The organism is Chryseobacterium populi (assembly GCF_000282115.1).
GTDB classification, from domain to species: Bacteria; Bacteroidota; Bacteroidia; order Flavobacteriales; family Weeksellaceae; genus Chryseobacterium; species Chryseobacterium populi.
In genome coordinates this window covers 1-48,565 of sequence record NZ_AKJY01000024.1, presented here as the reverse complement: position 1 = coordinate 48,565, position 48,565 = coordinate 1, and the positions used below count along the sequence as shown (strand labels likewise).

Below are 48,565 nucleotides of genomic sequence, written 5' to 3'. Positions count from 1 at the left end.
CACGCCAGCCAGTGGATGGTAAATCATTACAGGTATGTAGCCGAAATGGCAGCCCAATATCATATTATGGTCGATTCTCATGAAGCGGTACGGCCGACAGGTCTGCACAGGACGTTCCCCAATTGGATTGCCCAGGAATCTGCCCGCGGAACAGAATTCGAATCTTTTAACGGAAACAAACCAGATCATACCACAATATTGCCCTTCACCCGTTTGATAGGTGGGCCGATGGATTATACTCCGGGAATATTTGAAGGGGATTTATCAGTTTATGGAAATAATAAGACGAAATTAAGTACAACCCTTACCAAGCAGCTTGCACTTTATATAACCATGTACAGCCCGCTTCAAATGGCAGCTGACCTCATTGAGAACTACAAAAAGTATCCTGATGCTTTTCAGTTTATTAAAGATGTGGCAGTCGATTGGGATGCTTCGTATATTCTGGAGGCAGAGCCCGGAGATTATATTACCATAGCAAGAAAAGCAAAAAATAAAAACGAATGGTTTGTGGGAAGCATTACCGATGAAAATCCCAGAGAAGCAACTGTAAATCTGTCATTTTTACCCAAAGGGAAGTTTGAAGCCATTATTTACAGAGACGGAAAAAATGCAAGCTGGAATCATAATCCTAAAAGCTATGAAATTTCCAGGCAACAAGTCAATTCAGGCAATAAACTAAAAATAAAAGCAGCTCCCGGTGGTGGTTTTGCTATCAGTATAAAAGCTTTGAAATAACAAAAACGGGGCGGCACCTTTGGTGCCGCCCCATTAAGTATTTTTAAAAAATCACATCCAAACCAACATAGAAATTGGCTTTCATAATAGGGGCATAAATCATTCCGCCATCAAAATAATTTCCGAAAGGATTTTTATAATCTATAATCACATTTTTCTGAGTATAAGAAGTTAAATTCTCCCCACCGAAATAAGCCCTGATCTTTTTATTGAAATTTCTTGAAACCTGAGCATTCAGGATCGCATAAGATCCGGAATAGGCAGGCAATTGAAATTCTTCAGGATTTGTTGAAGTATTAGGAAGCCTTTGTTTTCCTACCCAGTTGAAAGTAGTATCAAAGCTCCAGAATCCATCATTTTTATCCTTATTGGTTGCGTATGCTAAATTTACAAAACCCCTGTGCCTGGCCATAAAAGGAATTTCTCGTCTGCCATCTATATAATCAGCCTGTACATCATAATATTTATAAGCCAGCCTTACATCAAAATTTTTGAAAGGTGTAAAATCCCATTGCGTCTGAAAACTGTTCGCAAAAGATTTCCCTTCAAGATTGTAAAAGGTAAGTTGCTGAGGTGAGCGGTCAAGATCAACCAAAACCTGGTCCTGGAAATCCGTTCTGAAAAAATCAGCAACAATAGAAGATTTTCTCCCGAAAATTTTAAACTCCTGCTGTAAACTTAAGCCGTAATTCCATGCGATCTCCGGTTTTAAACCATAAATGTCTCCGCCATTCTGAATAATCTGGATTGTACGGTTAGACGCAAAGTATTGCTGATTTTCTGCGAAAACAGAAGCTGTTCTGAAACCTCTTCCGGCAGAAAGCCTTACAATAGTCTGTGGCGTGACATCATATTTGAAATTCAATCTCGGAGTAAACTGTGTCCCGGCAAGATTATGAAAATCAATCCTCGCTCCGGCTACCAAAGTATATTTTAACCCTGTTAAAGTATATTCTGCAAAAGCTCCCGGAACGACCTCATTTCTTTTAAAAGGAATAGTCAGATAGGTTTCATTATAGCCGTCATACATAAAACTTGCTCCGGCCTTGTATTTATGATTGGTGTTTCCGAGGATGCTTTCAAAAATAAGATTGGAATAAAACGTATTCTGCTTTCCGGAATAATTTCTCAAACCAAAAAAGCTGTCCTGCTGATGATACACATATTGGTTCATCCATCCTAAGCTCTGATAAGGCTTTCCTTTAAAGACATAACCCGTTTTGTTCCAGACCTGGAACCTTGAAATATTAATTCCTACACCATAAGCAGACTGCTCTTTCTGATCAAGCTGTCTATCAAATGCCGTTTGCCCTGCCGTTCTTTCATCTTTTACAAAATTGATCCCGAAATGTGATCCCAGCCCTGATTTTTCCAGGTCATTGTAATTAAGCAAATAAGCCGCGTTCAGCTGAGTTCCTTTCGGTCTGTCAAGAAAACCGTCGTCATTCATATCTGTATTCCCGAAAGTTCCGTTTCCATGTAATAAAAAGGATTGCGACCATTTTTCGTTAATAGGGGATACGCTGGTGATATTGGCTTCAGCCCGGCCATTAAAATCTGAAAAAAGATTTAATGAAGTTTCCGGTTTTTCTGCATTTTTTAAAAGTTCGGTATTAATTTGCCCTGTAATGCTTTCATAACCGTTCGTAACCGTACTTCCACCTTTGGTAAGCTGTACATTTTCAATCCATCTTCCGGGAATGAAATTCAGTCCATAAGCAGATGCCAGTCCTCTGATTTCAGGTAAAAGCTCCTTTGTTAAGCTTGTGTACTTCTGATCCAGGCCCAGCATTTTCAGCTGTTTGGTCCCGGTAACAGCATTGCTGAACGAAACATCTACCGTTGCATTGGTTTCAAAGCTTTCAGACAGGTTGCAGCAGGCCGCTTTTAAAAGCTCTTTCTTATCAATATTAAAAACCAGGCCGGCTTCTTTCTTGCTCAGTGACGTGGAAGCCCTGGAAGCCGATAACTGTATGCCTTCAATTCTTTTTTCACCAGATTCCATATCGGTACCGGATTCACCGGAAGAATGTGCCGAATGGTCTTCATGTTCAGGTTTTTCTTCTTCTGAATGTACATTAGCCCCTTTTTCACCCATCGGAATTTCTCTGTCATAAAGGCAACAGTCCGGAAGATTGTTATAAACTTCGTCTGTCGACTTATATTTTTCGTTGTCATGTCCTGCTCCGGCAATCTTTTTTAAAATTTTATCCGCAGAAGTTTTGGAAGAGTTAAAATTTAAAATAACCGTTTGTTTCTCAGCGCTCCATTCTGCTGAGTCTGCCCCTGCATCTTTAGCGGCTTTTTCAATTCTTGCCTTACAGGAGCCGCAATTTCCTTTTACATAAAATTCGTTTTCTGCTTTTGTATTTTGAACAACAGTACTGGAAGGTTGGAGGTCCCTTTCATAATGGCAGCAATCCGGCAGATTCTTGTAAGTCTCATCAGAAGCCTTGAATTTTTCATTGTCATGGCCGGCTTCAGCTACTTTCTTAAGGATTTCATCCGGTGAAATATTGCTTTCGGTTTCTAAAGTAAGCGTCTGCAGATCGACGGAATATCTCGCTGCTTTTGCACCCGCTTTCTGTGCCGTAGATTCTATTCTTTCCTTACACATTTCACAGTTTCCTTTGACTTTGAACTGGCTTTTTGTAAGATTCTGAGCAAAAATAAATGGAGTAAATAATAAGAATAAACCAAGAATAACCCTGGAAATATATAATTTCATTTTGTTTAAAATTTAGTTAATTAAAAAACGGTTCATCAGAATATAATGAACTTCACTGGTTTTAATTAAGCTATTTTCGGCGGCTGCCAGATTTCTTTTAAACGGTCTGAAAGATGAGGATCACAATATTGAAACTGTAATTTTTTATTGGCTTTGTAATAAGATAACTCTAAAAGAAGGCCCTTGGAAAAAGGAGTTTCTATAAAGGTATAGCAAGCAATACAAGTTGAACAGCAGTCATCATTACACGATTTTGTTGTTTTTTCATGATGATTTGTAGAAGATGATTGATTGTTTTTACAGCAGTCATCTGCTTTAGAATCAGCTTTGCAGCAGGTTGCCTGTTCAGATTGTACATAGAAGTCAGCTTTAGGGATCAGAAAAACTCCTAAACAGAAAATGATTGCCAGAATCTGAAATAACTTCATGAATGCAAAATTACAAAAATTATGGCAATGGGTCACCTACTTTTACCGCACAATTATGGAAAGGTTCTCCATGCGCCGGATTTAGCTTAGGTTTTTCACCGCTGGCTAAAGCTTGTTGTACAGGAGCAGGACTGCTTTGCTGAACGTTCTGAACCGGTTGTGGAGCAGGAGCCGGTTTGCTGTTTAAAGGTTGCCCTACAGGTATATCGCAACGGTGCCCTGGCTGTCCGTGTGGCGGGTTCATTCCCGGAGCTGTTTTGACTACTTTCCCTGTGTTATCAGCTGTAAATTTCCCGGGTTTTACAGAATTCGGATCGATTTGAATGGTTTGGGCACCATTACTGTTTACGGTAACATTTTGTCCCGATTGTGCCGGCTTGCTGTTTAACGGTTGCCCTACCGGGATATCACAACGGTGTCCCGGTTGTCCATGAGGAGGATTCATTCCCGGAGCTGTAGGGGTGGCCGGATTTACGGCAACAGGAGCTGCAGTATTCTGAATATTCGTATTGCTATTAATACCGGCCTGATCTAAAAGTGATGCTTTAGGAGTGTTATTCACTGCTACACTGGGCTGCTGAACGCCTGCTTCCTCTTTTAAATAAGTTGCTCTTTCGTCTTTTTTGCAGGAAACTGTAAATAGTGAAACAGCTATAAAGCCTAAGAATGTCTTTTTCATATCCAAATCGTATGAAACAAAATTAGCAAAACATTTTGAATTGTTTTGCTAATTTTATATTTATAATCCTGTTTTGAAATTAATTCTTTACCAGAAGTCTGAAACCTTCTCCGTGAACATTGATGATTTCCAACCCTTCGTCGTCTTTTAAAAGCTTACGAAGCTTGGCAATATACACATCCATACTTCTTGCTGTAAAGTAATTTTCTTTCTTCCAGATTTTTCTTAACGCCAGGTCTCTCGGCATAAAATCATTACGGTGGATGCAAAGAAGCTTAAGCAATTCATTTTCTTTTGGTGAAAGCTTATATTCCTTATCACCTACCCTTAGTTGTCTCAGCATAGAATCAAAGAAGATGTTACTGATTTTAAACTGTTCCTGTTCTTCATTTTCAAGCGTTGAGCTTCTCTGAAGGATTGCCTTGATTTTGTATAAAAGCAGCTCGGTATCAAAAGGCTTTGTGATGTAATCATCTGCTCCCAATTGATAGCCTTTCAGAATATCTTCTCTCATATTTCTTGCTGTCAGGAAAATAATAGGCGTATTCTTATCGATCTTTTTCACATCCTCTGCCAAAGAAAATCCATCTTTTTTAGGCATCATGACATCGAAAATACAAATATCAAACTCATTCTCCGTAAATTCCTTCAGCCCTTGTTCTCCATCTGTTGCAAGCGTAACCTCGAAATTATTGATCGTCAAATAATCCTTCAATACAGCGCCAAAACTTTGGTCGTCTTCTACTAATAATATTCTGTTGCTCATAATTTTAAAATTAAAAATTAATAATAAGAATGATTCCCTCACTCTCTCTTCTTATATATTTTTGTTAAATGGTTGTTATATTCAATTGATTATTGATAAATGATGATTGACTTCCGGTATCATTGATTACTCATTACTCCTTATTCATGATCTACGTCATCGGCAGTTTAATGATAAACGTACTTCCTTTATCTTTATGAGAGTCTACAATGATCTGTCCTTTATGCAGCTCTACAATTTTTTTAACATAAGAAAGCCCCAGACCCTGTCCTTTTACATTATGGATATTTCCTGTTTCTTCCCTGAAGAATTTTTCAAAAATCTTTGTTTTATTATGGGTTTCCATTCCCATTCCTTTGTCTGAAATTTCAATGACATACAGGCTGCCCTCATTCCTGGTTTTTACGTGAATTTCAGGAGCTTCCGGAGAGTATTTATTGGCATTATCCAGAAGATTCACCAGCATATTTGAAATATGGAACTCATCTATTTTGAAATTATAATGAGTGGCATTAAATTCCTGGGTGAGTGAACCGTTCCTTTGGGATACAATGAGATTGAAAGATTCTGTGGTCTTTTTAATCAGCTCCCTTACATTGGTTTCCTTTAGGAATAATTCCACCTCATTTCTTTCAAGCTTAGACATGTTAAGAACATTTTCCACCTGCTTCTTCATTCTTAAATTCTCCTGCTTGATCAGCTCAGAATAATACTTTACCTTATCAGGGTTGGTCGCAATTTTATCATTGGCTAAAGAATCGGTTGCTACAGAAATAGTTGCCAGCGGGGTTTTAAATTCATGCGACATATTATTGATAAAGTCGGTTTTCACCTCTGCCAGTTTTTTCTGCTTCATCATATAATTGATGGAAATAATGTAAATTCCGAGAATCGTCAGTAGTGAAAGGAATGTTCCCAAAAGCATAGGCCAGTTGTTCATTGCCAAGGAGTATTCCTTTTTAGGGAAAACCAATGCCAGATTATATAAAGTCCGGTCTTTTTGATCGGTGAAAATAGGATAGCTGTAAGTATTGCTGTCATTTTTCTCTTTGTAAATCTTATTGGTAACACTTGTAAGGTGATTATTTTTGTCTGTGATCCCGTATCCGAATTTTGCAGTAATTCCTCTTATTCTCAGTTCTTTTGTAATTACCGAATCCAGGATCTTCCCATTCACTCTTTTCGTAATAGGTAAGTTATTTCCATATATTTTTGCAAATTCTTTCATGGAATAATCACCGTTTTCAATATCCTGATTGATATCGGCAGTCAGAAGCTCACGGTTGGTTGTGTCTCTTTTTATTTTATAAGCGGCTTCGTCCGTATATAACGTAGTAAGCTTTATTGAATCTCCTTTTTGAGAAATCGGAAGCTGGGTTTTTTCAATAATATTTTTAGAGTAAATGATCTGTCTCTGAGTACCGGAATCTTTCACCTGCTGAATAGTCGTTAAAGAAGGCTGATCATTATTTGCCAGAATATTTTTTCTGAAATTTTTAAAATCATCATTCAGGTATTTTTCCACTTCAATTTCGGAGATACTTTTGGTAGTGCTTTCCAGGGCAGAGTAAACCTTGTTTGAAAAGTCCTGCTCTAAGGCACCGTAATATCCTTTCAGCCAATAAAATTGGAGCGTCACAAAGACAATCAGTGAGATCGTCATAAACACTGAAATTATTGGGATGAATTTGTTATTCATTACTTTATTTTAATTTATTTGGAATGATGAATGTTAAAATTAATTATTTTATGACTTCATGAACAAAAAACGAGCCAAAAAATTGTATTTTTTTTCTTAAAAGAATGTTTTTTAACATTTAATTATAAATATTTGATTACTTGTCCTATGAAAAGTCCTGTCAGAAATTAAAATAGTAAGTTTGTTAAAAATAATTACTTATGGAATCAAATATCGTCTTTAACAAAGATTTTGACTCAAACAGCGTATACGTAATGAAAATTTATAACGCTGATGTTTCGAAAGTGTGGGATTATTTTACCAAATCCGAATTATTGGATCAATGGTGGGCTCCAAAACCCTGGAAATGTGAAACTGTAAAACAGGATTTCAAAGAAGGCGGAATCTGGCTCTATGCCATGATAGGTCCGGAGGGAGAAAAAGTATATTCACAGGTGAAGTACGGTGAAATCATGGAACACAGAAGTTTCGACGGAATTGATGCTTTCTGTGATGATAAAGGAAATATCAATGAATCTTTTCCACAGGCTCAATGGCTGGTAGGCTTTACAGGTGTAGAAGAGGGAACTAAAGTTACGGTTAATATTCACTTTCCATCACAAGAGGCTCTTAAGCAACAATTGGAAATGGGATTTGAAGAAGGCTTCAAAATGGGCTTGAATCAGCTGGAAGGGATTCTGAATGGCTAATTTTGATAGATTTCTTGTCAGTTAAATTAAAAATATTCAATGGGACGGGCTTTAGCCCGTTTTTTCATTAAAAGAAAATCTATTGGCTTTAGCCAAAACTTATTTAAAGTCTCGAAATACAAAATAAAAATGGGGAGTAAAAACTACTCTCCATTTTAATATACCAATGATATTTTCAGATTAATTCTTCATCCTGAAAATATTGGATAATTGCTTTTTTCATAAGCAAAGCCTGTTCGTTTGGCCTTAATTCAGGAAGTTCTTCCAGCTTGTCAAACTGTGGCCATCCGTCTTCATAATGTGAGAACTTATAATATCCAAAAGGCTCCAGTAATCTGCAGACAGCAATATGTATTAAATTTACTTTATCATCTTTAGTATATTTCTGCTGTCCGCTTCCTAATTCCTGAAGCCCGATTAAAAACAATAAGGTTTCAATCGGCGGATTTTTTTCAGTCTGGAAGTTGTCTTCAAAAAACTGTTCTATTTTTTTCCAGTATTCAGCTTCGTTGATCATTCTTTTTTATTTTCTAATTTTAACAGGAAAGCATATTCCAGTGCGTCTTCTTTTAATGATTCAAATCTTCCGCTTGCGCCTCCGTGCCCGGCGCTCATATCCGTTTTGAAAAGTAAAAGATGGTCATCGGTTTTTAGCTCTCTCAATTTTGCGGTCCATTTTGCCGGTTCCCAATATTGAACCTGTGAATCATGCAGACCTGTTGTAATAAGCATGTGCGGATAATCTTTTGCCTCAATATTATCATAAGGTGAATAGTCTTTCATATAATGATAATATTCTTCATCATTCGGATTTCCCCATTCATCATACTCACCGGTTGTCAGTGGAATAGTTTCGTCCAGCATTGTGGTAACCACATCCACAAACGGGACCTGGGCTACAATACCATTAAATAAATTAGGCTCATAATTCACAACTGCTCCCACCAATAAGCCTCCGGCACTTCCGCCCATGGCATATAAATGCTTTGATGAAGTGTAGTTTTCTTTTATTAAATGTTTTCCCGCATCTATAAAATCAAAGAACGTATTCTTTTTAAATAACATTTTCCCGTCTTCATACCATTCTCTTCCTAAGTATTCTCCACCCCGGATATGGGCTATGGCATAAATAAACCCCCTGTCGAGAATTGATAATCTCACATTGGAAAAGCTGGCATCTACCGTATGTCCGTAGCTTCCGTAGCCATATAAAAGAAGAGGGGTATCTGCCGTTTTTTTTGTGTTTTTATGGTATACCAGGGAAATAGGAACTTTGGTTTTCCCATCTCTTGAATCTGCCCATATTCTTTCCGAAATATAATTTTCAGGGATGAATTTTCCGCCTAAAACCTCCTGTTGTTTAAGAAGTTTCGTGGTTTTCTCCTTCATGTTATATTCAAATGTTGAGCTTGGTTTGGTGAGTGAAGTATAGCCATAACGTAATACTTCGGTGTCAAACTCAAGGTTAATTCCGATATAGGCAGTATAAGTAGGATCTGAAAAAGGGAGATAATAAGCCTCCTGTGTTTTCTCATCAATAATTTTGATCTGAAGCAATCCTCTTTCCCTTTCTTCAAGAACCAGATAATCTTTAAATATTTCAAAACCTTCCAGTAAAACTTCCGCCCGGTGCGGAATTACATCTACCCAGTTTTCCTTCCCGCAGTTATCTATTTTTGTTTTTGCAATTTTAAAATTGATTGCATCATCTGCATTGGTAATGATATAAAATTCATCTTTATAATGTTCAACAGAATATTCCAAATCATCAATTCTCTGCTGAATGATAGTCCATTCCGCAAAAACATTATCAGACGGAATAAAACGATGCTCATCCGAGATTGTACTTGAGCTGGCAATGAAAATATATTTCAAAGATTTTGTTTTGAAAACATTCACATCAAAAGTATCATCCTTTTCGTGGAAGATTAAAATATCTTCGGAAGAATCTGTTCCCAGTTTATGTCTGTAAACCTGGAAGGCCCGCAGGTTTTTATCTTTCCTGATATAAAAGACATGCTCATTATCATTGGCCCACACTGCTTTTCCTGTTGTATTAAGAATGGTATCAGGTAAGATCTCTCCTGTTATAAGGTTTTTAAAATTGATATTGTAAATTCTTCTTCCCACATCATCAGAGGAAAAAGAAGCCAGTTGATTATTAGGGCTTACTGCCACACTTCCCACTTCAAAAAAGGTTTTTCCTTCAGCAAGAATGTTTACATCTAAAATAATTTCTTCAGTGTTATCCAGGCTTTTGTGTTTCCTGCAGAAAATAGGATATTCTTTTCCCTCTTCATATCGTACAATATACCAGTATCCATTAAAGAAATAAGGTAGAGATTCATCATCTTTTTTGTACCGGGATTTCATTTCTTCGAAGAGCTCATTCTGAAAATCTTCGGTATCCTTCATCATGAAATCTGCGTAAGCATTTTCATCTTCAAGGTATTGTATGACTTCAGGATTCTCTCTTTCATTGAGCCAGAAATAATGATCATTTCTCCGGTCTCCGTGTATTTCTAGTATCTTTTCTATTTTCTTCGCCTGTGGAACTTTCATCAATATTAATTCTTGTTCAAATTTAGTTAAAAAAAAGCCATCTTTCCTTTTAATGAAAAGACGGCTGTTTTATGTAGAATATTAAATGCTATTTGTGAAGGCTTTTAACATATTTTTCCAAAGCCATTGTCATGGATGGCGTTTCCTTTGTAGGAGCCATTAAATCTACCCTTAAAGAAGCTTCCTCTGCTGCTGCTAAAGTAGTGTTTCCAAAAACACCGATTTTAGTTTCATCCTGCTGAAAATCCGGGAAGTTCTGCTGTAAAGACTTGATTCCTTGCGGACTAAAGAATATCAACATGTCATATTCTTTGATGTTAACATCCGTCAGGTCACTGCAAACCGTTCTGTACATAATTGCTCTTGTCCAGTCAACGTTGGCTGAATCCATGGTCTTAGAAATGTCCGGACTCAACACATCTGAAGACGGTAAAAGATATTTTTCAGTCGGGAATTTCTTGAAAAGGGGGGCCAAATCTGAGAAATTTTTCTCACCGAAACTGATTTTTCTTTTTCTGTAAACAATATGTTTTTGGAGATAATTGGCAATAGCTTCAGACTGGCAGATATATCTCATCGTATCCGGAACCGCAAAGCGAAGTTCTTCAGCCAATCTAAAGTAATGATCAATCGCATTTTTACTGGTGAATATAATTCCAGTATACTGCGTCAGATCTATTTTCTGTGTTCTAAGCTCCTTGTTGTCAACCCCTTCGACGTGGATAAAAGGACGAAAGTCAATCTTTATTTTTTCCTTCTTCGCTATATCCAGATATGGAGAAGATTCACTAGGCGCTGGTTGAGAAACCAATATAGACTTTATTCTCATCATTGACATTTATTAAAAAAATAGTAATTTCCAAACCAACAATAATGGTGCGATTTGGAGGGTGCAAATATACAAAAATTTATAATACCATTTTTTTGGTAATATATTGTTTTTGTGAAATAAATAGAAAAAAATCTTGAATATAAATACAAAAGCAAAAAAGCATAAATAATAAAAAAATGCTTTATTTCTGTCTATAGGGAAATAATAGTGGGTCACATTTAAAATTATCAGTAAAAACGATAAAATAAAATAGAATTTAGTAGAGGTAAAATAAAAAATTGACCATTTTTTGCCATCACCTATACTCTGGTAGAATAAAAAACCTAGTGTAGATTTTATGGCATAAAAAAATATGACAACTATTAAACAATACCCAAATTTATTCAACCGGTATCCTGCAATCTGTAAATCTGCAATATGTTTTGGCACTATCGGGATATACTGGGATACCAGAACGGCCAAAGTAAGAGCTGTGACACAGGAAGTGATAATCCAGCTGGGCAAATTATTACTTGCGTCAAAATATTTTTGCAGCAGAAAGTCTTTCAGGTTGGCTTCTCTTTCTATAATATTCATCATGAAAACATATAAAAAGATGCAGCCCAGCAATATAAAGATTACCCAGTCATTGTTCTCAGGTATTCTTATATGGTTTGTAAAATTTTGTGATCGTGGCAACGGAATATTTTTTGCAAAATTATAGATTATTTTGTATAAAATAAAAAGGTTAAATAAACTATCTTTGCAAACTGAAATGAAAAAACTTGTCATTATCCCAACCTATAACGAAAAGGAAAATATTGAAAATATTATTTCCGCGGTTTTTGCGTTGGAGGAAGACTTCCATGTTTTAGTAGTAGATGATACTTCTCCGGATGGAACTGCTGAGGTGGTAAAAGGTTTGCAGAAAAGGTTCTCCCATAATCTGCATCTGTCAATAAGACACATAAAAGATGGTTTGGGGAAAGCATACATTCATGGTTTTAATTGGGCCATTCAGAATAATTATGACTATATTTTTGAAATGGATGCCGATTTTTCACATAATCCTAAAGATCTGCCTAAACTTTTTGAAGCCTGTTTAAATGCAGATATGGCAATCGGTTCCCGCTATTCCAAAGGAGTGAATGTTGTCAACTGGCCCATGGGAAGAGTTTTGCTTTCGTATTTTGCTTCAAAATATGTAAGGTTTATTTTAGGGCTTCCGATTCATGATACAACAGCAGGTTTCGTTTGTTTTTCAAGAAAAGTTCTAGAAGAAATCGGCCTTGATAATGTGAGGCTGAAAGGATATGGATTTCAGATTGAAATGAAATTCAGAGCCTTTAAAAAAGGTTTTAAAATTGTAGAAGTGCCCATCATTTTTACAAACAGGATATTAGGAGAAAGCAAAATGAATGGCGGAATCATTCATGAAGCGGTCTTTGGCGTTTTAAATTTAAAATGGAAATCATTAATTAACAGATTATGAAAAAATTGATTTGCCTTTTTATTTTACTGTTTATGTTTTCCTGTAGAGATTATATAGACAAACCAAAAAATCTTATCCCTGGGGATAAAATGTCAGAAATTCTTGCCGATCTGGCCATTAATGATCAGGCGACTTTTATGTACCCTAATTCAAACCTGGAAGCCGGAACAAGATTTGTCCTGAAAATCCATCATGTAAAATCAGAAGATTTTGTGGAGAGCTTCAAATATTATGTGGTAAAAGAAAAAATGAATGATATTGCAGAAGATGCACAAAAAATATTATTAAAAAAAGACCCGAAAGCAGACCAGTATGTAAAGGATAAATTAAAGAAAAATCCAAATGTACCTTCTTTCGCAAGATAATTGATGATGGAGAGAGATATTCCATTCGACAAAAAATATCAACCACAGCAGTGGTGAAGTAAAAAAATATACGAATGAAATTTTTTAATATAGAAAAAACCTCTGAAGGAAAGGCAAGAGCAGGAGAAATTACTACAGATCACGGTAAAATCCAGACGCCTATTTTTATGCCGGTGGGAACTGTAGCCAGCGTAAAAACGGTTCATCAGAGAGAATTAAAAGAAGATATTAAAGCCCAGATTATTTTGGGTAACACCTATCATTTATACCTTCGTCCGGGAATGGAAACCATGCAGGATGCAGGAGGTCTGCACAAGTTCATGAATTGGGATCTTCCTATTCTTACAGATTCAGGAGGTTTTCAGGTGTTTTCATTGGCAAGCAGCCGGAAAATGACAGAAGAAGGGGCCCGGTTTAAATCTCATATTGACGGAAGTTATCATATGTTCAGCCCGGAAAAATCAATGGAGATTCAGAGACAGATCGGAGCGGATATTTTTATGGCGTTTGATGAATGTACCCCTTATCCCTGCGAATATAACCATGCAAAATCTTCCATGGAGCTTACTCACCGCTGGTTAAAAAGATGTATTGACTGGACAAAGCAGAATCCTGAACTTTACGGTTACAAGCAAAGGCTTTTTCCTATCGTTCAGGGATCAACTTATTCTGACTTAAGAAAAATATCTGCTGAAGTTATTTCTGAAGCCGGGGCAGAAGGAAATGCCATCGGAGGACTTTCTGTAGGGGAGCCTGAAGAGGAAATGTACAGGATCACCGATGAGGTAACCGATATTCTGCCTAAAGAAAAACCAAGATATCTTATGGGAGTAGGAACTCCGTGGAATATTCTGGAATCAATAGGTCTGGGAATCGACATGATGGATTGTGTAATGCCGACAAGAAATGCAAGAAATGCAATGCTCTTTACCTGGCAAGGGGTTATGAATCTTAAAAATGAAAAATGGAAGCGTGATTTTTCGCCTTTGGATGAGTTTGGGACAAGTTTTGTAGATAAAGAATATTCAAAAGCTTATTTACGTCATTTGTTTGTATCTAAAGAATATCTGGCAAAACAGATTGCGTCAATTCATAACTTAGCGTTTTATTTGGACTTGGTAAAAGTAGCCAGAAAACATATTATTGCCGGAGATTTCTATGAATGGAAAAAATCCGTAGTTCCTGTGCTTAGACAAAGATTATAAAGAGAATCATGGTTACAATTGTAGATAAATATATCATTAAAAAATATCTTGGAACTTTCAGTTTCATGCTTATATTACTGTCTATAGTTGTTCTGGTCATTGATGTCCAGCAGAAAATACCAAGAATTGAAAATGCCACGGCCATTGATGCAAAGCTTAACCTGTCATACTTCCTGGTTCATTTTTATCCTTTCTGGATTGTGAATCTGGTAATGACATTTCTATCTATTCTGGTTTTTATTTCGGTGATTTATTTCACCTCCAGAATGGCAAATAACACTGAGATTGTTGCGATTATCAGTAGTGGAGCCAGTTTTCACCGTTTTGCAAAACCTTATCTGCTTACCTCTTTATTTATTGCAATACTATCTTTGGGGGTTAATCACTTCGTGTTGCCATGGGCCAATATTCAAAAAAATCAACTGGAAGCTTACACCTATAATGCGACCAATAAAGAAAAAGTATTGGGGACAGCCCCTGTTTCGGCGCAGCTAAGCCGGATGGAATATATTTTCATTAATTCCTGGAACAAAAGAGAACACAGAGGTTCAGGGTTTATTTTTCAGAAATATGATAAAAACAGGAGAATGCTTTATGAGCTTAAATCGTCCGATGTATATTGGGATCAGACCAAAAAGCAATTTGTCTTAAATAATTACGTTGAGAAAAACATCAATAAAGATGATTCCGAAAAGCTGGGCAATGGCCCTGAGCTGAGAAAAAGTTATGGGCATTCACCGGAAGAGCTTTTCCCGAATGAGCTTTTAGGACAGAATAAAACAACCCCGGAACTCATTAAATTTATTAAAAGAGAAAAAGAAAAAGGAAACAGCAATCTCAATACTCACCTTAACGAGCTGCATCAGAGAACTTCAATGCCTGTATCTATCATTATTCTTACATTTTTAGCCCTTTCACTTTCATCACAGAAAAGACGGGGCGGGTTGGGAATCAATTTAGCAATAGGGATCTCTCTGGCGTTTGTATTTGTATTTTCTTTTGAAGCCTTAAAAGTGGTTTCAGAGAACAAGAGCATGTCTCCCGCACTGGCCATGTGGTTTCCGAACATTATCTTTTTCCCGGTAGCGCTGTATTTATACTTAAAAAGAGCAAATCAGTAAAGAAGCTTTACTTCTTTATGGTAAAAAGATTTCATTCCTTCTTCCAGTTCAATCCAGAGTTCTCCCTTTTCATCAGCATATCGTATGATGCCATTTTGTCTCTTTTTGTCAATTTCAAAAACGGAGATTTCATCCTTACGGAATAAATTCTGGTTAAACTGATCTATAATTTCCTGCTCGGAGGGGATATTATTGAGCCTTTCAACCATATAATCATGAAGCCGAGATGTAAAGTCATTCAGGTTAAATCTCTTTCCTGTTTGAGTTAAAAGTGATCCTGCATTGCTGATCGCATCAAATTTCTCCTGCAGGATGTTGAAACCGGCTCCGATAATGAAATAAGTATGCTGGTTAATTTTTTTCTTTTCAATGAGAATTCCAACGATTTTTTTGTTTTTCAGAATAATATCGTTCGGCCATTTTATTTTCACTATATTTTCAGTCAAATTGGCAAGAAAATCCCTTATGACAATTGCGGTATAATAATTGAACGTAAAATCGGAAAGAATAAAATTCTCAGTCTTGACAGCCAATGTATAGGCTAAATTTTTTTCAGCAGTTGATGCCCATGTATTTCCATACTGACCACGGCCTTTGGTTTGATTGAAAGTGTGTAAACCCGTAAAATCTGAATTTCCGTAAAGTAAAAACTGAGATATTTCGTCATTAGTAGAGGGGCATTCCTTTAGGTAAAATAGTTGAGTCATTTAAGAAAACTTTAAGACTTTAGAGGGCTAAAAGTAAGGCTAAAGTAAAGAAAAAACAATAAATTTGCAGATTATAGTATTTTTTTAATGAATAAAACAGTAGAAAAACAAGAATTATTAGATAAAATCGTTGAAGCTATCCAGGATGTAAAAGGTGAAGATGTAATGATCTTCGATCTTTCCAATATTGAAAATTCAGTGGCGGAAACGTTTGTGATATGTAGTGGAAACTCTAATACGCAGGTAGCAGCATTAGCTGGAAGTGTAGAGAAGAAAGTAAGAAACGAACTTAAAGAGAGACCTTGGCATGTAGAAGGTACCGAAAATGCAATGTGGGTTCTGGTAGATTATGTTTCAGTGGTGGTACACATCTTTCAAAAACAGGTACGTGAGTACTATGACATAGAAGAACTTTGGGGTGATGCAGTGATCACCAAAATCGAAAATGAATTTTAAATTTTAAAAAGTATAAATGAATAATAAAGGATTCAACTGGTTCTTTCCAATTGCAATCATAGCTCTTTTGCTATTCTTTATCCCGAATTTTTTTGGAGATAACAGTGCAAAAACTATTGATGAAGATGGTTTCTTCAGAGAATTGCAGTCGGGGAAAGTTCAGAACATTATAATTTATAAAGACACCGAAAAGGCTGATATTTTTTTAACGCAGGCTGCGAAAACAGCAATGGTCAGTAAAACGGCCAAAGAAAATGACCCGCTTTCTGCATTCTCAATGACTCCCAAAGCAGATTATACTGTGAAATATGGGGATCTTCAGCTTTTCCTTCAAAAATTTGATCAGATTAAAGCAGCGAATGCAAACATCAAAACCACGAAAGATTACGGGGCAGGGAAAAATCCTTTCACAGATATCCTGGTTTCAGCATTGATCTGGATCGCTATTTTGGGGTTATTCTATTTCCTTCTTTTCAGAAAAATGGGTGGCGGCGGAGGCCCTGGAGGGCAGATTTTCTCTATCGGGAAATCCAAAGCAAAACTTTTTGATGAAAAAGAAAGAATTCAGGTAACATTTAAAGATGTTGCAGGATTGGAAGGAGCAAAAGAAGAAGTTCAGGAAGTCGTAGATTTCTTGAAGAATTCTGAAAAGTATACCAAATTAGGAGGTAAAATTCCAAAAGGAGTCCTGTTGGTAGGTCCTCCCGGAACCGGTAAAACATTATTGGCAAAAGCCGTTGCAGGAGAGGCAAAAGTTCCCTTCTTCTCACTTTCAGGTTCAGACTTCGTTGAAATGTTTGTTGGAGTAGGAGCATCGAGAGTAAGAGACCTTTTTGCCCAGGCAAAAGCAAAATCTCCGGCGATTATCTTCATTGATGAGATCGATGCAATCGGGCGTGCAAGAGGGAAAAATAATTTCTCCGGCGGAAATGATGAAAGAGAAAATACATTGAACCAGCTTCTTACGGAAATGGATGGTTTCGGAACAGATACCAACGTTATTGTGATGGCAGCAACCAACAGAGCGGATATCCTTGATAAAGCTTTGATGAGAGCAGGTCGTTTTGACCGTTCAATTTATGTAGACCTTCCGGAATTACACGAAAGAAGACAGATATTTGATGTTCATTTAAAGAAAATCAAACTTGATGATAATGTAGACCGTGAATTCCTTGCCAAGCAAACTCCGGGGTTCAGTGGAGCTGATATTGCCAATGTTTGTAACGAGGCAGCACTGATTGCAGCCAGAAATAATCATAACTCAGTAACAAAACAGGATTTTCTTGATGCTGTGGACAGGATCATCGGCGGTCTTGAGAAGAAAAATAAAGCGATCAAACCTTCTGAAAAGAGAAGAGTTGCTTACCATGAAGCAGGTCATGCAACAATCTCCTGGCTGGTAGAGCATGCTTCCCCACTTTTAAAAGTTACAATTGTTCCAAGAGGGCGTTCTTTAGGTGCGGCTTGGTATCTTCCGGAAGAAAGACAGCTTACGACGACAGAACAGATGCTGGATGAAATGTGTGCTACATTAGGAGGCAGAGCAGCAGAGCAGGTAATATTCAATAATATTTCTACAGGCGCACTTTCCGATCTGGAAAATGTGACGAAGAGAGCTCAGGCTATGGTTACTATTTACGGATTAAGTCCGAATATTGGAAATATCTCTTACTATGACAGTTCAGGACAGTCTGAATACAATTTCGGGAAACCTTATTCAGAAGAAACAGCTACAAAAATTGATGTTGAAATCAAATCGATTATTGAAAATCAATATGACAGGGCTGTAAGAATTCTTACAGAAAATAAAGATAAACTGGATGCATTGGCTAACAAGCTTTTAGAAAAAGAAGTTATTTTCCGGGAGGATTTGGAAGAAATATTTGGTAAAAGAGCATGGGATCCTGAATTGACAGAGAAACCGGTTACCAACACGATTCCTCTGAAAGAAAAAGAAGAAGAAAGCGAAATTCAGGCTCCTGAAAGCCCGGCACAGCTTTAAAATATTCTGAAACCAGACGAAAAAAACCTGACAACTTAAAAATTGTCAGGTTTTTTCATATTTAAAGGGATATTTTTAGAATGTATTGTAATTAATTTTCTATTTTTGTATAGAGTTGACTAAAAATAGATTAAGTTGAGTTTATTTAAGAAGATTGTAAGCAAACTTACCAACCAGCCTGAAGAAGAGGAAAAACAGAGTTTGGAAAAATTAGGGGATTCGCTGAAAAATGCGGATCTTGATTATAAGTTTGCGCAATTATTTACGCATTCGGGGGGATTTTTTAATTATTGTGCAGATGAAGCGGAAGCTCTACAAACTTTACATCAGATCATCAAAATAGAAGGGATACACAGTGTTTTCTGTTGGGATAAAGAACTTCAGAATTTTATGAATGTTGTGAAAACTCCTTACAGTTCGGAACTGGAGCATGCCAATGATGCTGCTTTTATTACCTGTGAATACCTGATTGCCTATGACGGAAGAATTATGCTTTCTCATAATAATATCCTTCATTATCACTCTTCGAGATTGCCGGATAAAATTATTATTATGGCCAATGTATCTCAGATCGTCAACAATCTTAATGATGCAATGGGTAAGATCAAAAGAAATGGTAATATCAAGAACCTTACTTCCATTAGTGGAAATCATTCGAAATTAGATACCTCTTCCATTTCGAATACGAAACTGTTTTTATTGTTGCTTGAAGATTAAGCATCAACTTATAAATTATACATTTTGGACAAAAATCTTATTCAAAGAACCATTTCCGGCATTGTTTACGTAGCCGTTATTATCCTTTGTACAACTCCACTCGGGGCTCAACTGATCAACAGTATTTCTCCGGATCTTATCAAGCAGCAATATCTGTACTATGGATTAATTACGCTATTGACATTAGTAGGCTCGTGGGAATGTGTTAAAATTGTAAAATTTGGGAATGGATACGAAAAATGGGTGGTATTCCCAGTGATCCTGATTATTTTTTATATGTTTTCCAAAAGGTATTTTTACCATGATTTTTACTTTAATTTCAGACTGAGTGAAATCCTGGCTCTTTCATTAATCGCTATTGCCGTCATTACTTTGTTCAAGTATCCAACGGAATTATATTATGACAGCGGGAAGCTGATCTTTACCGTGATTTACGTGGCCCTTCCGTTTAGTTTTGCATTAGGACTCCCGAAATATTCAAGCTATGAAAATACCTTTTCTTTAGAGGTCTTATTTCTGTTTGTTCTGATCTGGAGTAGTGATACCTTTGCTTATCTGGCAGGAAAGTTCTTCGGAAAACATAAAATGGCCCCGAAAATATCGCCAAAGAAAACCTGGGAAGGCTATGCAGGAGGAGTGGTTTTAACTTTGATTTTATCATACTTTATAGAGCATTATCAGCAGGACCTTCGTGGGAACTGGATGGTCGTAGGTTTTCTGGTGGCCAGCTTTGCCCCATTAGGTGATCTGGTGGAAAGCCAACTGAAAAGAACATTCGGTGTAAAAGACAGCGGAAACATCATTCCCGGGCATGGTGGAGTATTAGATAGGCTGGATAGTTTTTTAATCTGTGCACCTGTCGTATATTTGTACTTTATTTTAGAAAAATTTATTTAAACTCATGAAATTACATCGAGAATCAAAAGGAACAATTACCGTAGCCACCATACTTTTCATTATTATTGGTGTTGTAGCTATTTATTTTCTTAAAATCTGGTCACTTTTGATCATCATGCCGCTATTGCTGGTTTATAGCCTTGTATTTTGGTTTTTCAGGGTTCCGAACCGTGACATTCTTGAGCATAGAGAAAATGTAATTGCACCGGTGGATGGGAAAGTTGTAATGATCAAAGAAGTTGAAGAAACTGAATTTCTGAAAGAAAAAGCAATTCAGGTTTCTATCTTTATGTCTCCTTTGAATGTGCATATCTGCAGATATCCGGTTTCGGGAGAAGTGATCTATAAAAAATACCATTCCGGAAAATACCTTGTAGCATGGCATGAAAAATCTTCTACAGAAAACGAGAGAACGACGGTTGCCGTACAGAGTATGACCAATCATAAAATAGTTTTCAGACAGATTGCAGGATATGTTGCCAGAAGGATTGTTTTCTATTGTAATAAGGGTGACCAGGCAAAGGCCGGGCATGAATTCGGTTTTATTAAATTCGGATCAAGAATGGACGTCTTCCTGCCTTTGGATACCGAGATCATCTGCAAGATCGGAGACATTACAAAAGGTGGGCTGGATGTGATTGCAAGAATGAAAGATTAATTTAAATTAACTATAAATGAAAGGCTGCTTCTTTGAGTGAGGTGGCCTTTTTTGTTTGGCATAATACCAAAGTTCATTTTACGGATGGATACAAATTATTAGATGAAGCTTAAAATGTATATTCTTATCAATAGAGGCTGGCTTTAGCGGCTTTAGCCCGTCTGAGAATTAAAATAAAATCAATTGGCTTCAGCCAAAACTTAATAATTTCGAATTAAACCTATTTTATAAACTTTTTCACTTCATCAATCAGTCTCAAAATAAATTCCACCGGCAAATCTTCTTCCATATCAATCAAAAGGATTTTAAACTTCTTTCTGCCTTCCTGTAAAAGTTCGGAATAATCTAACCTGTCTCCATGATAAAAGCTTACATAATGTTTTTTATACTTTTTGCTGTAATATAAATAACAGAGCATTTTCTTTTTGTATTTGAAAAAAGGAAGTCCAAAACTGAAAGTCTCAGTAATGCTTTCCGGATCAGATTCAAGGATCTTTTTACGCAAAAAAAGAAGAGTACTTCTGTCAGGCTCTTCAATTCTGTAGAAATACTCTTGTATAGGATTCATTTTAAAAAATTAATTTAAAAATATTTCAATCAAAATTCTGGAGCTCAACAAGTTTGTGATACATCCCCTTTTTGGCGATAAGGTCGTGGTGGGTTCCCTGTTCTACAATATCTCCTTTTTCCATGACCACAATCCAGTCTGCTTTTTGAATGGTTGAAAGCCTGTGGGCGATCACTAAAGAGGTTCTGTTCGCCATCATTTTTTCCAGGGCATCCTGTACAAATCTTTCGGATTCTGTATCTAATGCAGAGGTAGCTTCATCCAGAATCATAATCGGTGGATTCTTCAATACAGCTCTGGCAATAGAGACCCTTTGTTTCTGGCCTCCGGAGAGCTTACCTCCATCGTCACCGATATTGGATTCATAACCTTCGGGAAGATGGGAAATAAATGAATCTGCATTGGCAATTTTTGCGGCTGCAACCACTTCTTCCCTGGTTGCATCGGGTTTACCCATCAGAATGTTATTATAAACGGTATCATTAAATAAAACCGATTCCTGGGTTACCATTCCTAAAAGCTGTCTGTATTCCTTTAATTTTAAGCTTTTAATATCAATTCCGTCAATTAAGATTTCACCTTCCGAAACATCATAAAAACGGGCCAAAAGGTTGGCAATTGTTGTTTTTCCACTGCCACTCTGCCCTACAAGAGCAACCGTTTTACCCTTTGGAATGATCAGTGAGAAGTTTTTAAGAATTGTGTGGTCTTTATCATAATAAAAACCGATATTATTAAACTCAATCTGATTGTTAAGGGTAGAGATCGCTACAGGCTCTGCGACTTCGTCAATTTTCACATCCGCATCAAGAATTTCTAAAACCCTTTCAAGGGAAGCTTCTCCTTTCTGAACATTGGAAATGGAAGTTGACAAACTTTTTGCAGGCGGTAGAATCTGGAAGAACATTCCAAGGAAAACCAGGAAATCTGCCGGGGAAATAGATTGCTCTACGATAATTTGTTTTCCACCGTACCAGGCGATGATCAGGAAAGTAATAGATCCCAGAAATTCGCTCATAGGAGATGCCAGTTCTTTTTTTCTTCCCAGGCTGATAGAGCTGGAGATCCATCGCTGCATAGACTGCATAAACCTGTTGCCCATTATTTTTTCAGCATTGAATATCTTAATCACTTTTGATGATTTCAGAGTTTCATCTACAATAGAGAATATGGTTCCCATCTCGTTCTGAGCCTCATGAGAATCTTTTTTAAGGCTTTTCCCTATCAGTGCAATCATAGTTCCCATTATAGGCAGTACAAGCAGGGAGAAAAGGGTCATTTCCGGGCTCAAAAAAAATAAAGTAATCAGCGTGCTGACCAGCATAAAAGGAGCGTTGATCAATTCAATTAAACTTCCTAAAATATTGCCTTCAACCTCGCCTACGTCATTTGACATACGTGACATTAAATCTCCTTTTCTGCGTTCTGTAAAAAATGAAACGGGTAAGGAAAGTATTTTGTTGTACATCGCACTACGGAGATCTTTCGTAACGCCTACCCGATAATTGATCAATAAAAAAGACCCTAGATAGCGGAAAATATTTCTCAGGAAAAACATGAAAGCAGTAATCACACACAGCCACGCCAATACATTAAGCGCGCCATGCTCTGTCACCATAGTCTGAACATAATAATTCGAATATTCTTTTAAAAAGCTGAAAAAGTCGCCAATTTCTCCTGAATAAACAGGAGCAGCCTCATATTTCTCAGGTTTGATGGTTCCGAAAAGCATTCCTAAAACCGGTAAGATTGTTCCTAAAGAAGCAATCTGAAATACCGAGTACATGATGTTAAAAAATAAACTTCCGTATATATATTTTCGATGTGGCCTTGCGAACTTTAGTATTTTAATATATTGATTCATTCAATGAAAAATTGGGAAAACAAAATTACGTAAAATTAAAGGATAAGACGTTCTTAATTAAATTTTACTTTATCATTATACTTTGGAGCAAAGTTAGCCGGAGTTAATTTATCTAAGGTTTTACCGAAATTATTAATGATCTGTGTCATATTGTTAAAATCAACGATGCTTATGTCATCACTTTCATTATGATAATGCCTGGCCTTGGTCATATCAACCGTAGAGAAAGAATGGGCAATGATTTTCTTTTTTACAAAGCTTACATTATCTGATCTGTAAAATAATTGCTGGGCAGCATATGGATCCGGATTGATCGTTAATCCGTTTACTGCATTCTTATTGAAAAGCTCATCAAGATCGGAAAACTCATCACCGGTCATGAAAAGTGCATTTTTACCGAACTGAGATTCTGTAGCCACCATTTCAAAATTGAAAAGCGCAGTTAAATTATTATAGATCTTATCTAAATTTTTGTCCTCGGTAATAGCTCTTGAGCCCAGCATCCCTTTTTCTTCACCGTTAAATGCAATGAAAACCATCGAAAAATCAGGAGTTTTATTTTTAAAATAATCTGCTATTCCTGCAAGGGTAGTTATTCCGCTTGCGTCGTCATCTGCTCCGTTATAAATATTATCTCCGCTTTTCTTGCTGGTTCCGATATGATCGAAATGCCCTGAGAATCCGAGATATTTATCGGTTTTTCCTTTTTTAACCCCACAAACATTGTAAGCTGTTTTTCCTTTGTAATCAAAAGGAACGAGATAAGAATTTCCTGTACAGTATTCAAGATTGTTTTCTTTAAAAAGCTTTGCAATATAATGGGCGGCATTATCATTTTCAGGAGTACCGATTTCACGGCCTTTCATTTCATCAGAAGCAAGAGTGGAAAGAATGGTATTGATTCTCTCCGTGGAAACCTCCTGTGCAAAAGAAAATATTGAGAAAAGTGACAGCGTAAGAAAAGTTAATTTTTTCATTAGATTATAATTTATAAATACATAAGTCGCACATTTAGCGGAAATGTTGCATGAATTTTTGATATTTAAAATAAATATTAATTTATCTGATGGAAAAGGTAAAATATAAAATAAGCATCTGCGTAAATTGGTGAAATCTATAATGCTAAACAAAAAAACAGTTCCCGGAAAAGGAACTGTTCTCACTCAAAAAATCGTTGTAAGGTTATCGAAGTCTGTCTACAGATTTTACGAGCCTCTCATCTTTACGGATAAATACATTTGCAATAAGCAAACAGATCACTGCAATTAATGGGAAAACCGGCTCAATACCCTTCTCAGGAAATTGTATTCCTCCGGATAAGTTTAGTAACCAGTAGATCAATACACCAATCAACAAAGCGTTTATAATAATGCTGATTGTATTCAGCAATATTTGTCTTTTTCTGTTTTTAAAGCTGAAAACACTAAGCAATCCAGCCAAAACAAGTACTATACAGCCAATGTTAATCACAGGAATGGTGCCAAAAACAGCAACATCTTGTCCCGTAACGAAAAGAGAAACAGCAGCTAAGACTGCCAGAAAAACCCATATAGTCTGTATTCTTTGTAACATCGAATATTAAATTCCTGGCAAAAATAGCATAAATTTTGCACAATTCAAAAATAAGTGTAGATTTGCATTATACAAATGTACTTGAAAACAAAAGTCACCGGACTTACTTTTCTTACTCACAATTAATTACATTTTTACATTAAATATGTTTAACATTGAAACGTTAAGGTCAAAATCCGTAACGGAATTGACTAAAATCTTGAGGGATTTAGGCGTTAAAGTTGCAAGAAACAGCACTGAGAATGATAAAATCTTTGCTATTCTTGATTTTCAAGCTTCCAACCCTAAAGTCTCAAAAGATTATTTCAACGCCACAGAAACCAGTATGAATACTGAAGAAAAACCGGCAGAAAAAGAAGCGAAAGCTCCTGTCAAAAAAGCAGCTCCCAAGAGAACTGCAAAGCCAAAAGCTGAAGCAAAAGCTCCGGCGGAAACACAACCCAAAGCAGAAGAGCAAACAGAAAATAAAGCAGCAGAAAGTAAACCTGTTTCCGAAGAAGTAAAACCAGTGGAAAGAAAAGCTGAAACAACAGAAGAAGGATCAACTTCTGCAGCTGCCAAGAAAAAAAGGAAAAGGGTTTCTCCCAACACAGGTAACACAGAACATCCTGTTCAGGAAAAAACAGAAGTTCCCAAAAACACAGATCCTCAGGAATCTGCTCCGGCAGAAGAAAAGCCGAACAACCCTCAACCTCAGGCCAGACCCCAAAAAGGACACAATCATCCACAAAACAGTGGAAACCAGCATAAAAATCAAAACCCAAACCAGAATCAAAACCGTCACTCTGACAGATCAGACGAGCATCATGAGCACAAAAAAGAGTTCAGCTTTGACGGAATGGTAAGTATTGAAGGTGTTTTGGAAATACTCCCCGACAACTACGGATTTTTACGTTCATCAGATTTCAGTTATATTTCTTCTCCGGATGATGTGTATGTCTCTACGGCGCAGATCAGGAATTTCGGATTGAAAACCGGAGATACGGTAAAAGGTATCGTAAGGCTTCCGAAAGAAGGCGAAAAATATTTTTCATTGTTGAGGCCAACGGAAGTTAATGGCCGTGATCTGGCTTTTATTAAAGACCGTGTTGCTTTTGAATATTTAACACCGCTTTTCCCTGAAGAGAAATTTAACCTTGCCGGAAATAATTCTACCATTTCCACAAGAATTGTAGATCTTTTTGCCCCAATTGGAAAAGGACAGAGAGCAATGATCGTTGCACAGCCTAAAACAGGTAAAACGATGCTCCTTAAAGATATTGCGAACTCTATTGCAGCCAATCACCCTGAAGTATACATGATGGTGCTTCTGATCGACGAACGTCCTGAAGAAGTTACTGATATGGAAAGAAGCGTAAATGCAGAAGTGATTGCTTCTACATTTGATGAAGCGGCAGATAAGCATGTGAAAGTAGCCAACCTTGTTTTGGCAAAAGCTCAGAGAATGGTTGAATGCGGACATGATGTGGTTATTTTATTAGATTCGATTACGAGATTAGCGAGAGCTTATAACACGGTAACACCAGCTTCAGGAAAAGTACTTTCCGGAGGGGTGGATGCCAATGCGCTTCATAAACCGAAAAGATTCTTCGGGGCAGCAAGAAAGATTGAAGGCGGAGGATCTTTAACCATTATTGCGACGGCATTAATTGATACAGGTTCTAAAATGGATGAAGTTATTTTTGAAGAATTCAAAGGTACAGGTAATATGGAGCTTCAGCTGGACAGAAAAATTGCCAACAGAAGAATTTATCCTGCCATTGACCTGGTCGCATCAAGCACCCGTAGAGATGATCTGCTTCTTGATGAGGTTACCTCTCAGAGAATGTGGATCTTAAGAAAATACCTTTCAGAAATGAATCCGGTAGAAGCCATGGAATTTGTAGATAAAAATATTAAAGGAACCAGAAATAATGAAGAGTTCCTGATGTCAATGAATAAATAATTTAATATTGTTAAGACAGGAAGCACAGACGTTAATCTGTGCTTTCTGTTTTTACGGGTTCTAAACTTTTATTTTTTAATTGAATACATTTCTGAATCTACTTTATCAATGTTAAAGATTTATTAAAATAATCTTCTGTTTTTGATAATAGGTTAATTAATGGCTAACTTTGGAATATAACATTAAAAATAAAATTATGTCATTTGAATTACCAAAACTAGGATATGCTTACGATGCATTAGAACCAACAATTGATGCAAGAACTATGGAAATTCACCATACAAAACATCATCAGGCATATATCGACAATTTAAATAAAGCAATTGAAGGAACTGAACTGGCAGGGAAAACTGTTGAAGACATCTGCAAAACAGGAACTGATAAGCCTGCAGTAAGAAATAACGGTGGAGGTCATTTCAATCACTCTTTATTCTGGGAAATTTTAACTCCCGGGGGAAGCAAAGAGCCGGTAGGGAATGTAAAAGCTGCTATTGAAAACTATGGTGGTCTTGAAAAATTCAGAACCGATTTCTCCGAAGCCGCTAAAACAAGATTCGGTTCAGGATGGGCATGGCTGATCAAAAACGAAGACGGTTCTGTATCTGTTTCCTCTACACCCAACCAGGATAACCCGTTGATGCCGGTTGCTGATGTAAAAGGAACTCCGGTTTTAGGATTGGATGTTTGGGAGCATGCTTATTACTTAAACTATCAGAATAGAAGACCTGATTATGTAGGAGCATTCTTTGATGTGGTAAACTGGGATAAAGTTGAAGAATTATATAACAAATAATTATAAACTATATAAAAAATAAAAAAGGTTCAGAATTTTCTGAACCTTTTTTATTGTCTTATGGCATCACTTCCTGAAAGTCCGTTCATTCTCAGGCCATATTTCCAATTGACATAAGCAAAAACCTGATAGAGCTTATATTCAAATTTTAACCCGTAGTTTTCCTTTGGATCATAGCTTATTGATGACTCTATAATATTTCTATGCCTTCCGGAACTGAAATACGAATTCCATTCACTGACCAGAAGCGTGTTTTTTGTTTTCAGATAAGATTCCGAATACTGGCTCATGGGCTTGGCAACTGCATTCAGGAAATAATCGTATTGGGTATCTAAAACATCAATATCCCATTCTCCGTCATCATTTTTTGACGGCTTGATTTCAGACTTTTCTTGAGCCTTTTTAGGATCTGTCTGTGAAGAACAGCTGAAAGGGATACATGCAAAAAGTAATAATAAGATTAAATTTTTCATACACATAAAGTTACATAAAAAAAGCACTCCGTTCAGAGTGCCCGTTTATTATTTCTTAATGTATTCTTTCTGAATGATTGAAACGGCAGGGAAGTGGTCACTGTAACCTCCTGTGAACTTGTCGCCATCCCACGAACGGAATGGGTAACCTTTATACTGTCCTTCCTTGTTCACTAAATATGAAGGCGCATAAATTTCCGCCTTATAGATAGAATAAGTCGGAGTGATTTTTTCCGGAGAATATAAATTTTTTGAAACGATAATCTGGTCGAATAAATTTCCTGAATCTCTGTACGCCAAAGATGCGACTCCGGCTTTATATAATTTATACATCAGGTTGTAATAAGGGTATTTATCGGAAAGCTCTCCCGGATCCCCTACAGCTCCTAAATGTTTTTTTAAACTTGGGCTTACCGGGTCATCATTGTAATCTCCCATGGAGAATAATTTGATTCCCGGATTCTCAGATGAAATTTTATCCATTTCATTTTTCAGAACCGTTGCAGCAGCGTTTCTTTTTGCCTGCGAAATCGCTTCACCACCTCTTCTTGAAGGCCAGTGATTCATGAATATTGCAATCTTTTCACCGTCAAGTAATCCGATAGCGATGACCACATCTCTGGTGTATTCTCTTTTACCTTCTTCGTTGAAAATTTTGATTTCCTTTTTATAGGCATTTAAAACAGAAAATCTTCCTTTCTGATAAATGATGGCTACATCAATACCTCTTGCATCATAAGAATTAAAATGTACAATTCCGTAATTGCTTTTTGCTAAAGCTGGCTGCTTGATAAGATCTTCAATAACCTGTCTGTTTTCAACCTCGATAAGTCCGCAGATAGCAGGATTGTCATTAGTATATTGCCTTCCTAATTCTGAAATTACTTTAGCTTCGTTCGCCAGTTTTTGATTGTAAAATTTAGTTCCCCATCTTTTGGGGCTGTTTACGGTAAAATCATCTGCCAAAACCTGTTTACGGATTACTTTTTTACCCATCAAAAGATCATCACTCCACTCACCTTTGTAGTCTTCAGCAGTTTCCAGATATTGTAAGGAATCTAAAGGAACGCTTCTGTGGAATTTAGGGTTGGAAACCTGTAATGTTCCATCAATATAATCAGCAGACGGAATAGTATCCCAAAGGTTTTCTACATTTAAAAAACCAATAGCGGCTCTTTTTACCTGCTTTTGCTGTGAAAAGGCAGATCCGAAGCAAAAAATGACAGCGATGATTAGATATTTTTTCATTTTATAGTATATTTCAACAAATTAAGGGGGGTAAAATTACTAATTTTATATAAGAACTAAGATTAAAATTTTGTAATAAGGACTTTTTTAGTATTAATGATAAACAGATTGTTTTTTTAAGATAATAATAAGGCGTTAAGAAAAATTAATAGAATAAAGTGTTTAAAATGTTTAAGTTAATGAAAATAGTCCTAAATTTGTTGCCCCTCAAAAAAAGAAGGATTAAAAATAAGTTTATTATGATTAAAAAACTATCCCTAATCTCTTTGTTTACCCTATTACCTGCATCTTATTATTTTGCACAAACTACTGTTTTTGCCTATGTTAAGGATCAGGATGGTAAGCCTTTGGAGAGAGCAGAAGTAGATCTTGCCCAGTCGACAGACGATGTAACTGCGGATAAAATAGGATATTTCCAATTTACGGATTTACAACCTGGCCACTATCTTATTACAGTGACAAAACCAAACTTTGATTCTAAAATCTTAGAGTTTGATGTAATTGCTGATGAAAAGAGAAAAGACCTGGGTGTTATTACACTTAATTACAATTTAGGAACAGATGCAGGAGTAGTTGTTATTGACGACTCTGCAAGCGATACTGAAGATGGAGGTTCTGCCATGCAGCCCACTGTAGGACTTTTGAGCTCGGGAAGAGATGCTTTCCAGAATGTTTCAGCTTTTGAATTAGGTGCTTACTGGTTCAGGCCTAGAGGGGTAGACAACAGATTTGAGGATGTGGTTTTCAATGGGGTTCCGATGTCTAAAAATGATGACGGAAGAATTGATTTCAGCAACTGGGGAGGATTGAATGATGTGATGAGATATCCTTATGAAAATGTGGATAATATCACACCGTCAGAATATACATTCGGGAATTTGGGAGGTGTAGCTTACTACAATACAAGAGCTTCTTCGTATAGAAAACAAACATCACTGGCGTATTCTTTTACCAACAGAAGTTATATGCAGAGAGCAATGGCAACCTATTCATCAGGGATTACCAAAAATGGTTGGGCATTCACATTTTCAGGAAGCAGAAGATGGGGTGACAGAGCGATTCTAGATGGTGTCTATCAGGATGCTTATGCTTATTTTGCTTCTGTTGAAAAGAAATTCAGTGACAGGCACTCGATCAACTTTACCGGTTTCGGGTCGCCAACTTACCGGGCTTCCAATGCACCGAACACCCAGGAAGTATACGATATTATGGGAAAAAACTATAATTCATACTGGGGATGGCAGGATGGTGAGAAAAGAAACTCAAGGATCAGAAAAGTTTTTGAACCGATGTTTATGTTAACGGATTACCTGAAGATCGGTAAAAACTCAAACTGGATCAATACGGTTTCCTATCAGATCGGAAGTGATGCAAGAAGCAGGTTAGACTGGTTCCATGGCGCAGACCCGAACCCTACTTATTACAGAAAACTGCCAAGCTACGGTATTTATACTGAAGATGAATTCAGGCAAAATGCACAGATTAACTGGACTTCTTTATATAATGCCAATAAATTAAATCTTACTGATATGAATGGCGATGCGAGAGGAGCCGTTTATACTGTAGTAGAAGATGTAAACAGAGATAAAACATTCAATTTTGCCTCTCACTTTGATACCAGATTAAATGATAACTGGAAATTAAATATCAATTTCAATTATCAGAATTTAAAATCAGATAATTTCAGAAGAGTTAAAGATTTATTGGGGGCTAATTTTGCTAACAATCTTAATGCTTTCGATAATGATATAAGATATAATATTGATGATCCTAACGTGCAGGTGAAAGAAGGAGACAGAACTCAATATTCTTATGAGCTGACCAAGAATCAGTACTCTTTGAATATCTCATCTGAGATTGATTATAACAAGTGGAATGTAATGGCTTCCATTTTCTCTTCTTATTCCGAATCTCAGAGAGAAGGTGATTTCAGAAGTTTCAGATTCCAGAATAACTCTAAAGGGAAAAGTGCTATTTATGATGCCCTTGATTCAGGGATTAAAGGAAGAATCACTTATAAAATCAACGGTAAGAACTTTATTGTATACAGCGGAGCTTTCTTTAGTCTTGCACCAACGTTTAATGAAATCTATATCAACCCGAGAGTGGTAGATTATGTGACGCCGGGTGTAAAAAATCAAATGATCAATTCCAATGAATTAAGCTATATCTTAAGAGGCCAGATTTTAAAACTAAGATTATCTGGATTCTATACCACCATCAATAATGCAACTGAAATCTCAAGATATTATGCAGATGTAAACAACCCTACAGGTGCCTCATTAAGTACACTGGTTAATGAAGCAATGACAGGAGTAAATAAAAGATATATAGGTGCAGAATTAGGATTTGATGTAAAAATCACACCTACTTTAAATGCCATTGGGGTAGCAAGTGTTGGAGAATATAAATATACCAACAATCCTAATGTGGCAACATTTGATGATATTAATGAATTCAGAGGATCAAATGTTTGGGGCAAAACCAATATTAAAGATTATAAAGTAGCCGGAACTCCACAAAAAGCCTTCTCTTTAGGGTTAAAATATAACTCTCCGAAATACTGGTGGGTGGGAGCTTCTGCCAACTATTTAATGGATCAGTATCTTGATCTTTCAGCGTTAAATAAAACACCTTATATGTACACGAATCCGCTTAATGGAGACCCTTATGACGGGGTAACTCCGGAGCTTATCCAACAGATTACGGCTCAGAAGAAATTCGACGATCAGTTTATGCTGAATGCCAATGCCGGAAAATCTTTCCTTTTAGGAAAATACAGAATGGGAGTGAGTATTTCAGTAAACAATATCCTTAATAACAGAAACTATGTAACAGGTGGATTTGAGCAGGGAAGAAACGTAAGCTTTCCGGATGCACTTGCTGATGCCCAGAGAGCAACACCTCATTTCGGACCAAAACTTTGGTACGACAGAGGAACAACCTTCTTTACAAACGTTTATTTAAGATTCTAAAACTACTGCTATGAAAAAATATACTTCAATTTTTACCTATATTTTCATTGTTTTTGCCTCTCTTATCATAACGGGATGTGTACATGATGATAAATATAACGAGCCGAACCTTGAAAATTTTCAATGTGCGGATCTTACTGCTACCATGACCCTGGAGCAGGTTAAAGATAAGTTTAAAAACAATGGGCCTACCGGAAATACAACTTATTTTTTTCCGGATAACTCTACAGATGTTATTGAAGGCTATGTGTCTTCAACAGACGAAACAGGAAATATTTACAAAACAATTTATATCCAGGATAAACCTGAAAATCCTACACAGGGTTTTACGCTGAGTGTAGATATGGTAAGTACTTATACGCAGTATCCTCAGGGATCTAAAGTATATGTAAAATTAGCCGGTCTGGCTGTAGGTGCTTATGGAGGCCTTATACAGTTAGGTGTTAAAGATCCTGCTTCTAATTTAGCCAGTGCTGTAGCGAGAATGCCTGAAAAGCTGGTTCCGAACCGTGTATTCAGGTCCTGTTCTGTCAGAGAGAAGATTATTCCTAAAGTAATGACCTTTGCCCAGATGGTTACAGCTAATGATCAATATCTGGGATGTTTGATTCAGGTGAACAACGCCGAATTCGACAGCAGAGTATTGTGTACAAATTATGCCCCCAACGGAGTGACTGTAGACAGACAGATCAGAGATGCCAGTACAACTACGGCAAGAGTGGTAAGAAACAGTGGATATGCTTCATTTGCCAACCAGATTTTGCCTGCAGGAAACGGAAAATTTGTAGCAATCTACAGTAAGTTTAACACGACATACCAAATGTATATCAATAAAGTGACGGATCTTGAAATGAATAATTTCCCCCGTTTAGATGGTATTGCATCAGATCCTTGCCAGTTCAGTAATACAGGCCTTACCCAAAAAACAATTGCTGAGCTGAAGCAAATGTATACCGGTGGAAGCTGGACACAGATCACAGGAGATTTCTACGTTAAAGCTCAGGTTACGGCTAATGATCAGACAGGAAACCTTTATAAATATGTGTTTATTGAAGATACAACCGGAGGGATAAGATTTGGGATTAATAAGCTGAACCTATACCAGGACAACCGTTTCAGAGTTGGAAAAGATATTTATATCAAGCTTAAAAACCTTTATGTAAGAAACATAAATGGAGAATTCCAGTTAGGGTCATTATTCAATTCCGGGGGTACGATGCAGTTTGGGGGAGTTGAAGAAGGTGATCTCTACAAAAGTGTATATGACGGGAATGCCCCTGTAAGAATGGTTATCCCTTCAGACAGAACAATTACCCAATTGACTCCCGGTGACGTAGGAAGATGGATTAAAATTAAAGATCTTCAGTTTATTGATGCTGATTTAGGAAAAACTTATGCAGACGGGAACAATGCTACCAACAGGACTTTACAGGACTGTTCCGGAAATAAGGTTATTTTAAGAACCAACGGGCAGGCAGAATTCGGAACAAGTGATAATTCGAAAAGAGCAAGCGCTACTGAAATAGACGGTGGAAAGGGAGATGTTTATGCTATTGTAAGTGTTTACAACGGAGATTATCAGCTATGGATTACAAAACTGACGGATATCGATTTAGATAACCCAAGATGTGACGGAAGTGTATATATACCGCTGCCGACTATTTACAGTGATCCTTTCGCAGCCGGAGGATTCGGCCCGGACTGGACTGTCAAAAGTGTAACAGGAGCCCAGATCTGGAATACTTCCAACCAAGGAAACGGAAGTAATTATTACGCAGTAATGAACGGATTTGCCTCCGGAAACAATGTGAATGAAGACTGGCTGATTTCAAAAGCGGTAAGTTTAGTTGGAAAAACAAAAGCAGCCGTTAGCTTTACAACTGACGTAAGATATGCAGGAAATGCATTACAGGTTTACGCTACGGATAATTATACCGGAGATCCGGCTACCACAGTATGGGTACAATTGCCGGCACTTTTAGATACCAACACAGGTGCATTCGGAGATTGGATAAGCTCAGGAAATGTAAACCTAAGTGCTTTCTTAGGGAAAAACGTAAGAATTGCATTTAAATATACTTCTACAGCTTCTGCAGCAGCTACCTGGGAAGTTGATGACTTTAAAATAAAAGGTGAATAATTAACTTTTAATTATAAGAAAATGCGGACTGAAAAGTCCGCATTTTTTATTTGCAGAGGTTTATTTCCGCTTATTTAACCGTAATCGTTGGATCCCAGTAGTAGTAACCGTACAGTATTTGTCGGTCACTGTTATTCGGATCTATTGTATATAAAGCGAACTGTACATAAAAGTTTTCGGTTCCGGTAGATCTTACCCTTGAATCAAAACTTGAAAAAGTAATATTTGCCGTGTTGGCAGGAAGCCCGTTCGGAGAATCATAATTAGGTACCACTGCCTGTTTTCTTATCACCGCATTGTATACGAAATTATTGAAAACCTGATCTCCGGACCAATATTTAATGTTGTAAATAATTACTGCATCATCAGAATTCTGATAAATTGAAGTACTTCTGAATGATACATTATCTCCGGCTTTAGCACTGAAATTTAAATCAGCGGATCCCTGTCCGGATATTGCATTTGAGTTTGAGACAATCATATGCTGACTGTTGTGGTCAATTCCTGTAGGATTATTAGGATCCTGGCTTGGATTAGGGTAATGTTTCATTACATAATCTGTGTCAATTACTACCAGAACATCGATCTGTTCATTGGATGCGCTTAATTGTGTGTCCATGTTATTAGTTTTTTAGATTGGTATTTCTTACTCGTAAGGCTTTTCAGATTCCGCCCTCTTTTTTTAGTGGTTTCAGGCCCACTGTTTTTTGATTGTAATTACAAGACAAATGTACATTTCACAAAATGAGAATGCTAGCGTATAAATGCTGGAATTTACCAATAGGTATTTTTACGGATTAATCCCTGTTAGGTGATTTTATTTTTATACGAAAAAAGACCCTGAAAAATATTTTTCAGGGTTGTTCATTGAAATTAGATAATTTTAATTTTTAAAACGAAACCTCGTTGACTTCTTTTCCTCTCTGGAAGTTCATTACTTTCTGGCTTCCTTTGTAAGCAACACTAACAATGTTGATCTGCTTAGGAAAAGCACTTAAAAGGATCGTATTTTTAATTTTTAAGGTATTGATATCCGAAACACCTCCGGTTTCAAAATATACCCATACAGTTTCTCCGCTTACCTGACTTCCTGTAAATGTTATTGTTTTAGGAGAGCCGTTGACGTATACATCAAAATTATTGTTTACATACTTTTTAACCTCTGCTTCAAATCCGGCTGTGTTAGGATTTATTTTAATAGCATCAGAAATATGGTTTGTATTCATTTTTGTGGTAAACTTCAATGTCTTACTTCCATCAATATAATCCACCTTTGTCATTGAAGAGAAAAAGTCTACATACATAAAACTCATTAACACAAAAAATGTTAAAATACCTGATATATATAAAAGTTTTTTCATCTTAATTAATAGATTTACAATCATAATTGTTAGTTATAAGTCACAAATAATATGCCAATTAAAAATTTACGTTCACAGAATATTTATCATAAAAAGCTTTAATGTGTGCTACAGCCTCATCAGCAGTATCTACCACCCTGTAAAGATCAAGATCATGCTCTGCAATCATTCCCTCTTTCAGTAAGGTTGTTTTGAACCAGTCCAGCAATCCGCCCCAGAATTCTGATCCTACCAGAACAATCGGGAACTTTCCTATTTTATTGGTCTGGATTAAAGTAATTGCTTCGGTCAGCTCATCAAGCGTTCCAAACCCTCCGGGCATGACGATAAATCCCTGGGAATATTTTACAAACATTACTTTTCTTACGAAGAAGTAATCAAAATTCATAGAATATGATTTATTGATGTAAGGGTTAAAATGCTGTTCAAAAGGCAGGTCGATATTTAATCCGATAGATCTTCCATTAGCATTAAAAGCACCCTTATTTCCTGCTTCCATAATTCCCGGGCCACCACCTGTAATAATTCCGAAACCTATTTTGGTTATTTTTTCAGCGATGTCTACTGCCATATTGTAATACTTACTTTCAGGCTTTAATCTTGCCGAGCCGAAAATAGAAACACAGGGTCCTATTTTTGCCAGTTTTTCATAACCGTCTACAAATTCTGCCATCACTTTAAAAACCATCCAGCTGTCTTTAGTGACTGTCTCATCCCATGTTTTTTGTCTGAAGCTATTATGTAGTTTCGTTTCGTTACTGTCTAATTCCGGATTTATTAAGCTTTCATCTCTGGTTCCGTCCATTCCCATTGCAAAAATTATTTAAAGTGTTTTTCGGCTTCTATTACAGATTCCGGTCTTCCTACATCGATCAGGATGCTGTCATGCACAAAACCGTGTATATGTTCGGTCTGCATCAGATCCAGATATTCTTCCATAACAGAAAACTTGCCTGTTCTTTTTATTTTATCAAAGATAACAGGGTTGATGCAATGCATGCCACTGAAAGCCAGTGCTTTAAATCCTTTGTTGAACTCTGCAAGCCTTTGCTCTCCGGTTTGTACATTAAGCCATCCTCTCAAAACGCTTTCGTCATTGAAGAGCAGTTTTCTTGAGCTTTCTCTGTCTGAAACGGCTAAAGTAGCAAAATCTTTTATCTTTTTATGATATTCAACGAAGTCATTGATATTGATATCAGTTAAAATATCGGCATTCATGATTAAAAAATCTTCCCCGTGATCCAGGAATTTTTTAGCAAAAATCAAACCACCTCCGGTTTCCAGAAGTTCATTGGTTTCATCCGAAATTTCGATATTGCAGTTAAAATTATCATTCTTTTTAAGAAAATCAACAATCTGATCTCCAAAATGATGAATATTGATGACGAAATCTTTTATCCCGAATTTCTTAAGATAATGGATATTTCTTTCCAGAAGCGGAATACCGTTTACTTTTGCCAAAGCTTTCGGATGATGATCTGTAAAAGGTTTTAAACGGGTACCTTTTCCTGCTGCAAAAATTAAAGCCTTCATTATTATTTATAATTGATGGGTGATGAATGATAGTTGATGAACGAAGCGGACCCAATCGGGCGCATTAAATTAATCATTATAATTTATCAACGGTTATTTATTGATTGAGTTGATGTTGCTCGTCATGGTGAAGACTTATCTCTGTTCCTTCAGGATATTTTTCTTTAACGAATTCCGCTATTTTTATTGCTGAATACACAGACCTGTGCTGGCCTCCCGTACATCCGAAGCTGATCTGTAGATTTTCAAATCCCCTTTCAAGGTAATTGTCAATATTGATGGATATAATGTTTTTTACCAGCTCCAGAAATTTTGGCATGTCGGTTTTTGTTTCCAGATATTCCTGAACGCCGATGTCATTTCCGGTCTGGCTTTTATATTCTTCTATTCTTCCCGGATTTAAAATTCCCCTGCAGTCGAAAGTAAAGCCACCTCCATTTCCTGTTTCATCTCTTGGAATTCCTCCTTTTTTGTACGAAAAGCTGTGTATATCGATGTGTAACATATTCTTTGTTAATTGAACCATTCAGGTTGATTAAGTTGTTAAGTTTAATTTAAAAAGTCTTAATGGCTTAATATCTCATTAATTCTTAATCTCGTTTTTTCTAAAATAAGTTGTTTTATCACTTTTTCAAGCTCAGGATAATCTTTCATATTTTCCCAGAACCGGGTAAATTGTGTAATATTTTCAATCCCTTTTTCTATACTTGAAATGAAATGTTGCTTTCTTTGAATCAACCCCCTGAAGCCGTAAGCACCCAAAACCTGCAAAAATCTCATCATCTGAACCGGTTTTACTGAGTTTTTTAGTTGAAGCTGAACCGCTCTGTCTTCAAACTGCTGAATGTAGAATTCCAGCATCTCATTTTTAAAATCTTCAGGAAAATTGGCTTTAGCCTGAAAAAGAAAAGAAATGACATCATAAATCAGTGGTCCTTTCATTGCAGACTGATAATCGATAAATGCAACTTTGTTGTTTTCATCTACCATAATATTTCTTGCCTGGAAATCGCGGATCATTAATCCTTTGGGCTCAAGGTTTTCGATGAGGCTGGCTATTTGTTTGAACTCTTTCAAGAGTGATGATTTATGATATTCGAGCTCAAGAACATCGGCAACGAAGTTTTTAAAATAGTACAGGTCATGAATTACAGGAAGCTCATCATAGCTTTCATATTCAAATGTGCGTGTGAAATCTATTTTCCCGTGTGTCCGGATCTGTAGCTGAAAAAGTTTCTCTAAAGTCTGTTTTACCAAAGATTTTACCCGGTCAGACAATCCTTCCTGAGCTATAATTTCCGATAGGGTATGCTGACCCATAAACTCCTGTATATAAAGCTTCCGGTCATCTGAAACGGAGAAAATAGTTGGAGTATTGAGTTCTAATTGTGAGAAAATTTCAGAGTAATAAAGGAAAGCTTCATTCTCCGGTATGTTTTCATTATAGGTGATAATGTATTTTTCACTTTCAGCAGTTGCCAGAAAATTCACCCTCGCGGAACCGCTTTGAGCCAGTGTAATGAACTCAGAAGATTTTTTACCGGTATGGTTTTCAAAAAATCGTTTTGCGTTTTCAGAAGTCATAATATGGAAACAAATATACTAAATTACAGTCTAATTTTTATCTTTGTAGTATGCTAAAGGATTTTAGACCTGTTTTAGGCATATTGCTGAGATTCATCATCATTTATGTGGTGTTGCTTTTTGTGTACCAGCTTTACCTCAATAGCTTTAAAGAAAGTGGGCTGGACCCCTTTTCGAGGATGATTGCAGAGCAGGTGAAGGCTATTCAAAACGCAATACATTACCCAACGCAACTGTATAATGATGTTGGCAAAGAACAGGTGTGGTTCTATGTGAAAAAAACATATGTGACAAGAATGGTGGAAGGCTGTAATGCTATTTCTGTGATGATCTTGTTTGCATCTTTTGTTTTTGCATTTTACAAAGGAGGCAAGACTTTTATTTTTGTACTGATTGGCCTTGTATTGCTTTATATCATGAACCTTCTTAGAATTGTAGGACTTAATCTTGTGGTAAGTGATTATAAGGAATATGAAAAAATAGCCCATGATTTTATTTTTCCGGCTGTTATTTACGGAACGGTAGTGGTTCTCTGGCTGGTCTGGATTAAACTTTTTGCTTTGAAAAAATGAAAATACTTAGCTGGCTCTTGGTGATAACAGGGATTTTTGGACTGATAAGTGTAAGAATACTTGAGGACCGGATTTTCTATGACCCGTTTCTGAATTATTTTCATGAGGCTGATAAAAGTGTATCATTTCCCACATTTGTATGGGGAAAGCTCATCATCAGCCATTTATTCAGATTTCTTCTGAACCTGTTTTTTTCGTGCCTGATCATTCATTTTATGTTTAAAAATAAGGAATGGACTTTTCAGGGAGCCGTTTTGATCGGTATTATTTTTGCAATTACTTTTCCGATCTATCTGTATTGTATTTATGACAGGTTTGAAACCGGTTATCTTTTCTCATTTTACATGAGAAGATTTGTTATTCAACCTTTGATATTACTGTTGATCGTTCCGATGTTCTATTATAGAAAACAGGCGCTGAAAACAAATTAAATTTCCGGCTTTGTACTGTGTGTGGAATTAATTTACGGAGTGCTTATCTACTCCCGTTATATTGTCCGGAGTCCATGTAACTCTTTTTACAAAATCCTTTTCTCTTACAGGGCATTCTTTAATCTGGCAGACAGGGCAGGAAATGGGTTTGCAATCATCCATATGAAAGTTGAACTCAATCTTCCGGGTTATATTTTCGGCTAAAAGAATAATTACTTTTTCCATCTCATTATGAGCGTCACGCAGGCTGTAATACCATGGGAGTGTGATATGGGCATCGATATGAAGGGCTGAGCCAAACTGCTGGATTTTCATATTGTGAACATCAATCCATTCCGTATGCCTGTTGTTTTCAAGAATTTTAACGATCTGGTTTAGTAATTCAGGATCCTGTTCATCCATAATTCCGCTTAAAGATTTGCGGACAATTTTATAACCGATGAATATGATGTAAGCTCCAAAAACCAATGCCACTAGGGAGTCGAGCCAGTAAATTTTAGTGAAATACACCACGACTAAACTTATCACGACTCCAAGCGTTGTAATCGTATCAGATTGAAGATGTTTCCCGGAGGAAATAAGAACCAAAGAATTATTGGCCTGTCCCTTTTTAATGGAAATATACCCCAATAAATAATTAATGATGGCAGTCGCTGCTATGATCGCTATTCCCCAATCCAGCTTGTTAAGCGTTTTTCCGACGATTAAGCTGTTGACTCCTTCATAGATAATCATTATTCCGGCGATAGCAATTAAAGCACCTTCTATTCCTGAGGTTACAAACTCTACTTTTCCGTGTCCGTATGGATGATCTTCATCTTTAGGTTTAGCGGCCAGATGCAGGGAGTAGAGCCCCATAAAAGCACTGATAACATTGACAATGCTTTCCATAGCATCTGAAAACACCGCATCTGAATTGGTAAGCTTCCAGGCAATGATTTTTCCGATGAATAAAATAATACCAAAGGTTGCAATCCATTTTTGAAAGCCGATCTTGTCTTTATTGATATTCTTTTTTACGTTCATAGGTTTGATAAAAAAAAGAATCCCGGTTTGAGACTCTTTTTTTATTTTGTTAGTTTATACTAAGTTGTTTGCTACCAGGTATTCTGCAATCTGTACTGCATTGGTTGCAGCTCCTTTTCGCAGGTTATCAGCCACAATCCACAGATTCAGTGTTTTAGGCTGTGAGAGATCCCGCCTTATTCTTCCGACGAACACTTCATCTTTTCCTTCAGAATGTATCGGCATCGGGTACTGATTGTTTTTTACATCATCTATTACCACTACTCCCGGGGTTTCAGATAAGATTTTTCTTACTTCCTCAAGTTCAAATTCATTTTCAAATTCGATGTTTACACTTTCAGAATGTCCTCCCTGAACCGGCACTCTTACAGCGGTTGCCGTTAAATTGAATGTATCATCACCTAAAATTTTCTTAGGCTCTTTCATCAGTTTAATTTCTTCCTTAGTATAATCATCATCTGCAAAAACATCGCAATGTGGCAATGCATTTTTAAAGATCTGATAAGGATATACTTTAGCGATAGAGCCATCACCGTTGATTTCAGCGTTTAACTGGTCTACAGCAGCTTTTCCGGTACCTGTTACAGACTGGTAGGTTGAGACAACCACTCTTTTTAAATCATATTTTTTATTAAGCGGCCCTAAAACCATTACCAACTGAATGGTAGAACAGTTCGGGTTGGCAATAATTTTATCTCCTGCAGTTAAAACATCCGCATTGATTTCCGGCACCACTAATTTTTTATCAGGATCCATTCTCCAGGCTGAAGAATTATCAATTACGGTAATTCCTGCTTCTGCGAATTTCGGGGCAAATTCCAGGGAAGTAGAACCTCCGGCAGAGAAAATTGCGATCTCAGGTTTGGCAGCTATAGCGTCATTAATGCTTACAATAGTATATTCTTCCTGTTTATACTTCACCTTCTTACCAATAGATTTTTCCGAAGCTACCGGAATTAATTCTGTGATAGGGAAGTTTCTCTCCTCCAAAACTTTAAGCATGACTTGTCCAACCATTCCTGTTGAACCTACTACAGCTACTTTCATTGATTAGTAAAAAATTTAAAAATTAATATATTATGCCCCAAAGACTCTCATCCAAGGGAACGCGAATGCAAATAATCCTACTGCGATTAATCCCATGATCACAATTCCTAAAGAAATGGTATCATTGGATTTTACTTTTTTATTGATAATAGTCATCAATACTGCAGCGATCAGCATTGAAAACGGATGTTCTACATACTGAAATCTCAGGTCAGCATTTTTCATTACTGCTCCCATATCCAATCCCTTAGTAAAATTGGTGATCAGCATAATAATACCTATCAAAAACTGTACGTGGAAGAAGATCATGGTGAAAAGAGTAGTCTTCTTTAAAAATTTGTTCACCTTACCACTGAAGCCAAACATAGTAGCTAAAAGGGCAATAATAAATAATGTAACTAAAAGAAGCTCCAGATACCCAAATCCTTTATGAGCATTCAGTAAAATTTTGTAAAAATCCATATTTTGTTTTTTCTGGTACAAATATAACAAAAATCCCGGCGATAAGCCGGGATTGATATTTATAAAATCTAATGTTTTTATTTTATTAGAAGTTGAATGATAATGTTGCAGACCATGTTCTACCGTATCCGAAATAAACTTGGTTTTGCTGGCTTACACCATTCCAGTTTCCTGCTGCTTGATATAATGCATAGTTATTTGCTGTAGAAGCTACAGTACCACCATTGATGTCGGCATATTCTTGTGCAGAAAGGTTCGCATGTGTATTCGTATTAGATTCAGCAATATATGTTTTATCTAATAAGTTGTAAACGTTACCTCTTATAGTAAAGAATTGCTTAGGATTGTTTAATTTGATTTTGAAAGAAATTCCTAGATCAACTAATCCGTAAGATGGAAGTTCTAAAGCTCCTTTGTCACCAGCTGCCTGATTGGAGAAGTTAAGTAGATTCAGGTTGGCATAAAGATTTTTGATTCCTCTGTAAGTTCCATCAAATGAGAACCAAGTTGTAGGCTTAAGAGTGAAACCAATTGCTGCAGAAGATTGAGCTGCACCACCTACTTTTACTTTATCTAAATATAAAGTTTGAGAATCTGCACCGATTTGTTCGTTAGTTTCAGTGAAAAGATTACCCTGAGCATTTCCTTTATAATGCCAATCACCAATTGAAACCATACCGAACAAGCTAATCATCTTATGAACATTCGCTGTTACTTCTAGCTCTCCTCCCTGGTGAATTTCAGTAATACCTTGGATATTTGCGTAAGCATTTGAGATACTATTGTTCGTTGCTGGGTTGTTATCCGGATCTACTGTAAGTCCACCTCTTCTTAAGAATCTGTCTTTCCACTGAGTTCTATAAAGGTTAAGATTTGCAGTAAAGATTCCTGAACGGAAACCATAACCTGCCTCAATTCCAAATATTTTTTCGTTGGTCAAGTTAGGGTTAAGATAATTTTTGTTATTTGGATAAACAGCATTTAAGAAAGGTTGCTTAGAGTAATATCCAATATTTGCAAAAACATTGTGATGATCATCAATATTATAGTTTGCACCCGCTTTAACATTATAACCTAAGATATTTTTGAACCCTGTTTCTGTATTTAATGCAGGGTTTGTAGCGGTAGGCTGAATAATCGTAGGATTTGTACTAGATGTTGCAAATCCAGCCTTAGTTCCATTCAATAATGTAACTCCATCAATGATGAAATGGTCAATTCTTTGGAATGATTGGTTAGAAACAGCACCTGAAACAAATGCTGATAACTTGTCATTTGTATATTCTAATTGCCCAAAACCGCCATACCATAATACTTCTCCGTCATTGTTGTAAGCTACCATATCTTCTTGATTATTTAGCTTTCCACCGAAAGGATTCCAAGTTGGGTTAGTTGAAAAAGTATTTGAAATAACTCTTGGAGTAGCAGTGTAAACATTGCCAGGAGCAGTATAGAAATTTTGGTTTGTAGCATCCTTATATCCGGAAGCCCCATAAAGATTTGTTAATACCTGATAGTGATAACCATAGTAATATCTATCGTCAGTACCAACTGTGAAATTTAGGTTATCATTAATTTTATGATTAAAACTAATAATGGCTCCAAACCAGTTGTGTGAATTAACAGATGCTCTTCTTACTAATGTACTTCCTGCAGGTGAAGCGTTTACATCTACAGCAGCATTAGCTGTGAAAATCGCATTATAATCAATTTGTCCTTCAGGTGTTACATACCCTGAAGCAAATTTGTTTCCAACCTTACCAAGATCACCAGTTCCACCACCTCTACCAAAAGATGCATAGAATACAGAGTTCAATTTAGATTTCTCACTCATATTCCAATCCCAGTTTAGAGACATTACAGGTTTGTGATAATAGTTTACCCGGTTTGAAAGAACCTCTCCATTAGGATTCCACCCCCAATCTGAGTTATATCTTCTGTTTGGTGTACCATCATTATCAGAATTGTATTTGATGTAATTTTGGATTGAACTGTAAGTTGATCTTTGATTATGCCATTGGGGTGCTCCGGTTATAGTAAACTGGAAATCATGTTTTTTATTAGGTTGATAACCTAAAGCAAAATAATAATTATATCCCTCAAATTGAGTTCCATCTGCATACATTGATCCTGCTGTTCTACTCATTAAGAATGAAGAAGACCATCCTTTTGCAGATTTTCCTGTATTGTATGCAAATAAAGTTTTAACGTAATCATCATTACCAAGTCCTAATGAAACGATGCCACCTTGCTTTTTGTCAGCAGCTCTTGTTAAAACATTAATTGTTCCTCCAACAGAAGCAATAGCTAATTTTGAAGAACCAAGTCCTCTTTGTACCTGCATTGCAGAAGTTACATCAGAAAGTCCAGCCCAGTTTGACCAATAAACAGCTCCATTTTCCATGTCATTTACAGGAACACCATTTACCATTACAGCAATGTTTTCTTGAGCAAAACCACGAATGTTAATTTTAGAGTCACCAAAACCGCCTCCCGCTTTCGTAGCATAAACAGATGGTGTTGTGTTTAAAATCTCAGGAAACTCTTGATTTCCTAATCTTTCAACAATTTGTGCTTCTTTGATTGTTGAAACTGCAACCGGTGTTTTTCTATCTTTAGCGATATCGGCAACCCCTGTTAATACAACTTGTTCAATGTCTTTGGACCTTGTATTAACAGTATCCTGAACTTGCTGCGCATAATAGACGCTAGCTGTAGAAAGTGTGATAACCGCAGTTAGCATCGATTTGTTGATTAATTTCATAATCGTTAGTAATAGTTAGATTTAATTTTTCTGCAAAATTCGATAAATAAAACTTAACTAATATTAACTCAATGTTAATTTTTAACGAATGTTAACAATCTTTAACTTGTTGATTATCAAAATAATGGATAAAAAATGAATTTTCATGTGAAAAAATCACATTATTTAATTTTTAACAAAAGGGGGGCATTTTTGTTAAAAATACAATGCTATTTCACCGCTTTGAGGCTTAAATCGATATTCTCAGCTGAATGGGTAAGAGCCCCTGCAGAGATATAAGTAACTCCTGTTGATGCTATTTCTTTGAGTGCGTCACGGGTGATACCTCCGGATGCTTCAGATTCACAAGAATTGTTAATCATCTTCACAGCTTCTTTCATTGTTTTTACATCCATATTGTCAAGCATGATCCGGTCCACTTTTGCATTGATGGCTTCCTGAACTTCTTCCAGGTTTCTGGTTTCCACCTCTATTTTTAGTTTTTTCTTGTTTTTTTTGATGTAGTCTTTTGCCATCTTTACAGCATTGGTAATGCTTCCGTTATAATCGATGTGGTTGTCCTTTAGCATGATCATATCATAAAGGCCAAATCTGTGATTGGTGCCACCGCCGATTGCGACTGCCCATTTTTCACATATCCTGAAATTGGGAGTGGTTTTTCTTGTATCCAGTAATTGGGTTTTGGTTCCCACTAATCTTGAATCCCAATCATGTGTAAGGGTTGCAATTCCACTCATTCTCTGCATACAGTTAAGAATAAGCCTTTCTGTAGACAGGATAGATCGGGCGCTTCCGGTAACAATAAAAGCAATGTCACCTACTTTAGCCGTCTCCCCATCTTTAATGAATCGTTCTACTTTTAAGCTTTTATCAAAAGTTTTAAAAATGATTTCCGCCAACTCAACACCGGCCAGAATACAATCTTGTTTTACTAAGAGTTTAGCGCTTTGTTCAAGATCTTTCGGAATGGTGGAAAGAGTAGAGTGATCGCCATCCTGGATGTCTTCTTCTAAAGCATTCTTTATAAATTGTTTTAAAACTTTATCTGTTACGTAAGTAGGTCTTTTCATTTTGTATGCTTTTTAAGCTAAATCTTTATTGTAAAATGCTCCCTTGTTTTCTGTCATTTCTATAGACTGGATAATGATAAGGTGGGCGACGGTTGTTAAATTCCTCAGTTCCGATAATTGTGGTGAAAGAATGGAGTAGTGGTAAATTTCATTGACCGCAGCTGCAATTTCCTGGTGCTTCTGCAAGGCCATATTCAAACGTCTGTTGCTTCTTACGATCCCCACAAGATCGCTCATCATTTCCTGGAGCTGTTTTCTCAGATAGCTGATGATGACCATTTCATCCATGATTTTCATGCCTTCTTCATTCCATTCCGGAACAGCTTTCAGGTCATCAAAGTTGAAGTTGTTTTCATTTAAAAGATTTACTGTTTTCATGGCAGCATTGTGACCGAAAACCAATCCTTCTAGTAAAGAATTGGAGGCCAGTCTGTTGGCTCCATGCAGTCCGGAGTTAGTACATTCTCCAACAGCAAACAAATTTTTGATTGATGACTGACCGTCTCTATCCACTTCAATTCCACCCATTAAATAATGACAGGCCGGAACTACGGGAATAAGCTGGGTAAAAGGATCGATGGCTTCTTCCCTGCATTTTTTATAGATGTTAGGGAAGTGCTCTAAGAATTTTTCATGATCCATATCCCGGCAGTCTAACCCGGCATATTCGTCGCCGGAAATTTTCATTTCGTTGTCAATGGCTCTTGCCACAATATCCCTGGAAGCCAATTCCTCACGCTCATCATATTTGTGCATGAACTTCTCACCTCCTTTTGTTCTTAGTTTAGCTCCGTCTCCGCGTACTGCCTCGGAAATTAAAAACAACATTCCGTCAATTTTACTGTATAAAGCGGTTGGGTGAAACTGGTAATACTGCATATTGGAAACCTGTCCTTTCGCACGGGCAACAAAAGCAATTCCGTCTCCGGTTGCAATTTTAGGATTGGTTGTATTTTTATATACGTGCCCAGCACCTCCGGTTGCCACTAATGTTATTTTAGAAGTTATTTTTTTGATTGTCCTGGATTTTTCATCCAGAATATAAGCGCCATAACAATGAATATCCCCTTCATTTAATTCTTTACCCGGAACGTGATGCTGTGTAATAATGTCGATGACATAATGATGATCCAGAATTTCAATATTCGGGCTTTTGTTGGCAGTTTCCAAAAGGGCTCTTTCGATTTCAAAACCGGTGATGTCCTTATGATGTACAATTCTGTTTTCAGTATGGCCTCCCTCTCTGCCTAAAGCAAATTCTCCGTTCTTCATGTCAAAGTTAGCTCCCCATTCGACGATCTCATTAAATCTTGCCGGGGCTTCTTTTACCACCATTTCCACTACATCACGTTTGTTTTCGCCATCTCCGGCGCGCATGGTATCTTCGATATGTTTCTCAAAATTATCATTTTTAGAATCTGTAACGACAGCCAGACCTCCTTGTGCATATTTGGTATTGCTTTCGTCTTCATCAGATTTTGTTACTATGATTATTTTGGCATCAGGAAGTTGTTCAGAAACTTTAATGGCATAAGAAAGTCCCGAAATACCGGAACCAATTACTAATACATCCGCTTTTATCATATGCTTGCTTTAAGACAATCGTCTAAATAATTAAATAAATTTAAACAATTTTTCGTTTGGTTTTCTTACTTTTTTCATGTGTTGGAAATGATCTTCCTCGGAGCGGTATCCTAAAGCGAGGGTAACGGTTACTTTTTCTGTCTCAGAATTGATGTCCAGAATTTCTTCTATTAAATCCTGGCGGAAACCTTCCATAGGGCAGGTATCAATATTTTCAATAGCTGCAGCATACATCAGATTGGCCAAAACGATATACGATTGTTTTTCTGCCCAGTTAAAAATTTCGTCATGAGTTTTTTGCGTAATATGCTGGCTGATGCTGTTTTTAAAAAGATCAAGTTTTTCTATCGGAATATCTCTTACCTCAGAAATATGACTGAAATATCCACGAATATAATTTTCATCAATTGTTTTCTTGGAAATGATGACTATAAGATGGGAACATGTGGAGATCTGAGATGGATTATAAAAAGCCGGAATTAATTTGTGCTTCATTTCTTCACTTTCAACCACTAAGATTTTATAGGGCTGAAGACCCAGTGAACTTGCAGACAGCTTACCCGACTCAAGAATATTATGAAGTGTCTCCTGAGGAATAAGCTGGTGATTAAATTTTTTTACAGAATATCTTCTGCTTAAAGCTTCCAAATAATTCATAGGACAAATTTAATCATTGAAGCTGAATAAAACAGGTTTAAAATGAAATATCTGTTTCCAAATACTGCAAAAAACCACTTCAATCCTGAAGTGGTCTTATTTTTATAGAAAATGGGTTTGCTGTATTATTCCCTGTTTTTCACCAGTATCCAGCCTGAATATTTAAAAGGAGTATT

Annotated in this window: 46 protein-coding genes; 17 read left to right on the top strand and 29 right to left on the bottom strand. The window is 36.7% G+C overall.

Annotated elements, in window-relative coordinates:
- Positions 1–738 (top strand): glycoside hydrolase family 97 catalytic domain-containing protein (locus PMI13_RS07970; RefSeq protein WP_007842518.1); only part of this gene is annotated, 738 nt, incomplete at its 5' end.
- 43 nt (positions 739–781) lie between these two features.
- On the opposite strand, the gene PMI13_RS07965 is transcribed toward PMI13_RS07970, so the two are convergent.
- From PMI13_RS07965 to PMI13_RS07945, 5 genes are all read right to left on the bottom strand, one after another.
- The gene (locus PMI13_RS07965) at positions 782–3,466 is read right to left on the bottom strand and encodes a TonB-dependent receptor domain-containing protein (RefSeq protein WP_007842517.1); all 2,685 of its coding nucleotides are present in this window, start codon (positions 3,464–3,466) and stop codon (positions 782–784) included.
- A 65-nt stretch (positions 3,467–3,531) separates the two neighbouring features.
- Entirely contained in the window at positions 3,532–3,894 is a 363-nt protein-coding gene (locus PMI13_RS07960) for a hypothetical protein (RefSeq protein WP_007842516.1), read from the bottom strand.
- Between the two features lie 19 nt (positions 3,895–3,913).
- Positions 3,914–4,573 (bottom strand): hypothetical protein, encoded by a 660-nt coding sequence (locus tag PMI13_RS07955; protein ID WP_007842514.1) that lies wholly within the window; start codon positions 4,571–4,573, stop codon positions 3,914–3,916.
- A 79-nt stretch (positions 4,574–4,652) separates the two neighbouring features.
- Positions 4,653–5,339, bottom strand: a complete 687-nt coding sequence (locus tag PMI13_RS07950) for a response regulator transcription factor (protein ID WP_007842513.1) — start codon at positions 5,337–5,339, stop codon at positions 4,653–4,655.
- Between the two features lie 151 nt (positions 5,340–5,490).
- Positions 5,491–7,038, bottom strand: coding sequence for a sensor histidine kinase (locus PMI13_RS07945; RefSeq protein WP_007842512.1), 1,548 nt, complete (start codon positions 7,036–7,038; stop codon positions 5,491–5,493).
- 200 nt (positions 7,039–7,238) lie between these two features.
- Here PMI13_RS07945 and PMI13_RS07940 point away from each other — a divergent pair, with 200 nt between their 5' ends.
- Positions 7,239–7,727, top strand: a complete 489-nt coding sequence (locus tag PMI13_RS07940) for an SRPBCC family protein (protein ID WP_007842511.1) — start codon at positions 7,239–7,241, stop codon at positions 7,725–7,727.
- Positions 7,728–7,902: 175 nt separating this feature from the next.
- On the opposite strand, the gene PMI13_RS07935 is transcribed toward PMI13_RS07940, so the two are convergent.
- The 4 genes from PMI13_RS07935 to PMI13_RS07920 form a co-directional block, all read right to left on the bottom strand.
- The gene (locus tag PMI13_RS07935) at positions 7,903–8,244 is read right to left on the bottom strand and encodes a hypothetical protein (RefSeq protein WP_007842509.1); all 342 of its coding nucleotides are present in this window, start codon (positions 8,242–8,244) and stop codon (positions 7,903–7,905) included.
- On the bottom strand, positions 8,241–10,289 hold the full coding sequence (locus PMI13_RS07930) for a S9 family peptidase (RefSeq protein WP_007842507.1): 2,049 nt from the start codon (positions 10,287–10,289) through the stop codon (positions 8,241–8,243). Before PMI13_RS07930 ends, PMI13_RS07935 begins: the two co-directional genes overlap by 4 nt.
- 88 nt (positions 10,290–10,377) lie before the next feature.
- Positions 10,378–11,118, bottom strand: a complete 741-nt coding sequence (locus tag PMI13_RS07925) for a uroporphyrinogen-III synthase (RefSeq protein ID WP_034669747.1) — start codon at positions 11,116–11,118, stop codon at positions 10,378–10,380.
- Between the two features lie 12 nt (positions 11,119–11,130).
- Positions 11,131–11,697 carry a DUF4271 domain-containing protein gene (locus PMI13_RS07920; RefSeq protein ID WP_238536292.1) on the bottom strand — a complete coding sequence of 189 codons (567 nt, stop codon included), beginning with the start codon at positions 11,695–11,697 and terminating at the stop codon, positions 11,131–11,133.
- Positions 11,698–11,875: 178 nt separating this feature from the next.
- Between PMI13_RS07920 and PMI13_RS07915 the strand changes: the two genes are divergently transcribed.
- The 4 genes from PMI13_RS07915 (at position 11,876) to PMI13_RS07900 (ending at position 15,283) form a co-directional block, all read left to right on the top strand.
- Positions 11,876–12,592, top strand: a complete 717-nt coding sequence (locus tag PMI13_RS07915; RefSeq protein ID WP_007842502.1) for a polyprenol monophosphomannose synthase — start codon at positions 11,876–11,878, stop codon at positions 12,590–12,592.
- Complete coding sequence (locus PMI13_RS07910; protein WP_007842501.1) at positions 12,589–12,957, top strand: DUF4296 domain-containing protein; 369 nt, start codon at positions 12,589–12,591, stop codon at positions 12,955–12,957. The genes PMI13_RS07915 and PMI13_RS07910 overlap by 4 nt, the downstream gene beginning before the upstream one ends.
- 74 nt (positions 12,958–13,031) lie before the next feature.
- On the top strand, positions 13,032–14,162 hold the full coding sequence (gene tgt, locus PMI13_RS07905; protein ID WP_007842500.1) for a tRNA guanosine(34) transglycosylase Tgt: 1,131 nt from the start codon (positions 13,032–13,034) through the stop codon (positions 14,160–14,162).
- 8 nt (positions 14,163–14,170) lie between these two features.
- Positions 14,171–15,283, top strand: coding sequence for an LptF/LptG family permease (locus PMI13_RS07900; RefSeq protein WP_007842499.1), 1,113 nt, complete (start codon positions 14,171–14,173; stop codon positions 15,281–15,283).
- Here PMI13_RS07900 and PMI13_RS07895 read toward each other — a convergent pair.
- The gene (locus PMI13_RS07895; protein ID WP_007842498.1) at positions 15,277–15,990 is read right to left on the bottom strand and encodes a biotin--[acetyl-CoA-carboxylase] ligase; all 714 of its coding nucleotides are present in this window, start codon (positions 15,988–15,990) and stop codon (positions 15,277–15,279) included. The genes PMI13_RS07900 and PMI13_RS07895 overlap by 7 nt on opposite strands.
- Before the next feature lie 87 nt (positions 15,991–16,077).
- Between PMI13_RS07895 and rsfS the strand changes: the two genes are divergently transcribed.
- From rsfS to PMI13_RS07870, 5 genes are all read left to right on the top strand, one after another.
- Positions 16,078–16,446, top strand: coding sequence for a ribosome silencing factor (gene rsfS, locus PMI13_RS07890; RefSeq protein WP_007842497.1), 369 nt, complete (start codon positions 16,078–16,080; stop codon positions 16,444–16,446).
- A 16-nt stretch (positions 16,447–16,462) separates the two neighbouring features.
- Positions 16,463–18,448, top strand: a complete 1,986-nt coding sequence (gene ftsH, locus PMI13_RS07885) for an ATP-dependent zinc metalloprotease FtsH (RefSeq protein WP_007842496.1) — start codon at positions 16,463–16,465, stop codon at positions 18,446–18,448.
- Between the two features lie 135 nt (positions 18,449–18,583).
- Entirely contained in the window at positions 18,584–19,165 is a 582-nt protein-coding gene (locus PMI13_RS07880) for an LUD domain-containing protein (RefSeq protein WP_007842494.1), read from the top strand.
- 24 nt (positions 19,166–19,189) lie between these two features.
- Positions 19,190–20,062: a phosphatidate cytidylyltransferase gene (locus PMI13_RS07875; protein ID WP_007842492.1), complete on the top strand. Its 873-nt coding sequence runs from the start codon at positions 19,190–19,192 to the stop codon at positions 20,060–20,062.
- 4 nt (positions 20,063–20,066) lie between these two features.
- Positions 20,067–20,720: a phosphatidylserine decarboxylase family protein gene (locus PMI13_RS07870; protein WP_007842489.1), complete on the top strand. Its 654-nt coding sequence runs from the start codon at positions 20,067–20,069 to the stop codon at positions 20,718–20,720.
- 220 nt (positions 20,721–20,940) lie between these two features.
- Here the strand turns inward: PMI13_RS07870 and PMI13_RS07865 are convergent, their stop codons facing one another.
- The 4 genes from PMI13_RS07865 to PMI13_RS07850 all read right to left on the bottom strand — a co-directional run bounded on the left by PMI13_RS07865 (position 20,941) and on the right by PMI13_RS07850 (position 24,724).
- A complete protein-coding gene (locus PMI13_RS07865) occupies positions 20,941–21,288 on the bottom strand; it encodes a DUF1801 domain-containing protein (RefSeq protein ID WP_007842487.1) in 348 nt (115 codons plus the stop codon).
- 25 nt (positions 21,289–21,313) lie between these two features.
- Positions 21,314–23,152 (bottom strand): ABC transporter ATP-binding protein, encoded by a 1,839-nt coding sequence (locus PMI13_RS07860; RefSeq protein ID WP_034669750.1) that lies wholly within the window; start codon positions 23,150–23,152, stop codon positions 21,314–21,316.
- A 53-nt stretch (positions 23,153–23,205) separates the two neighbouring features.
- Complete coding sequence (locus tag PMI13_RS07855; protein ID WP_007842484.1) at positions 23,206–24,129, bottom strand: M28 family peptidase; 924 nt, start codon at positions 24,127–24,129, stop codon at positions 23,206–23,208.
- A 205-nt stretch (positions 24,130–24,334) separates the two neighbouring features.
- Positions 24,335–24,724, bottom strand: coding sequence for a DUF4293 family protein (locus PMI13_RS07850; protein ID WP_007842482.1), 390 nt, complete (start codon positions 24,722–24,724; stop codon positions 24,335–24,337).
- 145 nt (positions 24,725–24,869) lie between these two features.
- Here PMI13_RS07850 and rho point away from each other — a divergent pair, with 145 nt between their 5' ends.
- Positions 24,870–26,669, top strand: coding sequence for a transcription termination factor Rho (gene rho / locus PMI13_RS07845; RefSeq protein ID WP_007842479.1), 1,800 nt, complete (start codon positions 24,870–24,872; stop codon positions 26,667–26,669).
- A 196-nt stretch (positions 26,670–26,865) separates the two neighbouring features.
- On the top strand, positions 26,866–27,462 hold the full coding sequence (locus PMI13_RS07840) for a superoxide dismutase (protein WP_007842478.1): 597 nt from the start codon (positions 26,866–26,868) through the stop codon (positions 27,460–27,462).
- Positions 27,463–27,512: 50 nt separating this feature from the next.
- Here the strand turns inward: PMI13_RS07840 and PMI13_RS07835 are convergent, their stop codons facing one another.
- Positions 27,513–27,935, bottom strand: coding sequence for a DUF6146 family protein (locus PMI13_RS07835; protein ID WP_007842477.1), 423 nt, complete (start codon positions 27,933–27,935; stop codon positions 27,513–27,515).
- Between the two features lie 48 nt (positions 27,936–27,983).
- On the bottom strand, positions 27,984–29,183 hold the full coding sequence (locus PMI13_RS07830) for an endonuclease/exonuclease/phosphatase family protein (RefSeq protein WP_007842476.1): 1,200 nt from the start codon (positions 29,181–29,183) through the stop codon (positions 27,984–27,986).
- A gap of 239 nt (positions 29,184–29,422) precedes the next feature.
- On the opposite strand from PMI13_RS07830, the gene PMI13_RS07825 reads away from it, so the two are divergent.
- Positions 29,423–32,158, top strand: a complete 2,736-nt coding sequence (locus PMI13_RS07825; protein WP_007842473.1) for a carboxypeptidase-like regulatory domain-containing protein — start codon at positions 29,423–29,425, stop codon at positions 32,156–32,158.
- A gap of 10 nt (positions 32,159–32,168) precedes the next feature.
- Positions 32,169–34,298: a DUF5689 domain-containing protein gene (locus PMI13_RS07820; RefSeq protein ID WP_007842472.1), complete on the top strand. Its 2,130-nt coding sequence runs from the start codon at positions 32,169–32,171 to the stop codon at positions 34,296–34,298.
- Between the two features lie 70 nt (positions 34,299–34,368).
- Here PMI13_RS07820 and PMI13_RS07815 read toward each other — a convergent pair whose 3' ends face one another.
- The 6 genes from PMI13_RS07815 to PMI13_RS07790 form a co-directional block, all read right to left on the bottom strand.
- Positions 34,369–34,917 carry an inclusion body family protein gene (locus PMI13_RS07815; RefSeq protein WP_007842470.1) on the bottom strand — a complete coding sequence of 183 codons (549 nt, stop codon included), beginning with the start codon at positions 34,915–34,917 and terminating at the stop codon, positions 34,369–34,371.
- Positions 34,918–35,188: 271 nt separating this feature from the next.
- Positions 35,189–35,659 carry a DUF6702 family protein gene (locus tag PMI13_RS07810; protein ID WP_238536291.1) on the bottom strand — a complete coding sequence of 157 codons (471 nt, stop codon included), beginning with the start codon at positions 35,657–35,659 and terminating at the stop codon, positions 35,189–35,191.
- 58 nt (positions 35,660–35,717) lie between these two features.
- Positions 35,718–36,470: an LOG family protein gene (locus PMI13_RS07805; RefSeq protein WP_007842467.1), complete on the bottom strand. Its 753-nt coding sequence runs from the start codon at positions 36,468–36,470 to the stop codon at positions 35,718–35,720.
- Between the two features lie 8 nt (positions 36,471–36,478).
- Entirely contained in the window at positions 36,479–37,192 is a 714-nt protein-coding gene (locus tag PMI13_RS07800; RefSeq protein WP_007842464.1) for a nucleotidyltransferase family protein, read from the bottom strand.
- A 97-nt stretch (positions 37,193–37,289) separates the two neighbouring features.
- Entirely contained in the window at positions 37,290–37,718 is a 429-nt protein-coding gene (locus PMI13_RS07795; RefSeq protein WP_007842462.1) for a RapZ C-terminal domain-containing protein, read from the bottom strand.
- 38 nt (positions 37,719–37,756) lie between these two features.
- A complete protein-coding gene (locus tag PMI13_RS07790; protein WP_007842460.1) occupies positions 37,757–38,776 on the bottom strand; it encodes an aminoglycoside phosphotransferase family protein in 1,020 nt (339 codons plus the stop codon).
- Between the two features lie 50 nt (positions 38,777–38,826).
- Here PMI13_RS07790 and xrtF point away from each other — a divergent pair, with 50 nt between their 5' ends.
- Positions 38,827–39,348: an exosortase family protein XrtF gene (gene xrtF, locus PMI13_RS07785; protein WP_007842458.1), complete on the top strand. Its 522-nt coding sequence runs from the start codon at positions 38,827–38,829 to the stop codon at positions 39,346–39,348.
- Positions 39,345–39,779 carry an exosortase F system-associated membrane protein gene (locus PMI13_RS07780; RefSeq protein WP_007842456.1) on the top strand — a complete coding sequence of 145 codons (435 nt, stop codon included), beginning with the start codon at positions 39,345–39,347 and terminating at the stop codon, positions 39,777–39,779. Before xrtF ends, PMI13_RS07780 begins: the two co-directional genes overlap by 4 nt.
- 27 nt (positions 39,780–39,806) lie before the next feature.
- On the opposite strand, the gene PMI13_RS07775 is transcribed toward PMI13_RS07780, so the two are convergent.
- From PMI13_RS07775 to PMI13_RS07745, 7 genes are all read right to left on the bottom strand, one after another.
- Entirely contained in the window at positions 39,807–40,805 is a 999-nt protein-coding gene (locus tag PMI13_RS07775; protein WP_007842454.1) for a cation diffusion facilitator family transporter, read from the bottom strand.
- A 54-nt stretch (positions 40,806–40,859) separates the two neighbouring features.
- Positions 40,860–41,852 (bottom strand): aspartate-semialdehyde dehydrogenase, encoded by a 993-nt coding sequence (locus PMI13_RS07770; RefSeq protein WP_007842452.1) that lies wholly within the window; start codon positions 41,850–41,852, stop codon positions 40,860–40,862.
- A gap of 30 nt (positions 41,853–41,882) precedes the next feature.
- Positions 41,883–42,314, bottom strand: a complete 432-nt coding sequence (locus PMI13_RS07765; protein ID WP_007842450.1) for a hypothetical protein — start codon at positions 42,312–42,314, stop codon at positions 41,883–41,885.
- 85 nt (positions 42,315–42,399) lie between these two features.
- Positions 42,400–45,078: a TonB-dependent receptor gene (locus tag PMI13_RS07760; RefSeq protein WP_007842448.1), complete on the bottom strand. Its 2,679-nt coding sequence runs from the start codon at positions 45,076–45,078 to the stop codon at positions 42,400–42,402.
- Positions 45,079–45,287: 209 nt separating this feature from the next.
- Complete coding sequence (nadC, locus tag PMI13_RS07755) at positions 45,288–46,148, bottom strand: carboxylating nicotinate-nucleotide diphosphorylase (RefSeq protein ID WP_007842446.1); 861 nt, start codon at positions 46,146–46,148, stop codon at positions 45,288–45,290.
- 12 nt (positions 46,149–46,160) lie between these two features.
- Positions 46,161–47,732 (bottom strand): L-aspartate oxidase, encoded by a 1,572-nt coding sequence (gene nadB, locus PMI13_RS07750; protein ID WP_007842445.1) that lies wholly within the window; start codon positions 47,730–47,732, stop codon positions 46,161–46,163.
- A 30-nt stretch (positions 47,733–47,762) separates the two neighbouring features.
- Positions 47,763–48,389 carry an NAD(P)H-dependent oxidoreductase gene (locus tag PMI13_RS07745; protein ID WP_007842443.1) on the bottom strand — a complete coding sequence of 209 codons (627 nt, stop codon included), beginning with the start codon at positions 48,387–48,389 and terminating at the stop codon, positions 47,763–47,765.
- Positions 48,390–48,565: the final 176 nt, after the last annotated feature.

What these genes read in the sequence shown, in the direction of transcription:
- PMI13_RS07850 (WP_007842482.1), bottom strand. Translation starts at nt 24,724, where the DNA reads ATGTTACAAAGAATACAGACTATATGGGTTTTTCTGGCAGTCTTAGCT.
- PMI13_RS07945 (WP_007842512.1), bottom strand. Translation starts at nt 7,038, where the DNA reads ATGAATAACAAATTCATCCCAATAATTTCAGTGTTTATGACGATCTCA.
- rsfS (WP_007842497.1), top strand. Translation starts at nt 16,078, where the DNA reads ATGAATAAAACAGTAGAAAAACAAGAATTATTAGATAAAATCGTTGAA.
- PMI13_RS07925 (WP_034669747.1), bottom strand. Translation starts at nt 11,118, where the DNA reads ATGAGAATAAAGTCTATATTGGTTTCTCAACCAGCGCCTAGTGAATCT.
- PMI13_RS07965 (WP_007842517.1), bottom strand. Translation starts at nt 3,466, where the DNA reads ATGAAATTATATATTTCCAGGGTTATTCTTGGTTTATTCTTATTATTT.
- PMI13_RS07810 (WP_238536291.1), bottom strand. Translation starts at nt 35,659, where the DNA reads ATGAAAAAACTTTTATATATATCAGGTATTTTAACATTTTTTGTGTTA.
- PMI13_RS07795 (WP_007842462.1), bottom strand. Translation starts at nt 37,718, where the DNA reads ATGGTTCAATTAACAAAGAATATGTTACACATCGATATACACAGCTTT.
- PMI13_RS07825 (WP_007842473.1), top strand. Translation starts at nt 29,423, where the DNA reads ATGATTAAAAAACTATCCCTAATCTCTTTGTTTACCCTATTACCTGCA.
- PMI13_RS07775 (WP_007842454.1), bottom strand. Translation starts at nt 40,805, where the DNA reads ATGAACGTAAAAAAGAATATCAATAAAGACAAGATCGGCTTTCAAAAA.
- ftsH (WP_007842496.1), top strand. Translation starts at nt 16,463, where the DNA reads ATGAATAATAAAGGATTCAACTGGTTCTTTCCAATTGCAATCATAGCT.
- PMI13_RS07960 (WP_007842516.1), bottom strand. Translation starts at nt 3,894, where the DNA reads ATGAAGTTATTTCAGATTCTGGCAATCATTTTCTGTTTAGGAGTTTTT.
- xrtF (WP_007842458.1), top strand. Translation starts at nt 38,827, where the DNA reads ATGCTAAAGGATTTTAGACCTGTTTTAGGCATATTGCTGAGATTCATC.
- PMI13_RS07830 (WP_007842476.1), bottom strand. Translation starts at nt 29,183, where the DNA reads ATGAAAAAATATCTAATCATCGCTGTCATTTTTTGCTTCGGATCTGCC.
- PMI13_RS07895 (WP_007842498.1), bottom strand. Translation starts at nt 15,990, where the DNA reads ATGACTCAACTATTTTACCTAAAGGAATGCCCCTCTACTAATGACGAA.
- PMI13_RS07840 (WP_007842478.1), top strand. Translation starts at nt 26,866, where the DNA reads ATGTCATTTGAATTACCAAAACTAGGATATGCTTACGATGCATTAGAA.
- PMI13_RS07860 (WP_034669750.1), bottom strand. Translation starts at nt 23,152, where the DNA reads ATGAATCAATATATTAAAATACTAAAGTTCGCAAGGCCACATCGAAAA.
- PMI13_RS07955 (WP_007842514.1), bottom strand. Translation starts at nt 4,573, where the DNA reads ATGAAAAAGACATTCTTAGGCTTTATAGCTGTTTCACTATTTACAGTT.
- PMI13_RS07930 (WP_007842507.1), bottom strand. Translation starts at nt 10,289, where the DNA reads ATGAAAGTTCCACAGGCGAAGAAAATAGAAAAGATACTAGAAATACAC.
- PMI13_RS07800 (WP_007842464.1), bottom strand. Translation starts at nt 37,192, where the DNA reads ATGAAGGCTTTAATTTTTGCAGCAGGAAAAGGTACCCGTTTAAAACCT.
- rho (WP_007842479.1), top strand. Translation starts at nt 24,870, where the DNA reads ATGTTTAACATTGAAACGTTAAGGTCAAAATCCGTAACGGAATTGACT.
- PMI13_RS07920 (WP_238536292.1), bottom strand. Translation starts at nt 11,697, where the DNA reads ATGAATATTATAGAAAGAGAAGCCAACCTGAAAGACTTTCTGCTGCAA.
- PMI13_RS07815 (WP_007842470.1), bottom strand. Translation starts at nt 34,917, where the DNA reads ATGGACACACAATTAAGCGCATCCAATGAACAGATCGATGTTCTGGTA.
- PMI13_RS07950 (WP_007842513.1), bottom strand. Translation starts at nt 5,339, where the DNA reads ATGAGCAACAGAATATTATTAGTAGAAGACGACCAAAGTTTTGGCGCT.
- nadC (WP_007842446.1), bottom strand. Translation starts at nt 46,148, where the DNA reads ATGAAAAGACCTACTTACGTAACAGATAAAGTTTTAAAACAATTTATA.
- tgt (WP_007842500.1), top strand. Translation starts at nt 13,032, where the DNA reads ATGAAATTTTTTAATATAGAAAAAACCTCTGAAGGAAAGGCAAGAGCA.
- PMI13_RS07790 (WP_007842460.1), bottom strand. Translation starts at nt 38,776, where the DNA reads ATGACTTCTGAAAACGCAAAACGATTTTTTGAAAACCATACCGGTAAA.
- PMI13_RS07820 (WP_007842472.1), top strand. Translation starts at nt 32,169, where the DNA reads ATGAAAAAATATACTTCAATTTTTACCTATATTTTCATTGTTTTTGCC.
- PMI13_RS07835 (WP_007842477.1), bottom strand. Translation starts at nt 27,935, where the DNA reads ATGAAAAATTTAATCTTATTATTACTTTTTGCATGTATCCCTTTCAGC.
- PMI13_RS07900 (WP_007842499.1), top strand. Translation starts at nt 14,171, where the DNA reads ATGGTTACAATTGTAGATAAATATATCATTAAAAAATATCTTGGAACT.
- PMI13_RS07805 (WP_007842467.1), bottom strand. Translation starts at nt 36,470, where the DNA reads ATGGGAATGGACGGAACCAGAGATGAAAGCTTAATAAATCCGGAATTA.
- PMI13_RS07865 (WP_007842487.1), bottom strand. Translation starts at nt 21,288, where the DNA reads ATGAATCCTATACAAGAGTATTTCTACAGAATTGAAGAGCCTGACAGA.
- PMI13_RS07765 (WP_007842450.1), bottom strand. Translation starts at nt 42,314, where the DNA reads ATGGATTTTTACAAAATTTTACTGAATGCTCATAAAGGATTTGGGTAT.
- PMI13_RS07770 (WP_007842452.1), bottom strand. Translation starts at nt 41,852, where the DNA reads ATGAAAGTAGCTGTAGTAGGTTCAACAGGAATGGTTGGACAAGTCATG.
- PMI13_RS07935 (WP_007842509.1), bottom strand. Translation starts at nt 8,244, where the DNA reads ATGATCAACGAAGCTGAATACTGGAAAAAAATAGAACAGTTTTTTGAA.
- PMI13_RS07870 (WP_007842489.1), top strand. Translation starts at nt 20,067, where the DNA reads ATGAAATTACATCGAGAATCAAAAGGAACAATTACCGTAGCCACCATA.
- PMI13_RS07855 (WP_007842484.1), bottom strand. Translation starts at nt 24,129, where the DNA reads ATGAAAAAATTAACTTTTCTTACGCTGTCACTTTTCTCAATATTTTCT.
- PMI13_RS07910 (WP_007842501.1), top strand. Translation starts at nt 12,589, where the DNA reads ATGAAAAAATTGATTTGCCTTTTTATTTTACTGTTTATGTTTTCCTGT.
- PMI13_RS07780 (WP_007842456.1), top strand. Translation starts at nt 39,345, where the DNA reads ATGAAAATACTTAGCTGGCTCTTGGTGATAACAGGGATTTTTGGACTG.
- PMI13_RS07915 (WP_007842502.1), top strand. Translation starts at nt 11,876, where the DNA reads ATGAAAAAACTTGTCATTATCCCAACCTATAACGAAAAGGAAAATATT.
- PMI13_RS07745 (WP_007842443.1), bottom strand. Translation starts at nt 48,389, where the DNA reads ATGAATTATTTGGAAGCTTTAAGCAGAAGATATTCTGTAAAAAAATTT.
- PMI13_RS07760 (WP_007842448.1), bottom strand. Translation starts at nt 45,078, where the DNA reads ATGAAATTAATCAACAAATCGATGCTAACTGCGGTTATCACACTTTCT.
- nadB (WP_007842445.1), bottom strand. Translation starts at nt 47,732, where the DNA reads ATGATAAAAGCGGATGTATTAGTAATTGGTTCCGGTATTTCGGGACTT.
- PMI13_RS07940 (WP_007842511.1), top strand. Translation starts at nt 7,239, where the DNA reads ATGGAATCAAATATCGTCTTTAACAAAGATTTTGACTCAAACAGCGTA.